Genomic DNA, 57,671 nt, shown 5'->3' with positions numbered 1-57,671 from the left:
TTTTTGTATGGAATACCGACAATAATAATATCTTCAATTTCTTTATTTGCTAATAATTCATCAGCATAACGGGCAATTCTTCCTAACTGAAAATAATCTTTTCCATCTTGTGCAATTAAAAGGGAGTATTTATATAAGGATGAAAATGTTGCTGGAAGATAAACCCATATGTCGATTTCTTCTGCAAGCTCATTACTTTTTAATATAAATTCCTTAATCGTTCCTTTTTGAAGCTCCATGATGATCCTCCAGTATGAAAACGTTTCTTTATGTTTAAGTTTATCAATTATAAGTAAAAACTTCTAGTTTCTTGCACCAAGGGAGGAATTTCATGAATGTCTTCCTATTTATTATTTCAATTAAACATTCTGAAAGTGGAAACCATCTTTGTATAAAAAAATAAAAACCGACAATAGCCGGTTTTTATAGGGGGTTTCTAGACAACAAAAGGGGGGTGTCTAGTTGGTATAGGGTTTTGTAACTTGTCCTTGCTACAAATTCATAATACGAAACAATTCCTAAAATAATATGAAAAAAAAATGATAATTTGATGAGAAATGTCGTTTTTTTACAGAAAAGTCAATTCGTACAGTTTTTCCGTTTTTGTATATACTGTTTTATTTCTTTAAAACATATTAAGCATGCTATTGCAATTGGAATGAAAAACATAAAAATAATGAAATATAACGTATTAATAAGATGTAAATAAATCCAACTATTCATTATGTATCTCTCCATTTTACATAGTTTATTTATTGTTAGTTTAATAAAAAGGGGAATATTTATACTGCTAACATGATTATTTTCAATAAAGATGTATAAAGTATTTATCGACTGAGCAAAATATCCTAAAAAGTATTGAATTGGCAAGAGCAAGCAAGGAGGATATTTATGCTCAAAAGATTTTTACAGTTTTTCCAAAAAGAAGAGCATGATGAATGGGAAGATGATTGGGAAGAAGATGATTTATTGGATGAAGTATGGGATGAAGAAGAGGAAAACTTATAAGTAAAGTACAATTGTTCAAAAGCTTTTTAAAGCTATTATTATATAAAATGATATGCCTGTAAATTAGAGCTTTGTATGAAGTAGGAAATTGGCTTGTGTGGATACGGTATTGAACCGAACTCATGCTTGCCAATTTTTTACTTTGTTCATTTTTTTGGCAGTTATTTCCGTCTCAGCTGCACCTTTTTGCGAACAGAGTTAACCCGCAGAAGTCTCACACCATTCTTTTCGATTAATTTTGTGCATTGTAAAAATGAACAACTTCTAAATTCTAAAAGGAATAAACATTAATTACGGAATGAGGTTTTAATGAACAAGTAAGAGGTAAAGGTATAGAAAGCATTTAGTTTTAAAATAGGTTTCTTCAAATAAAGAAGAACGAATGTTTTCCTGGGAAATAAGCAAATAAGTGTATAAGTGTTATTTAGAGAAGGGATTCTATTGGATACACAAAAATCTCGCTATATTTGAAAACGCTACGCAGTTATTATGAATATTTTAGTCATAATAAAACATATTAAAGTAGAAGAACTCATATTAGCAGACGTATTAAAGAGCACTATTGTATTTAAAGAATGGAGGTTTAGTTTATCTATGGAAAAAAGATATAGTAAATCAAAAGGTATTGTGCTTACTACAATTGTTGTTGTTATAGCGCTTATTATTTTATTAAGCTACATCATCCATTTTTATCGATAAATAAAGAAAAGTTGATTTTCACTCCAAGACGCTCACTTTCTATGGGCGGAAGCTGAGCCTCTCGGCGCAGTACGCCTGTGGGTTCCGTTGATTTCGCTATTTCCGCAGGCGTCTTCGCACCTTTTGCGTTTAATCAGCATTTTTCATAAAATATTGCATGATCAACGCTGACTACAAAATAAATCTTTTATAAAGACTGATTGATCCTTTTTAAAAAAAGAGAAGTTGATTTCCGCTCCAATCAACTTCTTTATAAAAGGTTTACGTAAACAACATCGATAAAAATCAAAAGTAATATTCAGCACGTTCTTAACATATTAGGAACCGATCGTTTTACGTAAACTAAATAAAGATAAATATCCAAATCTAGCTAATTTGATCTTTAAATCTGATAGGTAGGTTGTATGCTTTTCACCAGTATGATTACTATGATACGCCATATCGCATAATAGTGATTGACTATTTATTTTGATCGCGTTATCGGCTATTTTTACATAATGATATTGTCCTTGAGCATCTTGTTCTCTTGCTTTAACATTATCTTCTAACATAATCTTTAACCATTTTTTTATCCGCTGTTTTAAACTTGTTTGAAGAATTGGAAATAAGATTTCAACACGATTTTCCATATTCCTAGTCATCATGTCGGCAGATGACAAAAATAATTTTTCTTCGCCATTTTGATGAAAATAGTAGATTCTGGAATGTTCTAAAAATATTCCAACTATACTACGGACACTAATATTTTCGCTAATATATTTAATTCCTGGACGCAAACAACAAGTTCCTCTAACAATTAGTTCAATTTTAACTCCTGCGTTTGAAGCCTCATATAGCTTCATAATAATCCTTTTATCTGTTAAAGCATTCATCTTAGCAATGATATGTCCATTACGATGTTGTTTATGAAAAGCAATTTCCTGATCAATCAATTCTATAAATGTATCTCTTATTCCAAATGGTGACACAGATAGGTGGTGATATTCTGGAATTTCCATATGGCCACTTAAATAATTAAAAAAATTAGTCGCGTCAATTCCGATATCATGATTTGCAGTAATTAATCCTATATCTGTATAAATTTTTGCTGTAGCATCATTATAGTTTCCGGTTCCTAAATGGACGAAACGTTCAATTTTCCCTTGTCTGCGGCGAACAATCAAAGTAATTTTACTATGTGTTTTTAAATGGGTCATTCCATAAATAACATGACAGCCTGCTTGTTCAAGTTCTTTCGCCCATTGTACATTGTTTTCTTCATCAAACCGTGCTTTTAATTCAACGAGAACAGTTACTTGCTTACCATTTTCAGCCGCTCTTTGTAAACTTTTAATGATAGGAGAGTCACCACTTACTCGATAAAGAGTCTGCTTAATAGCAAGTACGTTCGGATCGTCAGCAGCTTGAGCAATAAACTGAACAACTGGTTCAAAAGATTCATATGGATGGTGAAGTAAAATATCTTGTTTTAATACCTTTGTGAACATGTTTTCCCCTCTCTCCAGGTCTTGTGGTGGTTGGGGGATGAATGATGGCTGAACTAAATGCTCATGTGTTGATTGAATCGCTTTGCAAAAAGAGAATAAAAATGTTAAATCGAGCGGAGCCTTAATGTAATAAATATCCTTATCATGAATTTCTAATTCTTCCTTTAGATAAGCAACTACTTTTTCATCGTAACTTTGCTGTTGCACTTCTAGTCTGACACTAGCTCCCCACTTGCGCTTTTTCAACTCCTCTTCGATTTCATGCAGAAGATCGTCAGCGCCATCTTCATGAATTGTTAAGTCTGCATTACGTGTAATTCGAAAAGGTGTTACAGATTTAATGATAAAGCCCTTACACAGTTTATGAATAAAATGAGAGATGATTTCTTCAAGTAAGACAAATGATCGTGTACCATCTTTTTCGGGTAACTCAATGTAGCGATTTACAACTGAAGGAACTTGTACGATCGCCAATTTTCCATTAAAAGGAAATGTCATTGCTCTTTCTCCATTTTTTTGTTCCATCACAATTGCTAAATTTAAAGATTTATTTGCCAAAATAGGGAAAGGACGATAGGCATCTATGGCCATAGGAGTAAGAACAGGAAAAATTTGATTATCGAAATATTCCTCTAAAAAAGCTAGATCTTCAGAACGTAATGATGAAATTGAGACAATTTCTACATGTTCCTTTGCTAGGAGGGGGGTTAATCTATGTAAGAATGTATGATCTTGCTTTTCAACTAACTTCCTTGTAAGTTTGGAAATAGCTGTTAATTGCTCTTTTGGTGTTAAACCTGCTTTATTTTCTGGTCTATTAAATCCAGCCTTCACTTGATCAAGTAAACCAGCTACACGTACCATGAAAAATTCATCTAAATTAGAACTGAAAATAGCTAGAAATTTATATCGCTCTAGTAGAGGAGTAGAGTGGTCAAGCGCTTCCTCGAGTACTCTTTTGTTGAAATCCAACCAGCTTAATTCCCGATTATTGTAATAAGATGGGACGCTATAATCGATCTCTACTGTGCCTTTACTTGTTGTTTGCATGAATATTACATCTCCTTTATTCCTTAGAACGCTATCTAAATGTTTCAATAGTTTGAAGATACCATGTTAGTGTAAATTTTATGTAAATATCATGTAAACGAAGGGTTAATTCAATGTAAATATATTGTTTTTTTTTACAAGACTGTCATATTTTCTTTATATAAAGTTAAAACTAAAAATTTATAAACGGTCATTATAATTTGAAGAGTGAATGAATTAAAATGATTTTACACTTGAATTAAAGGACCTCTAATTATAGGATATAAATTATATAAAAAATTCAAAAAAGGGTGATCAATGAATTGAAAGACAGAGTAGCAATTGTTGATATTGGTTCTAATACGGTTCGCTTAGTAATTTATGAACGTGAGGAAGATAGGAGAGAGTATAGAGAGTTAGATAATATAAAAATTGCAGCTCGTTTGCGTATTTACTTAAATGGGCAACAATTTTTAAATGAAAAAGGAATTCGTGTACTAATTGATTCACTCCAAACTTTTCAAGCAATTGTCCGTCACTATAACGTTGCTAAAGTAATATGTGTAGCAACTGCAACAATTCGTCAGGCAAGAAACCAGCAGGAAATTATGCAGCAAGTTCAGGAAGAAACTGGTTTTATGATAAAAATGTTAAGTGAATATGAAGAAGCGTATTATGGGTATCTGGCAGTTGTGTCTTCGATGGATATAAATGAGGGAATTACAATCGATATGGGCGGAGGAAGTACAGAGGTTACATATTTCCGAGATCGTCAATTAGTTCAGTATGAGAGTCTTCCTTTTGGCTCCTTATCATTAAAACTTCAGTTTGTGAAAGGAGAAGTTCCGACTGATCAGGAGAATGAAGAAATCCGGAAATTTGTACAATCACAGTTTGAACATTTGCAATGGATCAATGATAAAGAAATTCCGATTATTGCAATGGGAGGTAGTGCAAGAAGTATTGCACAACTTCATCAAAGTTTAATCCATTACCCACTTTCGGGGATTCACCAATATGAAATGAGTATATTAAATCTCCAAGAGATAAAAGAAACAATTGAGCCATTATCATGGAACGAATTGCAAAAAATAGATGGAATTTCAAAAGATCGTGCAGACACGATATTGCCAGCTATAGAAGTTTTTCAAGCAATATGCGATATATCCAGAGCTACTAAGTTTATATTAAGTAGAAAAGGGTTGCGGGAAGGACTTCTTTATAACGAGATGAACAAGACAAATGAAAAATGTACTTCATTGGTAGATATCGGTATCCAAGAAATTGTAAAAGATTTTCATATAGATGAACATGAACGCAAATATATGATAGAAAATGCAAAACAACTTTTTAAGCAAATTAAACATATAAGTGATGCAGGAAATCTTCTAGATGATGACGATCTCGAATTGGTAGAAAGAGGAGCGTTGATTTTTGATGTTGGGAAATATGTTAATGAGGAATCAAGTAGTCAGCATACTTTTTACTTACTTACGAACAGAACCATTCTCGGATTATCCCACCGCGAGCGCGTTCAATTAGCCCTGATTGCTTCCTACAAAGGAAAAGGAAATTTTCGTCAATACATAGAACCATTTAAAGATTGGTTCACGAAAGAGGAACAGAAAAAAATTAGCTTAATTGGTGCCTTATTGAAAATTGCAGAAGGATTAAATATTACAAAACGTAATCTTGTAAAAGATATTGAAATTTCTCCACAAAAAGATACATGGGTAATGAATATTAAATGTAATGATGATTTTAAACCGGAAAAATATCAAATGGAAAGGCAAAAAAAATACATAGAAAAACTATTGAAAATATCTGTAATCCCGCAATTTTATTTATATTAAAATATAGTTTAGATCTATACATGGTTCAGGAGCCAATAAAATTATTTATTGGCTCCTTTTTTAGATAGGCCATATGTTCGTAAACTTTTTCCTTTTTTATCAAACCATCCATAAAGTTGATGAAGCGCAAGGAGGAAGGAAAGCCCCCAAAGCGAAAATCAACAATTTACATACAATAACCTTTTAGAAATGAGGCTTTATATTTAAGATCACACATTCATCATTTAGGTAATGAGGAAAATCATGCATAATACAGTGGAAAAAAACCAACATAATAATAGAGGAGGTAATATAAATGGACCATCTTAAAGCGTTAGCAATAAAGTTTATTTCCAGTTTTGTTATATTGTATATCATACTTGGGATTTTCTTTGGAATGTCTTTTGGGCAGGTACTGTTTATCTCTGCTATTTTAGGGATTGTTTCTTATTTAGTCGGAGATTTAATGATTTTGCCATCAACAAATAATACATTTGCAACTTGGTCGGATTTTGGCTTAGCTTTTGTAACTGTTTGGATGATCAGTAAAAGCCTCAATTTATATTACTTTAATTTTGAGGGCATGATATTCGAGTCATTAATTAGTGCAGCTGCTATCGCAGCATTTGAATTATTCTTTCATCGCTACTTATTAAGTCATGTGATGAATAGGCATGAAAGAGAAAATCCTATTCGAAAATATGAATATGAACTCGAAACTACTGAAGAATTGACTCCAAAAACATCTGATTTGAAAAAAGATGAGGATGAAACAGATTTATAATAGAAAACTTTATTTAGACCGTCAGAGGACGGTCTTTTCTATCTTTCCAACTATTTATTGTTCTACAGGGTACATTCCATGCTGTTTAATGTGATTAATAATTTGTTCTTGGGCAATTTGTTTACGATCATATGTGACTTTCACTTCACCATCTTCTGTATCCACTAATGCCCTTTCAATACCATTCATTTGCATAAGGATATGTTCCAGCATCTGTATCGGTTTGGAATTTGTAGCTTCCTTTATAAAGATTGTCATATGATCCATTTAGGCCATCATCCTCACTTTCATCGTAATAAATTGAATTTCTTTATTAATATTCCACACTTATAAAGAAATACCCCTGAACCAGCTAATACAACGATGTATTAAATGGTAGGAAAGAAAAGAATAAATGAGCTGTCCAAAGCAAATTCTAACATTACGTATTAAACGTTGGGAGGGTATAAAAATGCCAGTCTTTGTTTATCAAACATTTGAAATCAAACAAAATAAATTTAAAGAAGCATTGGATGGTTTAAAGGCAATTCAGTCATACAGAAAAAAGAAATACAATCAAAGACTTGAAATATTAACACCTATATCGGGAAAAGACCATACTTATGGATTGCTTTCATCATTTGAAGGGCTGGCTGAAATGGAATTGCAGCATAAAAAAATGTTTGATGATGAGGAATATAAAAAAATTATAAGTGCATTTTTATTAGAGCACATTGTACAAGGGAGCTCCTATACACAATTGTATCGATCCGTCCATGCAGAAAGCTGAAAATGAAATGGACAAATACTAAAGGATACCGTAGGGAGGGATAAGGAGTATATGGATTTTTTTATCCCTAGTGGAACTTCAAAAGGAAATGAAAAAGGGAATTTAAAATGGTGGCAACTATCATTAGTTGGTGTAGGCTGCACAATAGGAACGGGTTTTTTTCTCGGTTCAGCTATTGGAATTGAAACGACCGGTCCTTCTATCGTCTTTTCGTTTCTTTTGGCAACTATTGGAACTTACATTGTGTATGATCTATTAGCCAAAATGACAGCAGCAGATCCACAAGAAGGGTCTTTTTGCTATTATGCAAATAAAGCGTATGGCCGGTGGGCCAGTTTTAGCTGCGGTTGGAATTATTGGAGCTCCAATATATTAATTATGGGGAGCCAATTAATGGCATTATCGATTTTAACAAGATTTTGGTTCGAACATATACCATTATGGATACTTGCCGCAGGATATTCAATTTTATCTATTATCGTCGTGTTAACAGGAACAAGTGGCTTTGACAAAATCGAGAATTTGCTAGCAATTATAAAAACAGCAGCCATTATTATGTTTATCATTATTGCATCTTTTGCGATTTTTGGCTGGATGCCAAAAGATGTTCATCATCCTGGTATTCCAACAACCACTCATCGTTTGTTTCCTGAAGGAATACGAGGCTTTTGGGCTTCATTAATATATGCTTATTATGCTTTCGGCGGTATAGAAGTGATAGGACTCATGGCAATGAGACTTAAAAAAAAGGAAGATGCTCCAAAAGCAGGAATGATTATGCTAATTGTATTAGCAATCATTTATATCCTAGCATTGCTACTCGCAGTGACAATGGATTATTACGGTGCATTTAGCGAGAAGGAAAGCCCGTTCGTGACAGCACTGGAAAAATATCATTTATCCTTTTTTCCGCATGTATTCAATGCTGCTATCATTATCGCAGGTTTTTCAACAATGACAGCTTCGTTATTTGGGGTTACAACATTACTTGTTACTTTAGCGAAAGATGGTGATGCACCAGCTCTTTTTTCAAAAAAAGTTAAAAAATGGAAGTCGCTTCCTTTACCTTCATTGCTACTTGCAACAATTGGATTACTCGCTTCAATTATAGCGGCATTAGTTTTACCAGGAAAAATATACGAGTATATTACAACGGCAGCCAGTATTTTATTGTTATTTAATTGGGGGTTTATTATCATTTCCGCGCTTCGAATTTTAACAATGAGCTTATTGGGCAGGTTACTCGCTTTATTTGGGGTTGCTTTAATAGTCGCAGCAATTAGTGGAACATTAGTTGAAAGAACCATCCGCTTTGGTTTATTCATTAGTCTGTTGTTCGCTGCGATTATTAGTATTGTAGCCTTTATTCTCCAAAAAACTGTATGGAAAAAAACGAAGAAGAATAAAGCGTGTTCATGATACCAGCAAAGTCGAGGGCGCTGAAAAAGTCCTTTAAATTTAGATTGTGATACTAAATTAGGCTGTTGATTTCTGCTCCAGGCGGCGGGCGTCTTACTACCGTACCGCAGGAGCCTCCGCCGCCTTCCACTCCAATGAACCGCGTTTTTTACCTAGGTTAAATTTAAAAAGGTATAATTCCTCATGATGAAGGGGATTATACCTTTTTTGCTGTTAATTATAATATCAATTTCAAAATAAGATTTTGTCCCCTCAAGATCTGCATAGATCGCCTCTAATTTAGTTTCAAGTATATTTAGTTATATAACAACTGCACCTCCAATTGTTAGTAGTGTCTAACAATTGGGGGCAGTTCAAATGTTCAAGTCATCTTTTTTAGTTTTGCTTTAGAAGTTCTAAAAAAACCAATGGTTTTTCAGCACCTTCCCATAGTCTGGTATTTTTTTATTACATTTTATGGTTATACCTTCGAGAAGTTTTGAATAAAAATTTTTGTAGACAAGTTTTCACTAATTTAAAAACTTAAGGAGTGGCAGCGGTGGGTGTACTATTGAGTTATTTTCTATTAGGTATTTCGTTAGCTGCCCCGATTGGGCCGATTAACGCAGCACAACTTAACAGCGGTATTAAGAATGGTTTTTTAAGTGCGTGGCTAGTTGGGGTAGGAGCAGTTGTTGCAGATGGATTCTATATGATGGCAGTTTACTTAGGAATAGTTGAGTTTATAAACACACCTTTCGTAAAAACATTCTTATGGTTATTTGGTTGTTTTGTATTAATTTATACTGGGGTTGAAAGTATAATAAATGCACGAAAAATACATATCAATGATGATAGAAACAGTGAACCTGTTTATAAATCTTTTTTTTCTGGCTTTTTCATGTCCATAACAAATCCTTTGACTATTCTTTTTTGGTTAGGGATATATGGCTCAATTCTTGCAAAAACTGCAGATTCATATGTGAAGGCAGATTTAGTTTTATGCAGCTGTGCAATTTTCCTTGGATTATTTCTATGGGATATTACAATGGCAACTATATCGAGTAGTTTTCGAAAAATTTTGACATCAAAACTTTTAGCATCCATCTCAATTCTTTCAGGAGTATCATTGATAGGCTTTGGCATTTATTTTGGGGTTCAAGCAGTGAACTTATTATTAGGTAACATATGAGGAAGCTTATGTTCCTTATGGAGGTTTGGACAATATTTGATCATATCGATTTTATTTGAAACAGTATGTATAGCTGGAAATAAATAAGACGATAATTCGAATAATATGTAAATATATGTAAGGGGGAGCAGCATGTACAGGAGAAAAAGAAGCGGACATTTTTGGATATGAATATAAGATTATGAATGGTCAATCATTTGCGAAAGGATGCTTATGGGGATTGTTAATTTCTCTTCCATTATGGTTTTTAGTAGTCTTGCTTATGATAAAACTATTACGACTTATATTTTAAATTTTACAACTTTATTAGCCTCTCGGTTCACGACACGCAGTTGGAACTAAGAAGCTAATAAAAGTAAGAATTCAAAATTCAACTGTGCAGGAAAATTTATTTTTTCTTCTTTTGAACTAAGTGATCCGCTGTCCCTTCATAATATCCATCGACCATTAGCTCATAAGTTTCAGCAATTCCTTCTGTAATTTGAGAATCACTATTGAAACTAGAGATTTCGGTGTTTTCCTCCGAATTTGTTGAATCAGTATTGATTAAAGGATTATCATGTTCATTCATTGCATTTCCTCCTAAACGATTTTAATAAATCAATATGAAAAGGGTACGCTTCTTTTATGTTGCTTATACTATGAAATTTCTAATTAAATGATTTAAATCATGATAAAAATTGCCCGGTACTTCATGTTTTGCTTTTTCGATAAAGGTAAGTGTATAGTTAGGCAAAAGATGTGTCAGCGATTCAGCATACTTTCCAAAGACTTTATCTTCTTTCCCATAAATGAGGAGTACAGGCTGGTGAATATCCGCTAGATATGCCATGCACTGAAATTTGTAATAAGAACGGTAAAAGCACGCTGCATCATTTGCATTAGTCATTTTTGCGGTTTTTAATAGTGAGAAAAATAATCTTAGCGTATTTGTATTTAGCATTGCCCCTACATATGAAATAAGGGGAATTTTATTTTTGGCGGCTGCATTCATTGCAATCTTGACCATTCCTTTTAGTAATAGGTCATTAACTGCTGGGACAGGTCCGATTTGAATTAAACCTTTTACCTTTTCTGGAAATAGATGTGTAAACTCAAAAGCAATCGATGCTCCAGCAGAGTAACCACATATCCAGACATGCCTGATGTTTAATTGATCAAGGAGCTGTTTTAAATCTTTTGCTATGTCTGAAAAGTTCCATTCTGTTGGGCTAGGAGAAGAATAACCATGCCCTCTAATGTCAAATAAGAGAATCTGATAATGTTTGGACAGCTGTTTTAACTGAAATCTAAATATCTCGCTCGGTAAAACAGGGGGATGTATGAACACTAATGTTGCTCCATGCCCCTTTAATTCAAAGAACATATTTACACCATTAATTTGGGTAGAAGGCAATCATATCTCACCCCTTTATTCATGTGCATAAAGGTAGTTTATCCGAAGGAATGTTTAATATCCGTTTTATTCGGTTTAAAATGAGCGAAGATTGAATTTAGAGGAAGGCTAATCAAGAAAAATCCAGAATTAAAAATGAGAATGAATTCTAATCTCTAAGTATTAGAACTCACTCTCATTTTGAAAAAAATCGATCAATCAAATTGAATCATTAATTAAATACTTTTTTTCATCCCGCAACGACGACATTCTCGCAAGAAAACACCATGCTTAACTGATGACTTAAAATGACTATAGTCGCAATTATCACAACGTCCAGGTTTGATATCGGGATTTTCCTTATAGTCGTAAACGATAGATGTATCGTATCCTTTTGTTTTATATTCCGTTTCTTCACTCATGTAAAACACCTCGATCATATTTCCATTATAAGCATAGCAAATTTTTTGTTGAAACGAAATAGCATGATCGGGAGTAAATAGGTTGTTCAAAAGTGAAATGGATTAATAAAAGCGAAAATCTTTCTGCTTATAATTCTTTAAGAAAAAATTCTCTTGCTTCTTGCCAATTGTTCATTCTTGTATAACCGGTTTCATAGAGATTATGAGGGGCTGTAAATAAAATACCTTACAATGTGAAGAGTTGGGCATGACGGGAGATAGATACTATAAATGGAGAAAAAAGAACTGGAAAAACGCGGATTGATTACAATCGAGAAGCAAACATCTCAAGGAAAATTCGAAAGGAATCTTTATTTTATCGAAGTCGTTCTGGTCTCGTGAAAAAATCGAAGACATGAAATGAGCCATGAACCGGTTTTGCGGTCGGCGCGTTTAATTGGTATTAATACCGGATTACGGTTGGGTGGGGATTTGCTGCAGTTGAAAACAAAGGAAGTGTGCCAGAAAAAAGAATGGTGATCTACTAGGAAGGAAAAACGAAAAAACCCCGGACGATCCACCTCGAAAACGTCTACGAGGAAATCTAGGACTACATCAAAACACTGGGTTCCGAATGGCTGTTTCCTTCCCAAATGGGTCCGTCTTTAAAAGAAAGCAACAATCCTTCTCAATCTCAAAGGCAAAATAAATAGGGAACGTTTCTCTCTTTTTAAATGTATGCTGAAGCAAAAAAAGAAAAAAGGTCCCAGTGCGCCGGGGCCTTAATATATATTCTAACCGTTAAATCAGATAGAGGATTTGTAAGCTTTGATCGCGCGACTTCTTAGTAACATGTTGTCGTTGTTCACCATCCCAAGATCATAGGCCTTTTTAATAATGTCTAACACTTCAGAGCCTAACTGAGAATTTGTTTTACTTACTAGGGACTCTTTTATTCTGAATTCCCATTGACTTTGAGAATTGTTATAAGTATTATTTTGGGCATTTTGAGAATCAACGATTTCACCTTTTTCCAAGTCATGACAGAACTCTGTAAAACTCATGGAATAGCGATTTTTATCGGTTACATTGGCTTCGGCAGATCCTTCAGTGGCCAATCGACTGAATGCTAAGAAACGAGGATCTTTCGTTTTGTCATAAGAAGAACTACTCACTGAACTAATCATTGGCTAACACTCTCCAAGCTATCACATAAATATCCCACAAAAACTAGAAGAATCCCCCAAATAAAATGGATTTTTTTTCATTTATTCCTGTTCCTTCTAAAACAATAAAGATTACAGCCACTAATCCAATATATAAAGCACTCGTTAACAAACCATTGGTGTATGCTAAAAACATTTTAGGAAACTTCTGGTAAAACCCAGCTGTAACACCAAAGACTAATAACAACAAAGGAATTCTTAGTCTCCAATACATTTGCTTCCCCCCTCCATCCTTATTTTATCATCTTCCTTAAAAAGTAGACATTAACGTAAAAAACTAATCAATCCTTTTTTCTTGATATCATTTAGAGAAGAGTTATTGTAATTCCAGACAATCTCGTAATATTGACTTAATTCTTTTATGACATCTTGACTATCTTTCATCACTGCTAAATCCCTAAAGAAGGAAGGATCAAGTAAATAATTCGTAACTTCATCTTGCAAATGTGGACGTAAATCCCTTAATTTCTTTCCTTTTAAATCTTCAATAGAAATATTTTCATTATAATCCCGGTTAAATAGTGCTAAATGTTTTGGAATAAAATCTGCAATTACCTCGTCCATATCTATTGCAATTCTTTTCATTACTCCATCCTCCTTATCTCCTTAAAAGCACACCGTTTTTAATTTATTTTAACAGTACGATTTATTCTTCATCAAATATTTTTTACGATAATCAATTATCAGACTAGCATGATTACTGAACGTGCATTTATTAAGCATATTAAAAGAATGATAGAAGTTTTAACATATCTTAATATCATATTAATATTTCAGAGTTAAAGTGATGAAGAAGTTAAATAAACGTTATATGAGGTGAGATTATGTATGAACAGATCTCGAAAATATTAACAAAGACGGAAACAGCAGTAGATGATTTTCAAGAATTCGAAGCAAATGAAGAGGATTTGTTCAATTTATATCAAGGATTCGATGATGATATTTTCACATATGACTTATGGTATTTTTGGATGGTTTAACCTACTTATTAGTAAATAACGGTATAAAATAAAATTATATAATATTTCAAAACGGTGAGTGTCCGCTATATAGCACTCACTGTTTTTTTATTATTAAAAGGTGAAACGAAAACAATGATAAAGGAGGTAATCTTCCGTTTCAATCCGCACAAATTAGGAAGCGTTTTCGTTTTGCTTATGGGAGAATGATTACAGAGAATTAGAACGATATAAATTCAACGATTCTCCTATTTAATCCGTTTGTACGAATTGAGAGAGAGAAGCATTGAATATAGTAAGGAGTTGATGAAAAATGTTTAAGTTATTTTTAGATCCAGGACATGGCGGCAGCGATCCTGGTGCAACAGCTAACGGTTTGCAAGAGAAAGATCTTACGTTAAACATTGCTACTAATATTCGAGATATCCTATTAAATGAATATACGAATGTCTCTATTTTGATGTCTCGTACAGGAGACACATATCCAACACTGACACAACGTACGAATGCCGCTAATTCATGGGGAGCAGATTATTTCCTTTCGATTCATATTAATGCTGGTGGAGGGACAGGGTTTGAAAGCTATGTTTATCCAGAAGCAGGAGCACCGACAACAACCTATCAAAGTACTATTCATGCGGAAGTATTAAAGTTGAACGAGTTAACGGATCGTGGTAAGAAACAATCTGACTTACATGTACTGCGAGAATCAACGATGCCAGCACTTCTTACAGAAAATGGGTTCATTGATAATGCGTATGATGCCGCGAAAATGAAGAGTAGCAGCTGGATTACAAATGTAGCGCGAGGCCATGTTAATGGGCTAGCCAAAGCATTTAATCTTCAAAAGAAAAGTACGGCAGTCTATCATACTGTTCTTGCAGGAGATACAGTCTATTCATTGAGTAGAGAGTATGGTAGTACAATTGCTCAAATTAAAAGCTGGAATCATCTTGACGATGACTATACCATTTACGTCGGGCAAATTTTACGGGTTAAATAAATAGTGTTGGAACTAGAGCAGCCGGTATGCTGTTCTAGTTCCAAGCTGTTTATGGCTGATGATTAAAGCTCTGAAAAAATAAAAGAAAAGGCAATGGAAGAGTATTAATTAGTTTTATTAGCAGGACAGAAGTTGTTACAGATAAGAAATAGATACATTTCAATGTATCTTCAGAGCGTAAACACCCATTGAATAAGCATACTTGCGTTAGACGGCGCTTACTTTCACTGTTTTGAGCTCAAGGAAATTGACAAATTGGGCAGTCACAGTGAATTTTTGTATTTATAAATACTTCTTTCTGATATTCCGATAATATAGCAATAGAAATGTTCTATAAACAAAAACGATCTATAAAAGGCGGCTCGATGTTCATCCGCGGAAAGCTTCAGAGAGTCATCATCTAGCTAAACAGAAAAAAATTAATATGATTCTGGATAATAGATAAGCATAAAAAAGCTAACGAGTTTTTCTGTAGCATTTGTATAACTATGTTTTGTATTTGATGTAAACTGGATAGCATCCCCTGGCCTCAATATATGGACATCACCTTCAATGTCAATGGTTAATTCCCCTTCTTTAATAAGGATATACTCTTCACCTAAATGTGCTTCTGCCTGATGAGTAAATCCAGGTTTTAGATTGACTATGTAAATCTCAAATCTTTTTTCAGGATGATATGGAAAAAAAGAATAGACAAGATAGTTTCCTTCATCATCAATTGCAGGTGTTAATTGTTCTATATTTATTTTTGTTACTTGCGGTTTATCTTCTTTCATAAGGACCGAAAAGGATACTTGCAGACCATTTGCAATTTTCCATAGGGTTGATACTGTCGGACTGGATTTCCCCTTTTCAATTTGAGCTAGCATCGCTTTACTAACGCCAGTTATTTCTGACATTTTGTCTAAACTTAAACCTCTGTTTTTTCGAAGGCTAATCAGATTGCTCGCGATGATCTCTTGAATATGATCCATAATATTCTCCTCCAAATATTGTTATCGTAATTATAACATGTTATTGTCTTTTATAGTGAACAAATGTATAATATGTTAAACGAAAAAGGGGGAATAACGGTGATTTCAGACGAAGTGTTAATTGATGCAAAAGAGAGCGATCCGACATTTAGTCAAGGGGTAAAAGATTGTGTCCCAACATTAATAGGATACATAAGCATCGGTATTGCTTTTGGAATTGTAGGGGTAACAGCTAAACTATCTGTAATGGAAATTGCTTTATTATCAATATTTGTTTATGCGGGAGCATCACAATTTATTATTTGTGCTTTATTGGCAGCCAATAGTCCGATATTTGCAATCATATTAACAACATTTATTGTGAATTTACGTAATTTTCTATTAAGCGTAACACTAGCTCCTCACTTTACAAAGTACTCATTAGTAAAAAATATTAGCATTGGAGCACTTGTTACAGACGAGTCATTTGGTGTGGCGATGAATAAAATCATTAAAGGTGAACAAATTAATGATCGCTGGATGAACGGCTTAAATATAACAGCTTATATTAGTTGGGTTTTATCAAGCATAGTTGGAGCTATATTCGGTAAATGGATTTCTAATCCGCAAGTGTTTGGTCTCGATTTTGCTTTAACAGCAATGTTTGCTGCTTTGCTTGTTTTACAGCTACAAAGTATTCAGTCAGCTAAGCTAAAGCTCTATCTATCTTTAATTGTGTATATGATTATTGCAATGATCATTTTATCTGTTTTTATTCCGTCAAACCTTGCAGTGATTATAGCAACAATTGTTGTAGCAACTATCGGGGTGGTGAAAGATAAATGAATGCAGATTTAACGGTTTTGCTTATCATACTTGGGTGCACATTGGTAACATTTATACCGCGAGTTGTTCCGTTTTTACTCGTTCGTAATGTTCGTCTGTCTGAACCTGTCTTAAAATGGCTTTCTTTTGTACCTATTTGTATTTTGACGGCGCTTGTCGTAAATAGTTTTATTATCCAAACAAATCATTACAGTTTAAATATAGATTGGACAGTGATCATTGTTCTAGTCCCAACATTGTTTGTTGCTTTAAAGACAAAAAGTTTATCCGCCACAGTTATTATCGGTGTCATATTAATGGCATTATTAAGATTAGTGATAAAGTTTATATAGAGAACATATTTAATCTCTTCAAGAAGGAGATTTAATTAGGTTAAACTAGTAAAACCCCGACTAATCGTTGGGGTCTGCTTTGATTTTGTTGCCCAGACTGTTGTTGTCCTTGTTGAAAAGAGCCTTAGTTGATTTCATTGCGCTCTGAAGTTGTTAAATTTTTGATGGCAATTTCAATATCTACTGTTTTTTACTTCTAACTCAATGTTTCCTTCGTATTATTGCCCAACGATCCTCCCAGTTTTCAATATATTGAGACCTCATTATAAGATGCTCAATCATCAACTAAATATCCATTTAATTTAAATAACGTATGTTGATCCTATATGGGGCTTTTTTCTAGATTACTTTCATTTAGGTTCCCTTTTGTATTTGTAGAAATGAAAGGGTATTCAGTATATTTATTGTAAGTTTGTTATACGATGGGATATTTTAGATGAACTATAAGTTCAATATTTTAAAGGAAAAAGTGAAACTTAACAACCAAAAAAGAATTCTGATTTCATATATTTTTTCAATGGCTTTCAATTCGTGCTCTTATAAACAGAACTGTAGCATCATTTAAAAAGGGATGGGCTGAGTTGAGTGCTCATCTTTTATTTGCAGTCTTTTTGTCTGAATTTGGAGTTTGGCATATTGCCTCAGGAAATAACTGTTGATTGACAATTATAATGAGATAACATTATCGCTTGATTGCTCTTTATGATGCTTACGTTCATAATAATATTCACTACAATATTTCTTGATAATAGAAAAGAATCAAAATATATATTAAAATTTATAAATAATTTTGATAAACTAATATTAGGTATAATTCATACAGAAAAGATGTATGACTGTGTCGCTCTTTGCTGTGATATTTAGGCAGAGCACCTACATCCTTTCTGTAAATCTTAAATATAAGGATGTTAAAGATGAGCAACAGGGAAAATAATAAAACTAATACAGACGTTATTTTAATTGGAGCCGGTATCATGAGTGCGACTTTAGGGACACTCTTAAAAGAATTAGTGCCGGACTGGAAAATTACAGTATTTGAAAAACTTGATAAGGCAGGAGAGGAAAGCTCTAATGAATGGAATAATGCGGGAACAGGTCATTCTGCATTGTGTGAGCTGAACTACACTGTTGAAAAAGCGGATGGATCTATAGATATTAGTAAAGCTGTTAAAATCAATGAACAGTTCCAAGTTTCAAGACAATTTTGGTCATATCTAGTAAACCGCAATTTGATCCGGAATCCGCAGGATTTTATTATGCCATTGCCTCATATGAGTTTAGTACAAGGGGAAACAAATGTAGCATTTTTGAAAAAACGTTTTAAAGCGCTTTCGGATCACCCGTTATTTCAAGGTATGGAGTTTTCTGACGATCCGATAAAACTTAAGGAGTGGATCCCGCTTATTATGCAGGATCGTAAAGTGAGCGGACCTATTGCAGCAACAAAAATTGACTCTGGAACTGATGTTAATTTTGGTGCTTTAACTCGCATGTTATTTGATCACTTAAAGAATAAAAATGTAGATGTCAACTACAAGCATAAAGTTGATAATATTAAACGTACGAGTGACGGGTTATGGGAAGTTAAAGTACGCAATGATAAAGGGGAAATAGAGTATTGTACTGCAAAATTCATCTTTATCGGCGGAGGCGGTGGAAGCCTGCCATTGCTACAAAAGACTGGTATCCCAGAAAGTAAGCATATTGGGGGATTTCCTGTAAGCGGATTATTTCTAGTATGTAATAATCCAGAAGTTGTAGCACAGCATCATGCAAAAGTTTACGGTAAAGCTGCAGTTGGGGCTCCGCCAATGTCTGTTCCGCATCTTGATACACGATTTATCAACAATAAGAAAACATTGTTATTTGGACCTTTTGCTGGTTTTTCACCAAAATTCTTAAAAACGGGTTCAAATCTTGATTTATTAGCATCCGTAAAGCCAAACAATGTTTTAACGATGTTAGCGGCAGGTGCAAAAAACATTCCATTGACAAAATACTTGATTCAACAAGTGTTGTTATCAAAAGAAAAACGTATTAAAGAGTTACAAGAGTTTGTGCCAAACGCCAAAAGTGAAGATTGGGATATCGTTGTTGCAGGACAACGTGTGCAAGTAATAAAAGATACTGCTGAAGGCGGTAAAGGGACACTTCAGTTTGGAACGGAAGTTGTTAGTGCTGCAGATGGTTCAATCGCTGCCTTACTAGGTGCTTCCCCAGGGGCTTCTACGGCAGTTCATGTAATGCTTGAAGTAATCAAAAAATGCTTTCCGGAACGTCTGAAAGCATGGGAACCAAAAATTAAAGAAATGATTCCTTCTTATGGCGTAGCACTAGCAGAGAATCCGGAACTTTTCCAAAAAATACATACTTCAACAGCGGAAACGCTTGGATTGAACGGAAAACGTTTCGGACATAGAAATCAAAGTATATCATGAAAGCGTTAAGCAAAAAAATCGGTAAGTAAGAGGAATGACATGATAGCTAAAAAGCTTAAAATCTTTGATTTATCCGTTGATTGATAATGTGTAGACTGTCATTTCGTATTTCTTTCTGCTAATATTGAATCCTTTTTTTGGATGCGTCTATCATATAATTGGGGAATGGATTAGGCTGCCAATCTAAACAGTCCAAAGTTCAATAAAGTTCACTTTGCTTATGGGGGGATCTGCTCCAACGCTTAGCAACATTCTGAACTAGAAGTGTTGACTAATATCCACATATTTGAGTATTGTGGCAATCCAAACAGTAACTTTGAGAGATATAACGAAAATAACGAAACATGTTGCAGCAAAAAGGTATACCTTTTAAGCAAGGACAGCTGATTATGCTGAAATATTTGTACTTTTGTATAGCTCATATGTGAAATAATAGACAATGAGGGAACATAAATTTAATACTTTGTGAAATTTTGGACTAAGTTCTCTAATTTGTAACATTTAGCAATAAAATACCGCTGACTAAGAAGGAGATTCATAGTAACCTTAAAGAGAATGAATTTAATTAATGAATGAAAGAAATGATACAATGAAAAGATGGAGTCAAGCATTAAGTAGTTTAATAATGATTATGTTACTTGTATTCATAGCAGCGGGTTGTCAATCTTCTAACAGTACGGATTCGTCGAAAACAAATAAGACAGCATCTAAAACGGTTCATAGCGGAAAAGTTGAGATCGATATGAAAAATATGGCCTTTTCCCCTAAGGTTGTTTATGTAACTGAAGGTACTAAAGTAACTTGGAAGAATAAAGATGCAGCACCGCACAATGTCGTAAGTAATTCAGGGGCATTTAAATCAAAAGAACTGTCAGAGGGGAAGACATTTTCCTATACGTTTAATAAGAAAGGTACCTACAAATATAAGTGTACCTATCATGCTGGAATGGATGGGACTGTTATAGTTACAGACAAGAAGCAAGCAATGACAATGGAAACAATGTCGTCAACTGAAAAAGCAGATAGTAAAGGAAAGACTGCACCGTTAGGAACGGGAACTAGCGGTGAACCTAAACAAGCCGATGGTATTCGTTTACTTCCATATAAAATGGTCAATGGCTATAAAGTTTTTCACCTAAATGCTAAGCAAGTATGGTGGGAAGTTAAGCCTGGTAAAAAAGTGAAGGCATGGGCTTATAACGGAACTGTTCCAGGTCCAGAAATTAAGGTCAATCAAGGAGATAAGGTCAAAATCATTGTCAAAAACGATCTTTCTGAAGGCACGACTGTACATTGGCATGGACTTGATGTTCCATTTAAGCAGGATGGAACTGGTGGAGTGAGCCAGCCTGATATTAAGCCAGGTGAGACTTGGACATATACGTTTACTGTCAATGCTTCACCAGGTACGTATGCTTACCATAGCCATCCGATGAAAGATATGTTGAAGCAAGAACAAATGGGGCTATTTGGAGCATTTATTGTAGAGCCTAAAGGAACAGGATGGAAACAAGTACATCCTGGTTATCAAAAAGAATACACAGTACTTGTCAATGATTCACCACAGTTTGGTTACACTATTAACGGACGGTCTTATCCAGCAACACCGGTGTTACCAGCCAAGGTTGGGGATAAAATCCTTGTTCACTTGATTAATATCGGCTCAATGGTCCATCCAATGCATTTACATGGCATGCATTTTCAGGAAATAAGCCAAGATGGTGTGCCTTTACCTTCACCAGTAACGATGGATACAATTGCGACTGCACCGGGCACAACCTATGATATATCTTTTAATGCAAATCAAGTAGGAAAGTGGTTATTCCACTGTCACATTACAGATCATGTTGTTGATAGTAATGGAGATATGTCAGGTATGATTACTACATTTGATGTAAAAAAATAAACTTGCGATGAATGAAGTTGGTAACTTAAAGGTTACCAGCTTTTTTTCGCTCAGAACCGCAGTACTTGGAATGTAAAATTCCGCTCCAAAGGATTCGCTTTCTGCAGCAGACCTGCTTGGACGTGCAGCAAGTAGAAGTTGCATGGCTGTCATGAATTTTAAAAGGCGTTCAGAATGGATTCATTCTGAACGCCTTTGTTGGCAAATGAAGAGTATTTTCATAGCCCGCATTTGTCAACCACCTGTTTTGATCCTATTTTGTCTGCATGAGCAGGTAGATGAAATACGGTGCACCAAGAATGGATATAACAATACCAACAGGAAGTTCCATAGGTGCCATAACGACACGTCCTATTGTATCTGCAATAAGAAGAATACAGGCTCCAAGAAGAGCGGACAATGGTAAGAGTTTTTCATGTTTTAAGCCAATAAGGCTTCGCGCAATATGTGGAGCGATAAGACCTAAAAAGGTAATGCCGCCTCCGACTGATACGCAAGCACCGGCTAGACCAACTGCGATAATTAATAGCTTTAGACGTTCCTTTTCAGGAGGGACACCTAATCCTATCGCAATGGTATCACCTAAACTGAAGACATTTAAAGTACGTGACTTATAGATTGCTAAAGGAACGAGGATGATTAACCATATGAGAGTAGAGACTACAAAATCCCAGTTTGTTGCCCAAATACTGCCTGATATCCATGTCAATGTTTTTGTGAAATCTTGTGGATCCATTTTCATTTGTAAGACTAAAGTTCCAGAAGCGAAGGCTGCATTGATACCAATACCTACTAAAATAAGACGCATAGGACTGACCTTGCTATTTTTTCTAGAAATGATATAAATTAGTACAGCGGCAACAAAAGCACCTGCTAATGCTGTAAATGGCATGACAAAGACAGAAAGTGTTCCTGTTAGAAAAGTTGTACTATTTGTTAAAAATGTAAATAAAACTACGGCAAAACTTGCACCTGCATTGATACCAATGACTCCAGGATCTGCCAATTGATTTCTTGTGATACCTTGCAAAATGCCTCCTGCTACAGCAATGCCGGCACCAATCAGCATTGCCAGAATAATACGGGGTAAGCGAAATTCAAATAATGTTAATCGTTGATTACCAACATCATGGCCAAAAAAGGCAGACCAAACCTCATAAAGGGGGATTTTCATATAGCCTGTATTGATGCTGACAACAAAAACAATGATTAGTATGATTACGAGAAAAGTCATTAATGCTATGTATTTCAATGTATGATTAGTTGAATTTTTTACCATTTATAGCGCCCCTCCTTCCTTGCGTGCCAAATAAAGAAAGAATGGAACACCAATAATTGCTGTGACCGCTCCAACTGGTGTTTCAAAAGGAGCATTAATCATTCTTGCTAGAATATCTGCACCGAGCAGAGCAAGTGCCCCAAGGATAGCGGAGCAAGGAATGATAAAGCGATAATCTGATCCAACGAGAAAACGTGTAATATGAGGGATCACTAGCCCAATAAAACCGATCATGCCGGCGATTGACACTGATGCTCCTGTAAGTAACAAGACAACGACAATGCCTGTAAATCGCACAAATTTCGTCTTTTGTCCCAGTCCTGTTGCGACTCCTTCCCCAAGACTTAAAACAGTAATAGAACGTGAAAGAATTATCGCAATTACAATACCGATGATGATGATAGGCATCACATATTTTAATTGATTTAATTGGATGCCAGCAATGCCCCCAGCATACCAATAACTCATATCTTTAGAAACGTTAAAGCGCAGCCCAATTGCTGTTGATAAAGCGCTGAGCAAGGAAGAGATTGCCGATCCAGCAAGCGCTAGTTTAACTGTTGCGTTTCCACCTTTGGCGACAGCGACAATCGAAAAAACAAGTGCTGCACCTACTCCAGCCCCAACAAATGAAAATAAAAGCGAGTTCCTATAAGTAAGATTTGGAAAAAATGCAAAAGCAATCGCCATAAAAAACAGTGACCCTGATGTGACCCCTAATATAGAAGGGGAAGCAAGGGGATTTCTTGTCATTCCTTGCATAATCGCTCCCGACACTGCTAAGCCGGCCCCAACAAAGACTGCTGCAAGTGCCCGAGGTAGACGTAGATCGTGAATAATGACATGTGTAGAATTTGTTGGGTTATAAAAAAAGATACCTTTCCAAACGGTCGCATAATGAATATTGGATGCTCCAAAATAGATCGAGCTGACAATGGCAAGAATTACAGCGATCCATCCAAAGCTAAGAATAAGATAAGCAAGCTTCCTTTTATATGGTTTATCATTATGTATGCTTTGTAATTCATCTTTCGTTAAATCTTTCTTCACTATGTTTCCTTCTTTCTCGCAATTTCATTAAGCAAGGATGTTGACAAATAAATAGTCAAAACGTCAATTTTTGTATAAATATTCAAAAAAGCATTGACAGAAGAGGAGAATTCCGCTTTAATTGATGTTGATAATCATTATCAATTTGATTCGATACATATTTTATCATAACTTTAGGGGGATTAAAATGATTTCTAGAAAAAAAACAGTAAAAGTAATGCAATTGTGTGGAGTTGCGCTTCTATCAGTAGGATTAGTAGCGTGTGGAAATAATGGTCATTCTAGCAATGATAATGGAAGTAAATCTTCTGTACAGGAACAATCTAAAACCCGTCAAGTAACAGATGCAATGGGACATAAATTGGAAGTTCCAACGCATCCTAAACGAGTATTGGCATCGTATTTAGAAGACTATCTTGTAGCACTCGATGTGAAACCGGTTGCCCAATGGAGTGTTTCTAATGGTATTCAAGATTACTTGCAATATAAGTTGAAAGGCGTACCTACTATTTCATATGACCTTCCTTTTGAGTCTGTTGAAAAATTCAAACCAGATTTAATTATTATGGATTCTGCTGATATGGTAAGTGGAGGAAAATATGATAAATATAACAAAATTGCTCCGACATATGTTGTAGGAAAAGAAAAGAATAATGATTGGCGTAAAGAATTGCTTGCAGTAGGTAAAGTAGTAAATAAAGAAGATAAAGCGAAACAAGTACTTGCAGATTATGATAAAAAGGCAAAGGCTGCAAAAGCGAAACTAGCAAAAGATGGAAAATCCCCTTCAGTAGCAGCAGTTTGGCTAGTTGGTGGTAAATTCTTTATCGTGTCTAAAAATCTCTCAAGTGGAGATGTTTTGTACAATGATTTAGGATTAAAAGTTCCTAAAGTAGTAGAAGAAATTTCAGCGAAAGCAACAAGTAATTGGAATCCAATTTCACTTGAAAAGTTAACAGAACTTGATGCTGACTATATCTTCCTCATTAATAGCGATAAAAAGGATTCAAGTATGTTACAACAACCACTATGGAAAAATATTCCTGCTGTTAAACATCATCATGTTACTGAGTTACCAGCAAGCTCTAGCTGGTTATATACAGGTACGATTGCCAATAAGCAAATTATTGATGACGTATTAAAAGCAATTGATAAATAAACATTAAAACCAAGAGGCTCGGGACAAAAATCAAAAGTGTTTAGCTAAAGACGAATATTGCACAAATCAGCTCCGGAAAGTGAAGTATATTTCTGGAGTGGGATTGGAGCGCAATATTTGGGGTTTCTTTCGTTCACATCCTTTTGTCCTGGCCTCTATTTTTATTGGTACCTATATGAATATAGTTATTGCATTTGTAATTGAAATCGAGACTGTCGCTACTGATGATCATTATAGGAAAATAAGTTAAATTAATTGAGTGCTGAGAGGGCTATATTCTAATTTAAAAATAAAATGTTTATTTTTTATTTGACGTCGATATACCTGTGCGGGTATAATGTGGTAATTATCTGTCCAATCTAGTTTATAAAAAACTATGTGACAGCATTTTAATTGAGACGGCATGTTGCGATATAACGATGTAGCAGTGAAATAATGGATATCCCATTTACATTTAAGAATAAATAACGAATGTTTAATAGATTAAAGGAGGAACATATATGTTGTATGACGATCAAATGAAGAATAGAGTTAAACGTATTGAAGGACAATTACGGGGAATTTTAAGGATGATGGAAGAAAACAAAGATTGTAAAGATGTGATAACACAGTTATCAGCTGCAAGAACAGCGATCGATCGGACAATTGGTGTTGTTGTAAGTTCTAATTTGGTGGAATGTGTTCAAAAGGCTGAAGCAGAGGGAAGAAGTGCAGAAGAACTTGTGAAAGAAGCTGTCAACCTTTTAGTAAAAAGTCGATAGGTTGACATCCTCTTTTATTTATCATATTATATACCCGTGGGGGTATTCATGAGTGAAACCATAACGTTTATTTTCACTAGTCCATACTGCTAAAATGGTGAAAAGTTTAAAAAGTAGGTATGAATTTTTAAAATTCATAAGATCATTTTCACAAACTTATATACCCATACCGGTATACTAATAAGACAGCCTAGAAGATAAAAGATTTATGAGCAGGAGGTGAAAATAATTCATTTAAATTAATTAAGGAGATGTTAAATTTGGAATATCTATATTATATTATTCTCACATTTATTATTTTCCTTGTTCTTCGGCGTTTATTTCCAACTAATTGGGTGAGAAATATAACTACAACAGAATTGAAGAAAGAATTAAAAGAAAAAGATAGACAATTTGTGGATGTTCGTACACCTCGTGAAGATAAAGAAAGCCATATCAAGGAACTTGAAAATATCCCACTTTATCAATTACCTCAAAAATTAAATCAACTTTCTAAGGAGAAGTTGTTGTCATTTGCCAGAGTGGAATGAGAAGTATTAGGGCTTGCAAAATCATTAAAAAGCAGGGATTTAAGCAAGTGACGAATGTGAAAGGAGGTATGAATAGCTGGTTATCATTTTTTTAGGAGGGGAGAGTATGAGAGAAATTTCAGCAAAAGAAGTAGAAACATTAATTGAAGATGGAAAGAGTTTAAATATTATTGATGTACGGGAAGCTAAAGAAGTTTTAGTTGGAAAAATTCCTGGTGCTATCAACATACCTTTACGGTTAATTGAGTTTCGTATGCATGAATTAGACAAATGTAAAGAGTATATAATGGTTTGCCGTTCAGGCGGTAGGAGCGGTCGTGCTACGCAGTTTTTGGAAAAACAAGGATTTAATGTGATCAATATGAGCGGTGGAATGCTTGCTTGGAAAGGAAAAGTTGAATAATTTTTATATACATTTATATACCTATGTAGGTATATTGTAGGAGGAGATATTATCATGACAAGTGTAAAGGCGGACATTATTTTAGATGCGAAAGGGTTAACTTGTCCAATGCCAATCATAAAAACAAAGAAAGCAATGGAGAATCTTGTGGCAGGTCAAGTAATTGAAATTCAGGCAACAGACAAAGGCTCAAGGGCAGATATTCAAGCATGGGCTCAAAGTACTGGCCATCAATATTTAGGCACAATTGATGAAGGGGAGGTTCTTAAGCATTATTTACGAAAAGTATCTGCGGATGAAGAAGAAGAAGATAAAAAACACCCTAATGTCATTAACAATGAGGATCTAGAAAAATTGCTGAATGCTAACGAAAGTATAACTATACTCGATGTAAGAGAGGCTGCAGAATATGTTTTTAATCATATTCCAAATTCTATCTCTATTCCTTTAGGAGAATTAGAAGAACATATAGACGAACTAAATAAGGAAGAAAAGATCTTCGTGATATGCCGTACAGGTAATCGCAGTGATCTAGCAGCACAGAAATTAGTTGCGGAAGGTTTTACAAATGTTGTAAATGTCGTACCAGGTATGAGTGAATGGACTGGAAAAACATTAAGTATAAATGATTCACATTAACATAAGAAGAGACGTTGAAAAGACTGGATTATGAAATATAAAAATAAAATTAGGAGGAATATAACATGAGTAAAAAGGTAGCAATTATCGCAAGTAATGGTGGGCTGTTCGATGCGTATAAAGTATTTAATATCGCAACTGCAGCTGCAGCAACCGATCAAGAGGTAGCAATATTTTTCACATTTGAAGGTTTAAATTTAATTCATAAAGAAGCTTATCAACAACTTCCAATGCCTGAGGGAAAAGAACATTTTGCAGAAGGATTTGCGAAAGCAAATATACCTAGTATTCCTGAATTAGTTGCTATGGCGCAAGAATTAGGGGTTACATTTATTGGCTGCCAAATGACTATGGATGTCATGGGATTGGAAAAGGAACAGTTTATTGAAGGGGTAGAAGTCGGAGGAGCAGTAACGTTTTTACGATTTGCTAAAGACGCAGATATAACATTAACATTTTAGTCAGTTAATTATCGAAAATAATATACCGTAGGGGGTAATAGAGAAATGGCTGTTCATCTAATGTCACCAGCTGATCTAACAAAAAAAATATTTCATAACGAAAAGTTATTTATTCTAGATGTAAGAAACGAAAATGATTTTAAAGATTGGAAAATTGAAGGAAGACATTTCCAATCTTTAAATATTCCTTATTTTGAATTACTCGATGGTGTAGACGCAATTATAGACAAACTTCCTTTAGATAAAGACATTTTAGTCGTATGTGCTAAAGAAGGATCTTCCGTTATGGTGTCAGATATGCTTTCTGCGGCAGGCTTAACAGTTTCTTACTTAAAAGGTGGAATGGAAGCGTGGAGCGAGCATTTAGAGCCTGTTAAAGTGGGTGATTTAAGACATGGGGGAGAAATTTATCAATTTGTTCGTATTGGCAAAGGCTGTCTATCTTATATGGTTGTCTCTGATGGAGAAGCAGCATTAATTGATGCAACGCGAATGATTGATCATTATTTACATTTTGCTGAAAGTATTGGAGTTAACATTACACATGTTTTTGATACACATCTTCATGCAGATCATATTTCTGGCGGCCGTCTTATTGCTGAGAATACAGGTGCAACATACTGGCTTCCATCAAAGGATGCAGCAGAAGTTATATTCAAATATCATCCTTTAGAAGACGGCAGTAATATAACAATTGGCAATACAAAAATGAACATCCATGCATTGCATACACCAGGACATACGATCGGTTCAACTTCATTTGTTGTGGATGAACAATTCTTACTTTCCGGTGATATTTTGTTCATTGATTCAATTGGCAGACCTGATTTAGCTGGTTTAGCTCAAGATTGGGTAGTAGATTTAAGAGAGACGCTTTATAAACGTTACAGAGAATTATCTGATGATTTAGTTGTTCTCCCAGCTCATTTTATGACAATTGGGGAGCTAAATGAAGATGGAACAGTATCAGAACATTTAGAAACACTATTCGCAAAGAACCACGGATTAAACGTTGAAGACGAAATTGAATTTAGAAATTTGGTTACGGAGAATTTACCTCCACAACCGAACTCATATAAAGAAATTCGTCAAACTAATATGGGGAAAATTACCCCTGATAAAAAAAAGCAGCGGGAAATGGAAATTGGGCCGAATCGTTGCGCTGTCCGATAAGAGACTAAAGGAATTTAAGAAGTAAAATATAGTGTCATCGTCTTCTATGCATACTGTAAAAATATTCATAAAATTGAATACGTTCGTATACTTTCGCTCAAACAACTGAAAAAAGATAAATTTAAAAGAGGTTTCTTATTTAGAGAGGCGGCGTAAAAATGGATGTCAGTTTTATTGTGACCATTTTTTTAGTCGGATTTATTGGTTCATTTATCTCTGGAATGTTTGGGATTGGTGGGGCTATTATTAATTTCCCATTGCTATTATTTGTTCCCGCAGCACTCGGAGTTGCACATTTTACTTCACATGAGGTAGCAGGAATAACGGCCATACAAGTGCTCTTTGCAACAATGGGCGGTGTTTGGATCTATCGGAAAGGCAGCTATTTAAATAAAAAATTGATTGCTTATATGGGGATTAGTATATTAGTAGGCAGTTTCATAGGGGGATTTGGTTCTAATCATCTAACTGAAAACACCATTAACATGATTTATGGGATGCTAGCGCTATTGGCAGTTATCTTAATGTTTGTGCCTAAAAAAGGATTAGATGATGTTTCTTTCGAACAAGTAAATTTTAATAAACGGCTAGCTGTATTGCTTTCTTTTATTGTTGGGATTGGTGCTGGTATTGTTGGGGCTGGCGGAGCTTTTTTATTGGTACCAATTATGTTAACAGTATTAAAAATACCAACTAGAATGACGATTGCATCTTCATTAGCTATTACGTTTATCTCTTCAATTGGATCAACTGTTGGAAAGATTGCAACGGGACAGGTTGAATTTATGCCAGCTATTATGATCGTCTTAGCTAGTTTAATTGCTGCACCTATCGGGGCAAAAATAAGCAAAAGAATGGATACAAAAATCTTACAAGTTATGTTAAGTGTTTTATTATGTATGACAGCAATAAAAGTCTGGATTGACATTCTATGATACAGCGGTGTATGAAATAGAAAAGGGAATATTTTTGGAAAGGTTTCAACCAGCTTCAATTCTATGATCATAATTTTGTTCATGAACAAAACGGAGATGATATATATGGGAATATGGGTATGGGTGTTAATGATATTCCTTATAGCATTTGTAAAATTATTAGTAACATGTCCTCCAACCTTTATTGTAGATTGGTTTGTTAGTAAATTCGAAGTCCATCCAAAGCTCAGTAATGAGACTGCAACCGTAGATATCAATGGAGAACGTTTAGACGGAGAAGAAAAAATACAAGTGATTAACGAATTTAACGAAGCAATATTTTTACAAAAGTATTATGTACATCCAAAGAAAAGTGGAACCCCATTGATTATTAATACAAAGATCGGCAAAAAAAATGCCAGATTATTTGTGTACATTTACAATGATCATGTTGATGTGTTTAAACATGATAAGAAAAAAATCATTGCGTATAAATTATTGTCAGAGGGATTTCAAAAAAGAAAACAATTTTTTAATGTGAATGTTTAAGGGGGAATATCGCTTTTCCCCCTTAAATTTGATTATTTATTAAGATCGTATCTAGTATGGAGCGATCTTTATTTTTTCGCAATGAATTACTTTCCCATTATTTTTCGAGTAGTTTGATCATAAATATTGGACTTTATAGTGAGAGCTAAACCAATAGCATAGTTGAAAAAATATTGTTTATTTTTCTGAGTCTTGCGCTAATGATTTTCTGTCAATCGCTTCTGGCTGCTTTTCTAACCAGCCATATTTCACCATGATTTTATAACAAGTTGAGCCAGCGTGCATTGCATGGTTTAGTACTTTTTCATAATTTAAAATGATATCTGACCTTAAGCTTGCACCTATTGATGCACCATAATAGGAAAGTGCTGCATTCACTAAAAACGCTGCATGAAACACCATTAATTTGTCTGAAAACGGGCTTACTTTAGAGTCAGTGATTTCAGCATCCCATGACTCAGGTATTGGTAAATGGTCTTGTTGTAAGATTGTATTGAAACTTTCAGCATCTTTCCCCGATAATTCTACGTTTTTTACCATAAATTTACGAACTTCTTCTAGTTCTGCTACTTGACTAAAAGCCAAGCTCAATGACCTCACAAATCCGGTTTTCTTTGAATTAAAGAAAAGGTTGCTAATTTCGGAACTATTGAGTGGTCTTTTGTCTCCGAATAGATTTGAAATTATTCCTGTTGAATCAACGAACTCTACTTCATGTGATGAAGGTATGGTCGGTACACTCGAATAAAAAGGTTGATTTTTAGCCAAATTTACTATTTTTTGAAACAAATCTTTAGATGTTACAAGGCATTCATAAAAATAGTTTTGAATGTCTTGTCGTTCTGAATTTGTAATTGCCAAACTATAGGCAGTTAAACCATGAATCGCCATAATGTAGGAATAAAAAAGTAAAAAAGAGTCGGTAAATAGCCGCGGAGCATTGAGATTTACATCTTTCTCAGTAAACCCTAATGGGATTTGGTAATTTTCACTCTCCAAAAATTCGGTAATTTTTGCGATGTGCCCTTCAGATAATTGCAATGAAAGCTCTAGAATTGATTTTATCTCTTCATCCTCAACAATGTTAAGAAAGTATTTATAAACACAAATTGCCATACTATCCCCTAAATATTGAAGCCAAAGAGCGGACAGCTCCGCAGCAGTTAAAGTATTTTTCTCCGCTTTCTTCGTTATTTGTGTAAGGAGGGAAGTGATTTCAGCGCTTGAAATACCGGATTTCACTTTTTCCTCAATAAATTGCTGGAAAAGATTTTGTACTTTTGAAGTAGCTATGTTGCTATTATGATGCGTATTGTCAATCATTTGTTTTAATAAAGTGTGGATTTCTGGATTGTTTGTACTTTTATTATTCTTGTCTTGAGAAAATATGGGCAAAATTTCTGATATAGTAAGCTGCTTTTTTTTTAGCTTATCTACTAATTGGTTTAAAAGCTCCGGTAATGCAGGATTTGTTTGATCGTTCGCTCCAGTACCCAAAAGAAATACCTCCAATTGTCGTTACGGTTATAATTTGACATTATTTTATGATATTCGTGATGAAGTATACACATAAATCAGAAGGCATTTCTTTCTTTTGAAAATGTCAAAAACATTAATGAAAAGCAAAACATTGTAGAAAACTATTCGTAACTAAAAATGTTGGGGTGATGATATGCTGATAAAAGGGGATATTATTTCGGGAGAATTTGATGAATATAGGAATGAATTTGCCTTGCAACAGGTAAAACATTTCTATATGGAATCCACTATAAATGGAAATCAATTAAATACACTTTATGATTATTTGAAAAAACATGTGAATGAAGATGAAGGTCAAATTATTACACTGTATGACCAAATGCCAGTCAGTTTAACATCTGAGGAAACTAGTCATTTCATAGGTGATTTAGAAAAAATCCGTACAATGTTTCACAACTTATAATTGTATGAAAACATCCTACCGTATTAGTTTTAGTTTATGAAAACTTGAAGGCTGATTTGCGCTTTAGGAGGGTTGCTTCCCGCGGGCAGTCAGGGAGCTTCCTCGGCATGCGCCTGCGGAGTTTTGCGCTTTTTGCTCTAATCAATTTTTATGGACGATTAAGTGAATAACATTTATTGAAAATTATATTAATACAGAGCCTTCGTATTAAGCGAATTGCTCATTTTAAATCCTACTCTATTTTTTAGATACTTGTCTGTTCCACCTTGCTCTCTAAGAGCATTTTATATATAGAATATAAAGTGAAAGGTGATTATGTATGAGTAAGCATAGGACAAGTAACCATGATAATCTTTGGATGTCAGATAGCCTAAGCACATCAAGCAGTTCCCAAAATATCTTTAGAACATCGAGTAGCAGCAGTTCTCAACAAGTAGATGAATTTAGAACATCAAGCAGCAGTTTTCATCACACCGACGCTTTTGATGCATCAAGCAATTTTCAATTAAGTGACTTGAGCGCATCAAATTCTGTACAAAATGTCGAGAGCGTTCGTAATAATGCTGATAACACGATTTATTGTGATCCTCAGTATGTTGTTGAAGACACTTACGTTGAGAGAGAAGTAACATATGTTCATCCAGTTATATATATAAATAGAAAGCACATCGTGAACGTTCCACGGCATGTTTATGAAACCGTAACAAAAAATATTATTGACGATCCAGGTATTCCGGACGAATGTGAGGACTGCGATAAACATAAAAAAGACAAAAAGCGTCATAAAAACGATTACGAATAATGAGTAAAAGGTTGAGACAACGCTCAAAAGTGGTTAGCTAAAGCACAATGTTCGCGGTTTCTTAGCCCATATACTTTTATCCCTGCCTCCTATTTTAAAGTCATCTTTTAGAATGGGGCAGCAGAAAAATAAGAGCCCTTTTCTTATATCGGAAAAAGGGCTTTTTAATAGGTATGTATTGATATGTTAAATAATTTTTATGTAAATAACGATAAGATAATAAGTGCTTAAACAATAAATGACAATGATACAATCAGTAAAATTAAGTAAGTAAAAAAATAAATTGCTCCACAAATAGAAAAAATCCCCAGTGTTCGACAAGTGACACAAAACAATGTAGAACGATTACCTATTTTTGGTGATATGTCTAGAAATAAGGATATTCCTAATAATATCCATGCCGCCGCAGCACACAAATTAAAAAGGATGATTTTAGATATATGTACGAATTGAAAATAACTCGGGAACTCTATTATCGTTCCAGGTTTTGGTGAAACTTTATTAAAATGAACCGTGAAATAACTAAGTAAAATGCAGCAAACAAGTAGAATAAGAATGGTTAACCATGATTTAGTTATCATATGACATATACGTTGAGGCTGCATAGTTTTTAATATTTCCCCCCTTATTTAAATATTGATAATGATTATTGATTCTAATATCAATTGTAACAAAATTGGTTTTTTTGCGAAACCATTGTTGAAATATTAGTAGTTCTGTAGGATTTTGTTTCATTTTTCAATAAATTTTATTCACTTCGAAGTATTTAATATTTCCCCTATGATAGACGAAATAATTAAGTACATAGAGAATTTCTAATATAATGGGATAAGTATTATTTTTAATGTCTGGGCAAAATAGTATAGAGGTGATTCATTTGAAATTTAGATTCATTCAAAAATTAAATGTTATGTACTATAGTGCAATCGTTGGCTTAGTTTTAACCACAATTTATACTGCAGTATTAATGACACTTGTAAATAAAACAAATAACAGAGTCAAAAATATTTACCAAAATCAAAACCAAAATTAATATAAGTTTTAGCATTGAGTTTAATTTTTGTCCTTATAAGTACTAAAAACTTTGATCAGATCGCGAGAATGGATATACTTATGGATATATTTTTATGCTGAATCTCCAGCAAATAAAATAATTATGAGCTCCTAACGAGTGACTTTTAATACTTTTTTGAATATAAATTGGTAAAGATGGAAATTGTGATAAAAAGGAGCGTATAAATGATCGGACTTTTATTATCAATTTTCATCTTTAACCTGGTCGCTTTTACCACAAATAAACGTCTAACAATAAATCAGATTGTACACATTTGGTACTTTACCACTCTTTTACAGATGGCTTTCGATATGGTTATTGAATTTAAATATTTTGGATATTGGTATTTCACTAAAAAAATTGAGTGGGGGAGTTATTTAATTCATACGGTATTATTGCCACCAGTTAATATGATGTTTCTAAATTGGTATCCATTTAACAAAAAAATAGGAATAAAAATATTCTATATTTTATTTTGGAGCCTAGGTTGCTTACTTTATGAGTTAATTACACTATTGCCAGAACCGATAGGATATTTCCACTATGGTTGGTGGAATATATGGAATTCAGCTATTGAGAATCCATTCCTTTTTGTTATTTTGTTATTTTATTACAAGTGGATTTGTAAGATTGAAGCAAAAATAAAAAATCCAAATGTATAAAAAAGAAGTTCATATATTTGGACTTCCTTTTAATGTCAATAGGTGTAACTGAAATGTTTTCACAAAGGTTTGCAGTTGTGTTCTAGGATTTAAAGAATGGGCTAAATTGAAGATTGAGTTAATAGTATTTAAAGCAAAGTATGTTTGCGAATTTCCATTCTAGAATTTTTCGTAAGGGTCCTATTTAATTCATCCAGATTAAATATTTTTAAGTTATCCATAATATATCCTCCTTTCTTTTGAGGGGATATATTATTAAATGTATGTTTTTATGGACTTGTTCGGGTATAGAAGAATTTAATATATCGAAAAGAAGCACAGCCAGGAAAGAGAAAAAGGGAAGGAACAAAGGTTTAATTTGATAAATTTATAGAAATACCGGAGAATAGATAAACTATAAATTTGGATTGATTTGTGAGAATCTGTGGAAAAATGAACATGTTGATTGTCTTATGGAGAATATGATGTAAACCGTTTATAATCATCTTTCTCATATGGAAGGCCCTCATATGTAAAAGGGCCTTTTTATGTTATTCTATCTTTTCGTTTGTATAAGGATTTCCACTAATATTTGTTCGCATTTCCTTAGTTACTTCAATCGGTTCATCCATTGTAAAGTCATTTTCGGAAGATTTATTATTCATCATACCACTGCCATCATAGTAATTTGGCTTTTCATTCATAGGTAATTTCACCTCCATAGACATAACTTCTACATTCCTTTTCTATTTATTCATTTATATTAGGAAAAATTTCACATTATTTTTTAAGTAAATAGGTAAAAAATAATAATTTTATGGTAATATAATACTATCATTCGTTATTATTTCCATTTGGAAAGGCTCTCGCGTTTTGTGAGAGCTTATTTTTTTGGTATTTCCATGTGAAAAAAGAGGCCGGGGCAAAACCAAAAAGTGGTTATCGAAAAGCGAATATAGCACAAATCAGCTCCGGAAATTTACGTAGAAGCCTGCAAGAGGCTCACCAGCCGCCGTGGGCTTGGAGCGCAATATTTGGGTTTTTTTCGTTAACATACTTCTGTACTAGCCTCCCATTGTTTACTTAATATTAGACAAAATTATGAAAGCTTTTTATTGACTATGCTGACAAACCACTTGTTAAAAATTCCTAATACTAAATAAATGATAAATGAATAGATTAAATACCAATGTATTGGTCTGTAAATATGCAACCATTCAAAAAGTGGTTCGAACAGGAATGCAGCTCCAAATGATAAAATGGACTGGGCAATAAAAAAAGTTTTCCATGATTTAAAATATTGATATACAACCATATAAGTAACCGGCATAAGTGCTAAGTCAACAGGATTTAATCGAGAGCTGATTGGAACTAGTTGATACTGGTAAATCCAGCATAAATAGTAAGAACCGATGTCATCCAACAGTATAGAATAAATAGAAATTAAACTACCGTAAAATAAAGTCTCAAACAATCTTTTAGGATCGATGAATTTTATCCACAAGACCCAAGGTATAATAGATAAAAGGAGAAGGAACCACCAATTAGTTGTAAAAACAACTTCATTAAACCAATAATCAAGTCTAACTTCTCTTATTTGCTCAGTTAAGCCAATTAATTTATTTATATATCCATCAACTCCATTGATTACTGATATATAAATATTTATCAAAAACCCTCCTGATTATACAATTATTGGGAATAATAGGACATAACTACTATCTGGGAAAGTGCGAAATTACGCTAACTATATGTGACAAGGTTTAAGTCAATAGATGTGCGTATACAAAATCAAATGTAGAGTGGGATTTGTTCGGAATAATTTTGCTGTTAGTTGTTAAAAAACTGTCAATTGCAGTTTTTTGCTATAAAGCTACCCAATTAATAAAGGATAGTTGAAAAATACATATTTATCAGCGTTATAGCACATCAAATCTATCCTTTTTGAATAGATGTCCGATCTACTGAGATTTTACCAATGACCTCTTTTTGCAATATTCGTCAATAAAAGAGGTAATTCTTACTTATTGTCGAATTTAAAATAGAATTATTTATTACTTATAGTGAAAGAAGGGAATTTCATTGGATTGGAAAGAAAAACTTATTACGGAATTAAAAATTGAAACGCAAAGTAACCAGTTAAATACTGGAGAAAAAGTGATTAACTTTTTTATCGATCAATTTGAAACAACTTTAGCGAGACCAATATCATTATTTGATCCAAATTTGGTCGAAATTGATAAAGATTCCCCTAATGAAGTTTTTCTTTATGTTGATGAAAAATCATTACATATTCGATATTCAGAAGTAAAGGGCATTGCATCTATTACTGGCGGAAATTTTGAAGTAGAAATTCTTGTAAATAAATCAGGGAAAACGTATTTACAAACGAAAGATGATTTAGGGCAAACAGTTAAAAGGTTTGTAGATGAATCTTTAGTTGATGAAATATTCAAATAGGCATTTTACTGCTAACTGGAAAGCATCTTTCGAGATGCTTTTTTTTATAGACAAATTAAGGTGAAAAACGATGTAAAAGGGGGGGGAAGAAGTGGAGAAAACGTAGGAGTTATTCTTACAGCACCCACTATGATAGAGTAAATCCTAGTAATAGTTGGAAAAATAAAGAATAGCATACAGCTGCTTCTTAAAAGAATATGAATTTAAACAATCTCATGCAAAGACGTATGCTGATGCCCGTCAAAGAAATGGTTCAAGATAATGTAAACAAAAAGTACATAACTAAAAGAAATACCCCCTGGATCGTAATAAATTGACTATCCGATTCAGAGTTTTTTCTTTTTAGAAGACCTCTAGAGCACTTATCTAGTGTTTATGTTAATTAACGGATCAAGTGGAATATTAAGGCTGCTTTATTTTTAGAGCAGTCATCAAGCATAGTCCTTTTTTTAGTTGCTAAACTAATACGATTCCTCTAACGTATATTCGTCTCGATTTGCTTTCTCAATATTGCACCTCACATCACATTAGTATATTGTTGTATTCAGTAAAATGGTTCATCAACTTAAACTATTAAACCATTTATTGGAGGTATTTTACTGAATGAATAAACAGGACCAACTAAATATGATCAAAGAGGATTTTATTAATTGTCAAAAAATACTATTGGCAATTGGTGATGAAACACGTCAGTCTATTTTGTTAGTTCTAATGGGGACGGATTGTCAAACAGGATTACGTGTGGGTGAAATCACTGAACAAACACATCTTTCTCGACCTGCTGTGTCCCATCATCTTAAAGTTTTACGAGATGCCGGTGTTATTTTAATGCGTAAAGAAGGGACAAAAAACTTTTACTATATTAATGTACGTACAGAATTAGGTTTATTAAAAACGCTTGTGTTGGATATTGATAAGTTCATGCAGAACTTTTATTGAATGGGCATTTAAACACATATTATTTGGAGGTATAGGCTATGAGAGCAATGGTTATTGATAGGTATGGAAAAGTTCCAATGCGTTTGGTAGAAATGCCGGCACCTAAAATTGGTGAATATGAGGTACTCGCAGAAATTCATGCAGCTAGTATTAATCCTATTGATTTTAAGATACGCGATGGGAAAGTGAAATTGTTAGTGAAATATAAAATGCCTCTTATCTTAGGGAATGACTTTTCTGGTGTCGTTGTTAAGGTTGGCGCAAAAGTGACTCGTTTTAAAGTTGGCGACGAAATATATGCACGCCCACGTAAGAGTAAGATCGGAACTTTTGCTGAATATATAGCTATTCATGAGGATGACATCGCCTTAAAACCTAAAAATTTGAGCTTTGAAGAAGCAGCATCGATCCCACTTGTTGGGCTGACCTCCTATCAAGCTTTAACAGACATTTTGCAATTACAAAAGGGACAAAAAATTTTAATTCAAGCTGGGGCTGGTGGTGTCGGTACCTTCGCTATTCAATTGGCTAAATTAATGGGTGCTACTGTTGCAACGACTGCCAGTGAAGCTGGTTCAAATTTAGTAAAATCTCTTGGTGCAGATGAAATTATCAATTACAAGACAGAAAAATTCGAAGAGCTACTAAAAAACTATGATGCAGTGTTTGATACACTTGGGGGCGAGATCCTCGAAAAATCATTTGAAGTGATCAAAAGCGGAGGAAAAATTGTTTCCGTTTCGGGATTACCAAATGCCCGTTTTGGTAAAGAATATGGTTCTGGATTTTTTAAAACGATGTTGTTTTCGATAGCTAGTCATAAACTCACTAGGCTTGAAAAAAAGCATAATGTTCAATATACGTTTTTGTTTATGAAGCCAAGTGGAGAACAATTACGTAAAATTGCAAACTTTATCGAGACTGGTAAAATCAAACCTATCATTGATAGAATTTTTCCTTTTGAAGATGCTCAAAAAGCGATGGAATATGCGGAGGCAGGAAGAGCAAAAGGGAAAATAATATTAAAAATCAGATAGTTGTCAAACGAAACAAAAATATATCCTGACTTTCCATTTTTTCTGTTTAATGATTCTATTTCACCAAAAATAGCCCATTACATTATGGGCTATTTTTTACTAATAATTGTATATATTCTTTTTAATGGGTAATCATAATAGAGATTCACCAATAACCTTTGCGACACCCCTTCTCAAATTTCAAATTTGAGGAGGGCTTTTTATTTTAATGAAGAATAGTTTAATTGTTATTTGGATCTAGACCACTTATCATCGCTACCTCACAATGTGGGGGTTTTTCTATAAATAACAAACCCTTAATCAAATCAATCATTTTTCAATCCATTCTATTCCTTCTAGATACTTGTCCATTTCAACCTTCACCTTTAAATCATTTACTATATAGAAAAATGAATAAGGAGGTGGCGATAATGGGTAAACATCGGACAAGTAACTCAAATAATTTTACAACATCTGATAACGCACAAAATACTAGTAATTCGGATAACATTAGAAACACCACTGTTTACTGTGACCCCGAGTACATTGTTAATGATACGTATGTAGAACGAGAAGTAACTTATGTTCATCGGATTATTCGTATTAACAGACAGCATATCGTAAATGTACCAAGAAATGTTTATCGAACAGTGACAAGAAATGTTGTTATTGATCCAGGTATTCCAGATGAATGTGACGATTGCGATAATCATAAAGAACACAAAAAACATAAAAAAAATCATGGTGAAGAACGGTAAATTATTAAAAAAATAATGGTTTAATATATTCGCTATAGGGTAAAGAAACCATAAGTATTTTCCCCCTGAAGAATAGCCCTTCCTTATTCAGGAAGGGCGCTATTTTTAATTTGTTCTTCACGCTCATCCAGAAGTTTTCTTAATTCTACAATATCAGTTGCAGTGGCATGTTCTCGTATAAACATTTTCGCAGTGCGTGCATATGATCCAATTTTTAGCTTTTCTTTATTTTTTTGACGGTATCTTCTGTTTGCTTCCTTTTGGGCTTCAGACGTTTTTGATTTTTGCTCAGTCAATCTAACTCCTCCTATCTGAAGAAAATTATCCAAATGATGAATGCTACTATAACGCCCCAAAAAACGAATTCTAATATGTGTGGCTTACGTTTTTCTAGTTTAATTTCTAAGTTCCCTTTTTTTAGTCTTTTCATTGTTATTCACATTTCATCGTGATAAGATACAAGTGGAAGGGGCTTTCGCCCCCCATAGAGCTTTATGCTTTCCACTTTAGAGTTAGCTTTAAGAATAGAAGATTGATTGTGAGGGTCAATTCTATTCTTGAAGCTTTTCTTTTTCTTATCATGATGTGATCCTTTCTTATGTATTAGTAAGGTTATCTCTCTTACATATATAATCATATCGCATGCGATATAAAAAATCGATGGTTATTTCCATTTTTTTAATATTTTTAAATAGAGAATAAAATATCATATTCCTAACTTGCCAAATAAACAGAAAAAGCCCTCACATTGATGTGGACTTTTTGTATGGAAGATCGAAATATCACATTATATATTAAAGTTAACTAATGTGACTTGGTGAAATCAATAGGCACCAGTCGGATGGGAGCAGGAGAGATCCTACTCTTTTTTATTTCTCAATAAAAATTGCCTCGTCATTATTTAGAAGAGGCAGTTTTTTCGTACTTAAGAAGTTTTTCGATTAAATCTCCAATAGGCAATTCAAGAGCGGCTGCCATTTTAAGGAGCGTCCCAAGTTTCATATTTTCGATAGGGGAATTTTTTTGGACGAGGTTCGAAAATACTGATTCCCGAACCCCGCTTTTTTTCGATAAGGCATAGCGAGTAATGCCTTTCTCTTTGCAAAGTAGTTCTATCGGATGCATAATCCTCACTTCTCCCCTTTCTTTTTAGCGTCCCAATATTTTTTCCTGATCCAAACGATCAACAAAATAAAAACGATGATAATTAAAGAGACATCAAGTATTTTTTCCATCATATACATTATGGTATACTGTTGGTGAGAGTAGGGGATTAACCCCCACGTCTCATTTTTTGGTTTTATAGTCGTAATTTCTCGGCTTCTTGCTTCGATTTCGTACCGTCGTACCAAACTTTACGAATCGTTGCAATGCCGGTGATTACGGCTATTATTTTTAACAGTAGTACCAATTATTTCCCTCCTTTCTATATTTTAATTATACTACATCTAAATGTAGTATTCGAGTGTTTTTTTCTTTTTTATTAGAAAACCTCTGTCAATCAAGAGAGGGAAATGTCTTTATTGATTTTTCACGAGATTTTAATTGTTATTATATCTATTTAATGCATTTAAGTATATTTTTCCTTGAGCCATCGTTTAGCGTTGACTTCCATAAAAATTACCCAAAAAAGAGGCCCTTTTTATTAGAAAGGGCTTCTTTTTATATACAGAGATTTACTTCTTGGCGAAGACGGTATAGGTAGATCAGCTAATTTTATTTTGATTCTAAAAATATGTCCATTTTTAAATGATTTTTGAAATTCGTCACCAATCCGTCACCATTTTAGTCCTTTTGTCTAATTACCATAAAATAACAAACCCTAGAACCGTTGCGGCTCTAGGGCTTAAAGGATGATTCTGACTGGTCTCGAACCAGCGACCTCCACCCTGTCAAGGTGGCGCTCTCCCAGCTGAGCTACAGAATCGTATATAAACTACAATAATTATATAGGTGAAACTTTTCAGTTGTCAATGTTTTTTTCTATTTATGAATAGAAAAGACCCTTTGTAAACATTCAAAGGGTCCGAGCTTATGATTAGTGATTTAGTAGAGCAGACAGCATCCAAACATGTGTGTCAATTTTTTCTACTAGCGCAATAGCCATATCTTCTGTAACATCGTCTTTTTCATCGCTCGCTAAATCAATGAGTTTCTTTAGTTCAGCTTTTAATTGGCGGTAGTCTTGAATAAGAGAATTGACCATATCCTCTGCAGATACATCTTTAACTGCTTCTTCGATAGTAGCAAGATGTAAATACTCGCTTAGCGTTGCAGCCGGTTTTCCTCCAAGTGCAAGAATACGTTCTGCTAACTCGTCTACAATTTCACCAGCCTCATTATATAGTTCTTCAAATTTTTCGTGTAGAGTAAAGAATAGAGGTCCTTTTACATACCAATGATAATTATGAAGTTTTGTGTAAAGTACGCTCCAATTTGCAACTTGTACGTTTAATGCTGATTCAATATACATCAAAATGCCTCCCTAATAATATGTAATAAAAGAATAATGAACAATTCATATAAAAGATTGTGTTTTGATCTTATACTTATATTATACACAATTTTATTTGATAATCAATTTTAAATTATAATAATTATAATTTAGATACAAGCTTTCTTATTTCTGCTCAGATTTAAATACAATATCATTTTGCCTTCTAGATGTTTCCGTAATGGAAAGGACATCGGCGCTTAATTGTTTTAAAGATGTATAGGCTTGAAGATCATTGCGTTCAATAATTTCTACAAAACTGTCAATTTCGTATGCCATATTTTGTTCTAATTGACTAGTTGAAAGAACAGATGTTGCTTTTGTGTGATGATCATGAAACTCCGTATGATTAATTTCAGAAACAGAATCAATAACAATACTTCCTTTTTCACCATGTATTTCACTTTGGATATATGAGTGTGAAATTTTGGAACAAAGGATAGTTATATTAAAATCATTGTATTTTAAAACAAGGGTACCGGCACCGTCTACTCCATTACGTAACAATACAGGATAATAATGACTATCTATTGGTTTTCCAAATAAAAATACTGCGAGTGACAATGGATATACACCTAAGTCAACTAGTGCACCTCCGGAAAAATTACGTGAAAATACATTAGGCTCTTGTCCTGCTAAAAATGCATCATATCGGGATGAATATTGGATGTATTGAAACATTGCGCTTCTTATTTGTCCTAATGCATTGATATTTTTCTTTAATAATAATGCGTTAGGATAGTGAATATTTCTCATTGCTTCAAATAAATAAACGCCATTTTCTTCGGCTACTTTGTATGCGAATTCAAATTCAGCAATATTTGAAAAAATAGGTTTTTCGCAAATAACATGCTTTTTATTCTTTAAAAAAGCTAGTACTTGTTCAAAATGCAATGAGTTTGGAGAAGCGATATAGATAACACGAAATTCCTCACTTTTTGCCATTTTATCAAGATCTGTAAAAATGGATGAGACATGATATTTGCTTGCTAATTGTTCAGCCTTCTCTTTCGAACGTGAATAAACAGAATGTAATGATAATTTTCCAGAATGTTGTGCAGCATCAATAAAAGCTGATGTAATCCATCCTGTACCAACAGTTGCAAATTTCATAGCATCACTTCCTAATTTTCATTTGGTCCGGTAAAGTATGCTGTTGAGCCATTTAATAGAGAACAGCAACTTAGTAAACCATGGTATTTAATAATTACAAATTCATTCTAGCACAACTTAGTAATCTAGTATGAGCTAAAACAATGTCGATTTAAAAAAACTATGGATATTTATGCTAAAAAAGCGATATAGTAAAGTTAAAACAAAACAAATGCTGGATCATTTTTTAATATAATAAATTATTTAAAGAATAATGTAGAAAAAAGTACATATAGTTGAAATAATGGTTTGCTTAAATGAATGAGATTTATAGGGTAGGTGTATAAACTTTGTGTAATAAACTTTATCATACTGATAGAACCTCATCTCAATTTATTAATATTGCTAATAGATTTGATTATTTCACAGCAGTGGTTGGAATGGATGGAGTATTTAGGCAAGTATCGACAACCTCTGAATCTGTTACTGGCTACAAGAGTGAGGAGCTGATCGGCAAAATCATTTTTCAATATATTTTTAAAGATGATCTAGAAAAAATGAAAGGTTCACTTAATAAAATAAACCATGATGATTATGGAGTCATTACATATAGATTACAAGAAAAAACAGGGGATTATAAATGGGTAGAAACAACTTATATGGTGTTGGAAGAACAGCAAATAATTAGACTGCTAATTAAAGATATAAGTATACTCAATGAACTTTGTAATTATTTAATTCATTCAGAAAAACTTTCGATCATTGGGCAAATGGCAGCCGGAATTGCTCACGAAATCCGTAATCCTTTAACTTCGATTAAAGGGTTTTTGCAGCTAATGCAAGCGGGTGTAATTGACACGCGTAATTATATTAATATTATGAAAAATGAAATTGACCGTATCGAATCAATTACAAGTGAATTGCTGTTTTTAGGAAAGAGAAAAGAAAGCCAGAAAAGTGTTCATTGCATTCAAAAGTTATTAAATGAAGTTATTTTATTAATGCAAGCTGAAGGATTGCAAAGAAACATTGAAATTGAAAAGCATTTTCCTGCACAATCGTATTTTATAAAATGTGATGAATCAAAAATAAAGCAAGTATTTATCAATCTCATTAAAAATGGGATGGAAGCGATTGATGAGAACGGAAAATTATCGGTCGCAATATCAATACAAGGGAGCCGCCATATCGTCATTTCCATCACTGATACAGGGTGTGGTATCCCAAAAGAAAAGTTGAACAATATTGGGCAGCCTTTTTATACAACAAAAGAAAATGGAAATGGTTTAGGATTGATGTTATGTTATAGAATTATAGATGAGCATCAAGGGAAGATCAAAATTTACAGCCAAGTGGATGAGGGGACAAGTTTTCAAATTTTTCTGCCACGAGTAAAAGAATAAGAACGATAGAGGCTGGGACAACACTCAAAAATGGTTAGCTAAAGACGAACATTGCACAAATCTGCTCCGGAAATATACGGAGGCTCCTTCGGGAGGATCACCAGCCGCCCGCGGAAGTGAAGGATATTTCCGGAGCGGGGTTCATTAGTATACTTTTCCCCCAGCTTCTTCTATTAATATCTTCTTTTCCTTATTGAGCAATTTGAATGTCAGGCTCCAAAGCAATTTCAACATTTCCTTTTAGTGCTTTTGAAATCATACAGCGCTCTTCTGATAGTGTCACGAACCTGTGAACTTTTTTCTCGTCAACCTCGGTTACATCGTATGGCAACACAATTGTTGGACGATGAATAATTTTTTTGAATGTATTAACGCCTCTTTCTACTTCGACGATTGCTTCTGAATCAATGGTTAAAGAAAGAGGGGTAATGTTGCTTCTTTCTAACATTGCTGCGAGCGTAATAATATAGCAAGTTGCAGAAGCGCCAAGTAACATTTCGTCAGGATTTGTACCGATTCCCGGACCGTCCATTTCAGGAGGAATAGAAATGTTTGTATGTAAGTTTCCTGCCTTCAATTGACCTACTTCATTTCTACCACCAGGCCAATCTGCATGTAAATAAAAATGATGTTCTGCCATCGTCATATCTCCTAACCTTTAGTATCTGCTTCTATTTTAGTATACATAACTTTGTAAACGTGTAAAAATATAAAGTATTAAGGCTACTATCAATCATTAATAAAGGAGGAGTTTTAATGGCAGATAAAATATTGCGGCTAGTCGAGGAGCTCGTGAAAATTCCAAGCCCATCTGGTAATACACAAAAGGTGATTGACTTCTGTGAAAACTATTTAAAAGGATTAAAAGTTGAAACAAGGAAAAATCGTAAAGGTGGTTTACTTGTTACGATTCAAGGCAAGGATAACTCGAAGCATAGAATGTTGACAGCACATGTAGATACTTTAGGTGCTATGGTAAAAGAAATAAAAGGAAATGGACGTTTAAAATTATCAATGATTGGCGGTTTTCGTTGGAATGCTGTTGAAGGGGAATATTGCCAGATTGAAACGGCTTCAGGTAAAACTTATACCGGTACAATTTTGATGCATCAAACATCTGTACATGTATATAAAGAGGCTGGAAAAGCAGAAAGAAACGAGGAAAATATTGAAGTTCGAATTGATGAAAAAGTTACAAATGAGGATGAGGTAAGAGCGCTAGGAATTGCTGAAGGGGATTTTGTTTCATTTGATCCGCGTGTACAAATCACTGAAAGTGGTTTTATAAAATCTAGACATTTGGATGATAAGGCAAGTACTGCTATTCTTCTTAAGCTTGTAAAAACAATTTCAGAGCAGCATATTTCATTACCATACACAACACATATTTTAATTTCTAATAATGAAGAAATAGGATATGGAGGGAATTCAAATATTACCCCTGAAACTGTCGAGTATTTAGCTGTAGATATGGGAGCAATTGGAGATGGTCAGCGTACTGATGAATATACCGTCTCTATTTGTGCAAAAGATGCTAGCGGACCTTATCATTATCGTTTGCGTAAACATTTAGTGCAATTAGCTGAAGAGAATCATATTGAGTATAAGGTCGATATTTATCCATATTATCAATCAGATGCATCGGCTGCTATTCGTGCTGGGCATGATATTGTTCATGGTCTGGTAGGGCCTGGAATTGACGCATCCCATGCGTATGAACGCACCCATCAATCATCTATTTTACATACGGAAAATTTATTACTTGCATACGTTCAGTCAGAAATGATTGAGTAAATTATTTAAAATAAAAAATCTTGAGCTGTAGATAAATTCTTTAACATTAAGGATTATTTGCAGTTCTTTTTATTTTAAGTACTATGGAGACTCGCTCCGATTGATTAGTGATTAAATCAGAAATAGAAGGAATGGGAACTTTGTACTATGAAGTTCGCTTCCCAAGGCGGCCTTCCTCGACTAGTCTCCCTATGACAAGCATATCGCACAAGATTCTCTCCCCTTGGGCTCCAAAACGAGTAATGGAAACTTGTTTTTGTTTCACTTTAAGTTTTATTAAAAAATAAGTACCATTTCCAAGTGCTTTTGAATAAAAGATGGATGTGAAATATTTTTTCTTTTTATATTTTCCTATATAATAAAAGTGAACTGTTATATTAGATGTGGTATACTAAATTTTTTGGGAGATTAATTTAGAATATGAAGATTCGAAAAATGATGGTAAATCATGATGAATTGAACGTTTTTATATATGAGAATAAAAAGGAAGAATATTTTATAGTAGCAATTCCAGCATTCGAATGGTCTGCTACTTTTACATATGATGAGGAAAGAGAGCCTTTGATTGAACGTCTTACAAATTCATTAATCCGTACAAACGTCATGACCGATGTAGAAGCGGTTGCTACACGGATATATCAATGGACTAGAGAAATGTAAAACAAATTGAAAAAGGTGATCCCGATGTAAAACATTATTAACTCGTAAAAAACTAATTTAACAATGAAAGGATTATGATGATGACAAGTTTTAAAGATGAAGTATTGTCAAGAAGAACATTTGCAATTATTTCCCACCCTGATGCGGGGAAAACGACTCTAACTGAACAGTTGCTTTTATTTGGCGGAGCAATTCGGGCTGCGGGTACAGTAAAGGGGAAAAAAACTGGGAAATTTGCGACATCTGACTGGATGGAAATAGAAAAACAAAGAGGTATCTCTGTTACGTCTTCAGTCATGCAATTTGAATATGCAGGAAAAAGAGTAAATATATTAGATACTCCTGGACACCAAGATTTTAGTGAAGATACTTATCGGACGTTAATGGCTGTGGATAGTGCTGTAATGATTATTGATGCCGCTAAAGGGATTGAGGCCCAAACAATCAAATTATTTAAAGTTTGTCGAATGCGCGGCATCCCAATCTTTACTTTTATTAATAAATTAGATCGTCAAGGGAAAACACCTCTTGAATTATTGGCAGAATTGGAAGAAGTATTAGGAATTGAATCTTATCCAATGAATTGGCCGATTGGAATGGGAAAAGAATTTTTAGGTATTTATGACAGATATCATCATCGAATCGAACAATTTCGAGTAGAAGAGGATGATCGCTTTCTACCTTTAAATGAAAATGGTGAACTTGACGGGAACTATGGTATTAAAGAGAATACATTATACGACCAAGCAATTGAAGAAATCATGCTGCTAGATGAAGCTGGGAATGAATTTTCAGAAGAAAACATTGCAAATGGAACTTTAACACCTGTCTTTTTTGGTAGTGCTTTAACAAATTTTGGCGTCCAAACATTTTTGGAAACATATTTGCAGTTTGCGCCATCGCCACAGCCTCGAAAAGCTGATGTGGGAGAAATTGAACCAACCTCAGAGGAATTCTCTGGTTTTGTATTTAAAATTCAAGCAAATATGAATCCGGCTCACCGTGATCGTATTGCATTTGTTCGCATATGCTCAGGTAAATTTGAACGTGGAATGAATGTAACCTTGTCTAGAACTGGAAAGCAAATGAAACTTTCTCAATCAACCCAATTTCTAGCGGATGATCGCAGTACAGTAGATGCTGCTGTAAGTGGTGATATTATCGGTTTATATGATACAGGTACTTATCAAATTGGTGATACAATCACATCTGGAAAAAATCTTATTCATTTTGAAAAGCTTCCACAATTTACGCCTGAGTTATTTGTAAGGGTATCTGCAAAAAACGTCATGAAACAAAAAAGCTTTCATAAAGGAATTAATCAATTAGTGCAAGAGGGGGCTATCCAATTATATAGGACGTATCGAACAGAGGACTATATTTTAGGTGCAGTTGGTCAATTGCAATTTGAAGTTTTTGAACACAGGATGAAAAATGAATATAATTCGGATGTAATTATGGAATCAATTGGTTCTAAGATTCCTCGCTGGATTGATGAGGATCAAGTTGACGAGTCACTTTCAAGTTCACGCAGTTTACTTGTTAAAGACCGTTATGATAAGCCGCTGTTTTTATTTGAAAATGATTTTGCACTACGTTGGTTTAGTGATAAGCATCCAGAAATTAAGCTATCCAATCCTATGGAATAGATTTGAAAAAGAACAAGCATCGATCATTGCTTGTTCTTTTTTCTATTATGTAGAGTATATTTTGTGAAATGGGGCACCCTATACATAAAGGGAGGATATCAATATGAAACATATTAATAGAAGAGGGAAATTTATGAATAGTATGGACGTTAAAAGCGGAATCGAAAGTTTGATTTATCAATACATATTTTAAAGGCAAAAAGATGAAAAAATTATCACATTTAGAAGCAATTCTTTGGAGTGTGGCGTTACCTGGATTTGCTCAGCTTTTAACGGGATCATATTTAAAAGGCATCCTATTCATGTTTTTAGAATTTCTGATTAATCTTAATGGCCATTTTAATAAAGCAATTATGCTTAGTTTTCTAGGAAAAACTGTGGAGGCCAGCAATATTATAAATTATGATTGGTTAATGTTCTATCCATGTTTATATATGTTTGCAATGTGGGATGCCTATAAATCAAGCTTTGTAAATCCTCCAAAACATATTTATCTTCCCTTTGCTTTTTCCGCATACTTTGTTACGATTGGTTTAATGTATTCTCCTATTATTTATGTTCATAATAAATTAATCGGACCAGTGTTTTTACCGATTTTATCATTAATCCCTGGAATCTTCATCGGAAATGTTATAAGAAGAATGTTATTAAAAAGAGATAAGCATTGACGATCTTTTTTTAACTTGTTACAATGTTCTTAACAAAATACTTTTGACAATTGTCAAAGGGGAGTAGCGTTAAGGATGTTTGGCATCCTTAAAACAAAGTCGTCATTACATGATTTCGTTTTTCAGAAGTCATCGGCTTTGTTGGCATTCTGAAAAAATGTCCAGCAAGACCTTTGCCTATAAGGGCAGAGGTCTTGCTTTTTGTCTTTATAGGAAGATTTGTCAAAGAAAATTTGTAAATCTTGTGAAAAAGGAGGACATTTCAATGGATGTATCTTTAGTATTGGAATATGGCTGGGTTTTATTGATATTAATTGGTCTCGAAGGTATTTTAGCAGCTGATAATGCGGTCGTTATGGCAGTGATGGTAAAGCATTTGCCTGGAAATAAACAAAAAAAGGCATTGTTTTATGGTTTGGTCGGGGCTTTTATTTTTAGATTTCTTGCTCTGTTTCTAATTTCTTTTTTAGTGAATGTTTGGCAGGTGCAAGCAATCGGAGCAGCATATTTATTTTATATTACAATTCATCATTTTTATAAAAAGAAAAAGGGTCATCAAGAAGAGGCGTTATTGTCTGTAAAAGAAAAAGAAGCTTCTTTTTGGTTGACGGTGTTAAAAGTAGAAGTTGCAGATATTGCGTTTGCGATTGACTCAATGCTAGCTGCTGTAGCGTTAGCTGTTACATTAAAACCAGCGGGCTGGTTTCAAATCGGTGGAATTGATGCAGGGCAGTTTTTGATCATGTTTGCTGGAGGTATGATCGGACTTGTTATGATTCGCTTTGCAGCTAATAAATTTGTCGAATTGTTAAAAAAATATCCTAATCTAGAAAACGCAGCCTTTTTGATTGTTGGTTGGGTCGGCGTGAAGCTTCTTATATTTACGCTTTCTCATCCAAAAGTTGGTGTGCTGCCGCATCATTTTCCTGAATCATTTTTATGGAAGCTTATTTTCTGGTCTGTATTAATCGGAATCTCCCTAGCAGGATACTTCTTTTCAGTGAAGAAGCAGAATAAACGGTATTCAAAGGAAGAAGCATCATAAAATGCTGTTCGAATTGGAATGGTCAGTGGTTTGTCGAGTGTCTTTTTATGTTAAATAGGTTTTTTGGAGGCAAAAACATAAAAAACTGCAAACAAACCCATATGAAGGAGTTTGTTTACAGTTTGCTCCAAATGCTCTTATTGTTGCTTATTGCCTGATAACTGTGCTTGTGCTTGTTGAACTAAGCGTTTCGTAATTTCTCCGCCAACAGATCCATTTGCTCGCGATACAGTATCAGAACCTAATTGTACGCCAAATTCTTGTGCGATTTCATATTTTACTTGATCGAGGTATTGTTCAATTCCAGGAACTAATAATTTATTGCTGCTTCTTGCCATAATAATAATCTCCTTTAAACATTTATTTGTAAATGAATCATTTGTTAGAAGCTAAAATAATTGTTTCTGCTATTATTATGAGAAAAAAAATGAAAATCATGAATGGAAAAAGGATGAAATCCAGTATTGAAACCACCAATGATTGTATATTTTACAGCGGATTTCATTATTTTATTAGGACAATATAATGATTGTAATGTGAAAGGAGAGTTTGTTATGAAAAGAAAAGCAACTTTCGACGCAGCTAAAAAAAATAACCAAACGCCGAGAAAAAATTTAGCAGAAACTGAGTTTTCTACTGAATTCCATAAGGGAGAAGAAGAAATAAAAGGTGCAAATCGCAACTCGAAACTTGGTAAAAAAGGGAGATCATAATGAATAAGAAAAAAGAGATATTTTCAGAAGAATCAGCTTCTGAATTAGGAGATATAAACGCAGATAAAATATATGAAATTTTCGCTAGCAACAATTCTAAAGATAAACACAATTCTTCGGATGAAGATAGAAAAAGTAAATAATATGGATGGGGAGAATCCCCATCCATAATTTTTTGACAAAATTTCATATTAAAGCAGGAAATTCACTATTATTCACGAAATATCAACATGTATGCTCTTTTTCCTCCGACCGCATTTATTTTTATGTATGTAGCATTTCAACTGTCAGGGTCCTAATTAATTGAACAATTTTTACTGTATTCATGCTTCTTGATTAAAAGGGGAGAACAAGAGTGAAGATAAATAGTTTAGGTCATAAAGAGCCGCAAAAGGATTTTTTACTAAAGAACAATGAACAACTATTTAAAAGCTTATTTGAAGAAGCAATTGATGGGATTGTTTTTTGGAAGCATGATGGAAGCATTTTAAAGGCTAATAGAGCTGCCTTAAAAATATTTGAATGCTCTTTGGAAGAGTTTAAAAATAAAAAATTATGGGATTTTGTTTTTCAAAAGAACGCTCGCTTTCATCAAATTATCCAAGAAATTAACAGATCAAACGCTGTACGTAGTGAGCTTTTATTTTTAATGCCAAACGGTCAAAGAAAACATCTTGAATTCACCTCAAAATATATATGCGCTGAAGATCATCACATGACTATTTTTCGGAATGTAAGCGATCGGTATCAAATGGAGCAGACATTGCGTGATAGTGAGGAAAGATTTCGCAAAATTTTTGAAGGCTCGTTCGATGGAATGATTTTATGGGATTGGGACTATAAAATTATTGATATAAATCCTGTTGCAGCTTGCTACTTTGAATGTGAAAGAGAAGAAATGCTAAATAAAAGTCTACAGGAACTATTACATACGAATAATAAATTTCATAGGGAATTTCAAGACCATATAACAAAATTAAAGAAAAACGGTGTAGCAGATTATCTATTTCCGATAAAAAGGCAAAATTTTACAAAGTACTTTGAAATTACTTCTAAAGGTAATTTAACGTCTAATATGAATTTGACTGTTGTTAGAGATATAACAGAAAAAAGAGCGTTGCAGGAAAAATTGCGGAAATCAGATACATTAAATATTGTTGGAGAGCTAGCAGCAGGCATTGCACATGAAATACGTAATCCAATGACAGCATTGAAAGGTTTTATTCAATTATTACAAAGTAGTATTGAAGAGGATCATACATTATATTTCAATATTATTACATCAGAATTAGCAAGAATCGAATCAATTATTACTGAATTCCTTGTTCTTGCAAAACCCCAAGCAATTCAATTTCAGCATCAAGATATTAGAAAAATTATGAGTGATACCATTGATTTATTAAATGCCCAAGCATTAATGCACAATATTGAAATTGACTGCCATTATCCTTATCAACTTCCTAATGCTTTTTGTGAAGGCAATCAAATGAAGCAAGTATTTATCAATATGATTAAAAATGCAATCGAAGTTATGCCAAACGGAGGGAAAATTGAAATTACGATTCGTTATGATGAACGGGAACAAATGATTCATACAATGATCCGGGATGAAGGAGATGGCATTCCCCCTGATAAAATTGCCAAGCTTGGTGAACCTTTTTACACAACAAAAGAAAGAGGAACTGGACTTGGTTTAATGATTAGCTATAAAATTATTAAAGAACATAGGGGGAGAATAAATGTAGAAAGTGAAGTAGGAGTTGGTACTACTTTCCATATTTATTTACCAATTCAAAATGGATAGGTGAAAGATAGTATGGCATATATAACGATGGAAAGTCCTATAGGTTTATTAACAATTGTCGGAAATAGCCAAGGAATAACGGCAATTCATTTTGGTCAAATTGATTTAAATGAACAATACGAGCCTGGTCATCCTGTTCTTCAAAAGGCAGTACAACAATTACAAGAATATTTTTTAAAACGGAGAAAAACGTTTGACGTTCCCATTATAATTGAAGGTACTCCTTTTCAAAAGGCGGTATGGAAAGAGCTTCAAAATATTCCATATGGAGAAACAAGATCATATTCAGATATTGCTGAAGCAATAGATCGAGAGAAGGCAGTTCGCGCCATAGGACAGGCAAATAAAAAGAATAGGATACCAATTATTATTCCTTGTCACCGTGTCATTGGGAAAAATCATTCCTTAACAGGATATGCTGGAAATCAAGTTGATAAAAAAGCGACATTATTAGAAATTGAAGGATTTAAATAAAAGAAGATGTCCGAGCTTTGAGCTGCTTGGACATCTTCTTTTATTTAATCATGTCTGTTTATTACAGTTTTTACTCATACAGAAATTGCATATGAAGAAATAGTTTACTGTAGACATTCAATTTCTTTAATAAAACTCAGGTAAACGGTCAGAGAATACTGGAATGGTGTTACGAATATCGGTAACAACAGATAAATCAATCTCGGCAGTCACTAATTCCTCTTTATCTGTTCCTTCTGCAAGAACCTTTCCCCAAGGGTCAATAATCATTGAATGTCCTGCAAAAAGATTATTTGGATCACGACCAGCCCGATTGCAGGCGATAATAAAACATTGATTTTCAATTGCGCGTGCAAGCAACAATGTTCGCCAATGATCAAGTCTCGCATGCGGCCATTCTGCAGATACAAACAGCGCTTTTGCCCCCTGCAATGCCTGTTTCCTAATCCATTCTGGAAAACGTATATCATAGCAAATAACTCCTGCAAACGTCTCATCATTTAACTGGAATACGCCATCATTGTTTCCAGAGGATAAATACAAATGCTCATCCATTAATTTAAAAAGATGCAGTTTGCTATACTGCTTAATCATCTCTCCATTCCGATTGATAATGAGCATTGTATTAAAAAATTGCTCATTCTTTTTGTTTGCAACTGACCCTCCGATTAGATCGATCCCATATTGTTTGGCGAATTTACTTAAAAACGCAATAGATGTCTTTGCATGGTCGTCGGCAATTGTTGATAAATGATTTAAATCATAGCCTGTTGTCCAAAGCTCAGGAAGGACAGCAATATCACAATGTTGTTTTACTGCTTTTTGCAGCCAGGACTCTACTTTTTCATAATTTGCTTTTGGATTTCCAAATTCAATATCGAGCTGAATACAAGCAATCTTTTTTTTCATTGTTTTCTCCCTTTGCTAATTTATTTACTATATTCTTAATTTTCGCTTTACAAACCATTTATTTCGTTATAACATTTTTTATTAAGCAAGAAAAGTAAAATGATGCAAGAGGATGGTTATGAATGAACGAATTTTCTCCTTCAAAGATTCTTAAATCTTTGCCGACACAATTTTTTGCAACGTTAGTATCTAAAGTAGAAAAGGTAAAAGCTGAAGGGCATGATGTGATAAATTTAGGGCAGGGAAATCCTGATCAACCAACACCTCCACATATTGTGAAGGCATTGCAGGAAGCAGCAGAAAAACCAGTAAATCACAAATATTCACCGTTTAGAGGCTTTCCATATTTAAAAGAAGCAATCGCAGATTTTTATAAGCGGGAATTTGGAGTAAGTGTAGATCCAAATAAAGAAGTGGCTGTTCTATTTGGAGGAAAAGCTGGTCTTGTTGAAATTCCGCAATGTATTCTCGATCCTGGTGATGTTGTATTAGTACCGGACCCCGGCTATCCAGATTATTGGTCAGGCATTGCTTTGGCACAGGCAAATATGAAAATGATGCCGCTTAAGGAGGAAAATCGCTTCTTGCCAGATTTTAATGCGCTTTCACCGGATGTTAGTGAAAAGGCAAAATTGATGTTTTTGAATTATCCGAATAACCCAACAGGTGCTACAGCAAATGTCGAATTTTTTCATGACACAGTAACATTTGCTAAGCAGCACAATATTTGTGTTGTCCATGACTTTGCTTATGGAGCAATTGGCTTTGAAGGAAAAAAGCCAGTTAGTTTTCTCCAAGCAGAAGGAGCAAAAGATGTTGGAATTGAAATTTACACATTGTCGAAAACGTATAATATGGCGGGATGGCGTGTAGCTTTTGCAATTGGTAACCGAAGTGTTATCGAACATATTAATTTAATTCAAGATCATTTGTATGTAAGTTTATTTGGTGCGGTGCAAGAGGCGGCTTGTGCGGCTTTATTGCAATCGCAAGACTGTGTTGATAAACTTGTGCGCATGTATGAATCAAGAAGAAACACTTTCATTAACGGCCTTCAAGAAATTGGCTGGGACGTTGATGCACCGCAAGGATCATTTTTTGCATGGCTAAAAGTGCCATATGGTTATACTTCAGAGAGTTTTGCTGATCTATTATTAACAAAGGCGCACGTTGCTGTTGCACCAGGAATTGGTTTTGGGAATAACGGTGAAGGATTTGTACGTGTAGGTCTATTAACATCAGAAGAAAGGTTAAAAGAAGCAGTAGAGAGAATAAGTAAATTGGAATTGTTTTCGTCAAGCCATAAATGTTGATATATTAGAAGCAGTGGAGGGAATATATTGTAAATATTCTCTCCACTTCATTCTATTACTCACTCCTTATTTTTGTTGATTTTCTTTCCATTGAACAAATTTATTTAGATCAGGTGTTATTTGCGAGAGAAGAAAAGCGAGTACAGCTGTGTCATCAAGCAGTCCTGGGCCTGTCAGAAAATCTGGAATTAAATCAATCGGTGAAATAAAATAAAGTAAACCGACCAAAATCATAATAATTGTACGATAGGGAACATCACGATACTCACCAGTAGTCCAAGCCTTTAGTAATTGAAATAGAATACGAATATTACTCCAAATATGTTTTAATGAAGTTTTATGTGAAGAAGCTTTTTTCTCAGATTCTGATAAGAGCCTTTTTGTTTTCATCTTATTTTCTGCATATGTTTTTGCTTTTGAAGAAAATAGGCGATAGGCAATCCTTTTAAAAAGAATTTTTTTTAGCATCATTTTCTCTCCTTTTAAATACCTGTCATGATTTTCTTATATTATTTCTCCATAAAAAGAAAAAAATCAAACTTTTACAGCACAATTTGATTGTCGAAAGCAAGAAATTTATTATATAATTTTGTCTAATATTGCGAATCTATTTACATTCATACAAAGACCTGCGATAATTCTTGAGTAGTTACTGGGAGAAATCGTAAAATATTTAATGAAACGACATTTCCCATTGTGAGTTTTATAACATTATAGGAATCTGCATTGTTTTAAGAAAAAACCTGTCATCTTTTGCTTATTAATAAAAATAGATACAATAAGCTAGAAAGAAAAAAATTGAAGGAGAAGTGGAAAGTGAGCACGAATGAAGCAACGGAAGAGTATTATTTAAGAAAAATACAGAAAAAAAGAGAAGAAATGATGCAAATGGGTCTAGAGCTAGGTTTCACACATGAAAAAACGGTTGATTGTAGTCAAGAATTGGACAGGCTCTTAAATTTATACTATGATCAATGTCAGCGTCGTGAAGACCCAACAGACTTAATTGTTATTAGAGAAATGTCCTTTATATTGTATGAAAGGGTAAAAAGATCTTCATTAAATATAAAGAAACAGAAAAAAGCCTTACAAGTTGTTTAATAGATTTTGGAATTAAGAGAAAAAGATCTTCTTTTCCAAAAACAGCAATTTCTCACGGATAAGATTCCATACCACAAACATAGAGATAAGGTAGGAATCTTTTTATTTTCAGTTATCATTTTTTAATGCGCACATACTATGTATAAAATTGCATTGTTATTTGCGGTTACATATAATATAAAAAAGTTAAAGGATCGGTTATGATGGAGAATGAAACGAAACAGTCGCTAAAACTATTTGTCGTGTTGTCAAAAGCCTCGAGAGCTATTAATGAATATACGAATCAATTTATTCAAAAGCAGGGTGTTAATCCAACAGAATTTGCCGTTTTAGAATTGTTATATCATAAGGGGGATCAACCTTTACAACAAATAGGCGGGAAAAT

The 57,671-nt window shown here is 33.9% G+C and carries 62 protein-coding genes, 1 tRNA gene, 1 pseudogene and 1 riboswitch (2 of these 65 cut by a window edge); of the genes and pseudogenes, 40 read left to right on the top strand and 24 right to left on the bottom strand.

The window, feature by feature from the left end; genetic code table 11:
* Nucleotides 1-239 carry the 5' end (the start) of an alpha/beta hydrolase gene (locus G4D61_RS02280; protein ID WP_163173120.1) on the bottom strand. Its footprint begins 490 nt before the window's first position, so the window shows 239 of its 729 coding nt (coding positions 1-239); its start codon is at nt 237-239; the stop codon falls past the left edge of the window.
* A gap of 1,785 nt (nt 240-2,024) precedes the next feature.
* Nucleotides 2,025-4,244, bottom strand: coding sequence for an RNA degradosome polyphosphate kinase (locus G4D61_RS02275; RefSeq protein WP_081979133.1), 2,220 nt, complete (start codon nt 4,242-4,244; stop codon nt 2,025-2,027).
* Nucleotides 4,245-4,546: 302 nt separating this feature from the next.
* Here G4D61_RS02275 and ppx point away from each other — a divergent pair, with 302 nt between their 5' ends.
* Together ppx and G4D61_RS02265 are read left to right on the top strand one after the other, a co-directional pair.
* A complete protein-coding gene (ppx, locus tag G4D61_RS02270) occupies nt 4,547-6,076 on the top strand; it encodes an exopolyphosphatase (RefSeq protein ID WP_163173118.1) in 1,530 nt (509 codons plus the stop codon).
* Between the two features lie 295 nt (nt 6,077-6,371).
* Nucleotides 6,372-6,839 (top strand): YndM family protein, encoded by a 468-nt coding sequence (locus tag G4D61_RS02265; RefSeq protein WP_025730985.1) that lies wholly within the window; start codon nt 6,372-6,374, stop codon nt 6,837-6,839.
* A 54-nt stretch (nt 6,840-6,893) separates the two neighbouring features.
* Here G4D61_RS02265 and G4D61_RS02260 read toward each other — a convergent pair whose 3' ends face one another.
* Complete coding sequence (locus tag G4D61_RS02260; protein ID WP_025730986.1) at nt 6,894-7,106, bottom strand: heavy-metal-associated domain-containing protein; 213 nt, start codon at nt 7,104-7,106, stop codon at nt 6,894-6,896.
* A 184-nt stretch (nt 7,107-7,290) separates the two neighbouring features.
* On the opposite strand from G4D61_RS02260, the gene G4D61_RS02255 reads away from it, so the two are divergent.
* From G4D61_RS02255 to G4D61_RS02245, 3 genes are all read left to right on the top strand, one after another.
* Nucleotides 7,291-7,608, top strand: coding sequence for a hypothetical protein (locus G4D61_RS02255; protein ID WP_025730987.1), 318 nt, complete (start codon nt 7,291-7,293; stop codon nt 7,606-7,608).
* Nucleotides 7,609-7,659: 51 nt separating this feature from the next.
* Nucleotides 7,660-9,027 (top strand): amino acid permease, encoded by a 1,368-nt coding sequence (locus G4D61_RS02250; RefSeq protein WP_025730988.1) that lies wholly within the window; start codon nt 7,660-7,662, stop codon nt 9,025-9,027.
* A 538-nt stretch (nt 9,028-9,565) separates the two neighbouring features.
* Nucleotides 9,566-10,198 (top strand): LysE family translocator, encoded by a 633-nt coding sequence (locus G4D61_RS02245; RefSeq protein WP_025730989.1) that lies wholly within the window; start codon nt 9,566-9,568, stop codon nt 10,196-10,198.
* A gap of 388 nt (nt 10,199-10,586) precedes the next feature.
* Here the strand turns inward: G4D61_RS02245 and G4D61_RS02240 are convergent, their stop codons facing one another.
* The 6 genes from G4D61_RS02240 to G4D61_RS02215 form a co-directional block, all read right to left on the bottom strand.
* Nucleotides 10,587-10,769, bottom strand: a complete 183-nt coding sequence (locus tag G4D61_RS02240) for a hypothetical protein (protein ID WP_025730990.1) — start codon at nt 10,767-10,769, stop codon at nt 10,587-10,589.
* Nucleotides 10,770-10,832: 63 nt separating this feature from the next.
* Nucleotides 10,833-11,594 carry an alpha/beta fold hydrolase gene (locus tag G4D61_RS02235; protein WP_025730991.1) on the bottom strand — a complete coding sequence of 254 codons (762 nt, stop codon included), beginning with the start codon at nt 11,592-11,594 and terminating at the stop codon, nt 10,833-10,835.
* A gap of 215 nt (nt 11,595-11,809) precedes the next feature.
* Nucleotides 11,810-11,995 (bottom strand): DUF8096 family protein, encoded by a 186-nt coding sequence (locus G4D61_RS02230; protein ID WP_081750071.1) that lies wholly within the window; start codon nt 11,993-11,995, stop codon nt 11,810-11,812.
* A gap of 785 nt (nt 11,996-12,780) precedes the next feature.
* Complete coding sequence (locus G4D61_RS02225) at nt 12,781-13,161, bottom strand: YolB family phage-derived protein (protein WP_035349067.1); 381 nt, start codon at nt 13,159-13,161, stop codon at nt 12,781-12,783.
* 43 nt (nt 13,162-13,204) lie between these two features.
* Nucleotides 13,205-13,414, bottom strand: coding sequence for a hypothetical protein (locus G4D61_RS02220; protein ID WP_052137961.1), 210 nt, complete (start codon nt 13,412-13,414; stop codon nt 13,205-13,207).
* Between the two features lie 50 nt (nt 13,415-13,464).
* Entirely contained in the window at nt 13,465-13,785 is a 321-nt protein-coding gene (locus G4D61_RS02215; RefSeq protein ID WP_025730994.1) for a 5' nucleotidase, NT5C type, read from the bottom strand.
* Between the two features lie 239 nt (nt 13,786-14,024).
* Between G4D61_RS02215 and G4D61_RS02210 the strand changes: the two genes are divergently transcribed.
* Together G4D61_RS02210 and G4D61_RS02205 are read left to right on the top strand one after the other, a co-directional pair.
* Nucleotides 14,025-14,180 (top strand): hypothetical protein, encoded by a 156-nt coding sequence (locus G4D61_RS02210; RefSeq protein WP_155918509.1) that lies wholly within the window; start codon nt 14,025-14,027, stop codon nt 14,178-14,180.
* A 292-nt stretch (nt 14,181-14,472) separates the two neighbouring features.
* Nucleotides 14,473-15,162 (top strand): N-acetylmuramoyl-L-alanine amidase, encoded by a 690-nt coding sequence (locus G4D61_RS02205; RefSeq protein ID WP_025730995.1) that lies wholly within the window; start codon nt 14,473-14,475, stop codon nt 15,160-15,162.
* 419 nt (nt 15,163-15,581) lie between these two features.
* Here G4D61_RS02205 and G4D61_RS02200 read toward each other — a convergent pair whose 3' ends face one another.
* Nucleotides 15,582-16,136: a helix-turn-helix domain-containing protein gene (locus G4D61_RS02200; RefSeq protein ID WP_025730996.1), complete on the bottom strand. Its 555-nt coding sequence runs from the start codon at nt 16,134-16,136 to the stop codon at nt 15,582-15,584.
* 99 nt (nt 16,137-16,235) lie between these two features.
* On the opposite strand from G4D61_RS02200, the gene G4D61_RS02195 reads away from it, so the two are divergent.
* The 4 genes from G4D61_RS02195 (at nt 16,236) to G4D61_RS02180 (ending at nt 21,637) form a co-directional block, all read left to right on the top strand.
* A complete protein-coding gene (locus tag G4D61_RS02195) occupies nt 16,236-16,961 on the top strand; it encodes an AzlC family ABC transporter permease (RefSeq protein WP_025730997.1) in 726 nt (241 codons plus the stop codon).
* Nucleotides 16,958-17,293 carry a branched-chain amino acid transport AzlD family protein gene (locus G4D61_RS02190; protein WP_025730998.1) on the top strand — a complete coding sequence of 112 codons (336 nt, stop codon included), beginning with the start codon at nt 16,958-16,960 and terminating at the stop codon, nt 17,291-17,293. The genes G4D61_RS02195 and G4D61_RS02190 overlap by 4 nt, the downstream gene beginning before the upstream one ends.
* Before the next feature lie 914 nt (nt 17,294-18,207).
* Nucleotides 18,208-19,731 (top strand): malate:quinone oxidoreductase, encoded by a 1,524-nt coding sequence (locus G4D61_RS02185; RefSeq protein ID WP_025730999.1) that lies wholly within the window; start codon nt 18,208-18,210, stop codon nt 19,729-19,731.
* Between the two features lie 568 nt (nt 19,732-20,299).
* The gene (locus G4D61_RS02180) at nt 20,300-21,637 is read left to right on the top strand and encodes a multicopper oxidase domain-containing protein (protein WP_025731000.1); all 1,338 of its coding nucleotides are present in this window, start codon (nt 20,300-20,302) and stop codon (nt 21,635-21,637) included.
* 253 nt (nt 21,638-21,890) lie between these two features.
* Here the strand turns inward: G4D61_RS02180 and G4D61_RS02175 are convergent, their stop codons facing one another.
* Entirely contained in the window at nt 21,891-22,916 is a 1,026-nt protein-coding gene (locus tag G4D61_RS02175) for a FecCD family ABC transporter permease (RefSeq protein ID WP_025731001.1), read from the bottom strand.
* Nucleotides 22,917-23,930, bottom strand: a complete 1,014-nt coding sequence (locus G4D61_RS02170) for a FecCD family ABC transporter permease (RefSeq protein WP_437177730.1) — start codon at nt 23,928-23,930, stop codon at nt 22,917-22,919.
* A 223-nt stretch (nt 23,931-24,153) separates the two neighbouring features.
* Between G4D61_RS02170 and G4D61_RS02165 the strand changes: the two genes are divergently transcribed.
* From G4D61_RS02165 to G4D61_RS02125, 9 genes and pseudogenes are all read left to right on the top strand, one after another.
* A complete protein-coding gene (locus G4D61_RS02165) occupies nt 24,154-25,125 on the top strand; it encodes an ABC transporter substrate-binding protein (RefSeq protein ID WP_025731003.1) in 972 nt (323 codons plus the stop codon).
* Nucleotides 25,126-25,625: 500 nt separating this feature from the next.
* On the top strand, nt 25,626-25,886 hold the full coding sequence (locus G4D61_RS02160) for a metal-sensitive transcriptional regulator (RefSeq protein ID WP_025731004.1): 261 nt from the start codon (nt 25,626-25,628) through the stop codon (nt 25,884-25,886).
* A 251-nt stretch (nt 25,887-26,137) separates the two neighbouring features.
* Nucleotides 26,138-26,511, top strand: a pseudogene (locus G4D61_RS02155) (rhodanese-like domain-containing protein).
* An 11-nt stretch (nt 26,512-26,522) separates the two neighbouring features.
* Complete coding sequence (locus G4D61_RS02150) at nt 26,523-26,819, top strand: rhodanese-like domain-containing protein (protein ID WP_025731005.1); 297 nt, start codon at nt 26,523-26,525, stop codon at nt 26,817-26,819.
* 54 nt (nt 26,820-26,873) lie between these two features.
* Nucleotides 26,874-27,458, top strand: coding sequence for a sulfurtransferase TusA family protein (locus G4D61_RS02145; protein ID WP_025731006.1), 585 nt, complete (start codon nt 26,874-26,876; stop codon nt 27,456-27,458).
* A gap of 65 nt (nt 27,459-27,523) precedes the next feature.
* Nucleotides 27,524-27,919, top strand: coding sequence for a DsrE/DsrF/DrsH-like family protein (locus G4D61_RS02140; protein WP_163173116.1), 396 nt, complete (start codon nt 27,524-27,526; stop codon nt 27,917-27,919).
* A gap of 45 nt (nt 27,920-27,964) precedes the next feature.
* Complete coding sequence (locus G4D61_RS02135) at nt 27,965-29,092, top strand: MBL fold metallo-hydrolase (protein ID WP_163173114.1); 1,128 nt, start codon at nt 27,965-27,967, stop codon at nt 29,090-29,092.
* A 158-nt stretch (nt 29,093-29,250) separates the two neighbouring features.
* Nucleotides 29,251-30,027 (top strand): sulfite exporter TauE/SafE family protein, encoded by a 777-nt coding sequence (locus tag G4D61_RS02130; RefSeq protein WP_025731009.1) that lies wholly within the window; start codon nt 29,251-29,253, stop codon nt 30,025-30,027.
* A 105-nt stretch (nt 30,028-30,132) separates the two neighbouring features.
* The gene (locus tag G4D61_RS02125; RefSeq protein WP_025731010.1) at nt 30,133-30,555 is read left to right on the top strand and encodes a YfmQ family protein; all 423 of its coding nucleotides are present in this window, start codon (nt 30,133-30,135) and stop codon (nt 30,553-30,555) included.
* A gap of 177 nt (nt 30,556-30,732) precedes the next feature.
* On the opposite strand, the gene G4D61_RS02120 is transcribed toward G4D61_RS02125, so the two are convergent.
* Complete coding sequence (locus tag G4D61_RS02120; RefSeq protein WP_231473108.1) at nt 30,733-32,052, bottom strand: DUF3231 family protein; 1,320 nt, start codon at nt 32,050-32,052, stop codon at nt 30,733-30,735.
* Nucleotides 32,053-32,227: 175 nt separating this feature from the next.
* Here G4D61_RS02120 and G4D61_RS02115 point away from each other — a divergent pair, with 175 nt between their 5' ends.
* From G4D61_RS02115 to G4D61_RS02105, 3 genes are all read left to right on the top strand, one after another.
* Nucleotides 32,228-32,497, top strand: a complete 270-nt coding sequence (locus G4D61_RS02115; protein ID WP_025731012.1) for a hypothetical protein — start codon at nt 32,228-32,230, stop codon at nt 32,495-32,497.
* A 319-nt stretch (nt 32,498-32,816) separates the two neighbouring features.
* Nucleotides 32,817-33,299: a hypothetical protein gene (locus G4D61_RS18045; RefSeq protein WP_235425182.1), complete on the top strand. Its 483-nt coding sequence runs from the start codon at nt 32,817-32,819 to the stop codon at nt 33,297-33,299.
* 1,239 nt (nt 33,300-34,538) lie between these two features.
* Entirely contained in the window at nt 34,539-35,015 is a 477-nt protein-coding gene (locus G4D61_RS02105; protein WP_025731014.1) for a hypothetical protein, read from the top strand.
* A gap of 530 nt (nt 35,016-35,545) precedes the next feature.
* Here G4D61_RS02105 and G4D61_RS02100 read toward each other — a convergent pair.
* Complete coding sequence (locus G4D61_RS02100) at nt 35,546-35,698, bottom strand: hypothetical protein (RefSeq protein ID WP_163173112.1); 153 nt, start codon at nt 35,696-35,698, stop codon at nt 35,546-35,548.
* A 395-nt stretch (nt 35,699-36,093) separates the two neighbouring features.
* Nucleotides 36,094-36,666 carry a CBO0543 family protein gene (locus G4D61_RS02095; protein ID WP_025731015.1) on the bottom strand — a complete coding sequence of 191 codons (573 nt, stop codon included), beginning with the start codon at nt 36,664-36,666 and terminating at the stop codon, nt 36,094-36,096.
* Between the two features lie 410 nt (nt 36,667-37,076).
* Between G4D61_RS02095 and G4D61_RS02090 the strand changes: the two genes are divergently transcribed.
* The 4 genes from G4D61_RS02090 (at nt 37,077) to G4D61_RS02075 (ending at nt 40,167) form a co-directional block, all read left to right on the top strand.
* Nucleotides 37,077-37,454: a hypothetical protein gene (locus G4D61_RS02090; protein ID WP_163173110.1), complete on the top strand. Its 378-nt coding sequence runs from the start codon at nt 37,077-37,079 to the stop codon at nt 37,452-37,454.
* Nucleotides 37,455-38,057: 603 nt separating this feature from the next.
* Nucleotides 38,058-38,393, top strand: coding sequence for an ArsR/SmtB family transcription factor (locus tag G4D61_RS02085; protein ID WP_025731017.1), 336 nt, complete (start codon nt 38,058-38,060; stop codon nt 38,391-38,393).
* Between the two features lie 38 nt (nt 38,394-38,431).
* Nucleotides 38,432-39,430 (top strand): NADP-dependent oxidoreductase, encoded by a 999-nt coding sequence (locus G4D61_RS02080; protein ID WP_025731018.1) that lies wholly within the window; start codon nt 38,432-38,434, stop codon nt 39,428-39,430.
* 410 nt (nt 39,431-39,840) lie between these two features.
* Entirely contained in the window at nt 39,841-40,167 is a 327-nt protein-coding gene (locus G4D61_RS02075; protein ID WP_235929304.1) for a hypothetical protein, read from the top strand.
* 83 nt (nt 40,168-40,250) lie between these two features.
* On the opposite strand, the gene G4D61_RS02070 is transcribed toward G4D61_RS02075, so the two are convergent.
* The 5 genes from G4D61_RS02070 to G4D61_RS02050 form a co-directional block, all read right to left on the bottom strand.
* Entirely contained in the window at nt 40,251-40,463 is a 213-nt protein-coding gene (locus G4D61_RS02070) for a hypothetical protein (protein ID WP_163173108.1), read from the bottom strand.
* Between the two features lie 601 nt (nt 40,464-41,064).
* Nucleotides 41,065-41,292 (bottom strand): helix-turn-helix domain-containing protein, encoded by a 228-nt coding sequence (locus G4D61_RS02065; RefSeq protein WP_025731090.1) that lies wholly within the window; start codon nt 41,290-41,292, stop codon nt 41,065-41,067.
* 729 nt (nt 41,293-42,021) lie between these two features.
* A tRNA-Val gene (locus tag G4D61_RS02060) sits at nt 42,022-42,094 on the bottom strand.
* 111 nt (nt 42,095-42,205) lie between these two features.
* Nucleotides 42,206-42,640 carry a Dps family protein gene (locus G4D61_RS02055; RefSeq protein ID WP_025731079.1) on the bottom strand — a complete coding sequence of 145 codons (435 nt, stop codon included), beginning with the start codon at nt 42,638-42,640 and terminating at the stop codon, nt 42,206-42,208.
* Between the two features lie 147 nt (nt 42,641-42,787).
* On the bottom strand, nt 42,788-43,774 hold the full coding sequence (locus G4D61_RS02050; RefSeq protein ID WP_163173106.1) for a Gfo/Idh/MocA family protein: 987 nt from the start codon (nt 43,772-43,774) through the stop codon (nt 42,788-42,790).
* A 329-nt stretch (nt 43,775-44,103) separates the two neighbouring features.
* On the opposite strand from G4D61_RS02050, the gene G4D61_RS02045 reads away from it, so the two are divergent.
* Nucleotides 44,104-45,156 carry an ATP-binding protein gene (locus G4D61_RS02045; RefSeq protein WP_025731077.1) on the top strand — a complete coding sequence of 351 codons (1,053 nt, stop codon included), beginning with the start codon at nt 44,104-44,106 and terminating at the stop codon, nt 45,154-45,156.
* Nucleotides 45,157-45,346: 190 nt separating this feature from the next.
* On the opposite strand, the gene G4D61_RS02040 is transcribed toward G4D61_RS02045, so the two are convergent.
* Nucleotides 45,347-45,796 (bottom strand): OsmC family protein, encoded by a 450-nt coding sequence (locus G4D61_RS02040; RefSeq protein ID WP_025731076.1) that lies wholly within the window; start codon nt 45,794-45,796, stop codon nt 45,347-45,349.
* 116 nt (nt 45,797-45,912) lie between these two features.
* Here G4D61_RS02040 and G4D61_RS02035 point away from each other — a divergent pair, with 116 nt between their 5' ends.
* From G4D61_RS02035 to G4D61_RS02015, 5 genes are all read left to right on the top strand, one after another.
* A complete protein-coding gene (locus G4D61_RS02035; protein WP_025731075.1) occupies nt 45,913-46,950 on the top strand; it encodes a M42 family metallopeptidase in 1,038 nt (345 codons plus the stop codon).
* Nucleotides 46,951-47,370: 420 nt separating this feature from the next.
* Nucleotides 47,371-47,610: a YueH family protein gene (locus G4D61_RS02030; RefSeq protein WP_025731074.1), complete on the top strand. Its 240-nt coding sequence runs from the start codon at nt 47,371-47,373 to the stop codon at nt 47,608-47,610.
* Nucleotides 47,611-47,690: 80 nt separating this feature from the next.
* Nucleotides 47,691-49,259 (top strand): peptide chain release factor 3, encoded by a 1,569-nt coding sequence (locus tag G4D61_RS02025; RefSeq protein WP_025731073.1) that lies wholly within the window; start codon nt 47,691-47,693, stop codon nt 49,257-49,259.
* Between the two features lie 203 nt (nt 49,260-49,462).
* Complete coding sequence (locus G4D61_RS02020) at nt 49,463-49,927, top strand: hypothetical protein (RefSeq protein WP_025731072.1); 465 nt, start codon at nt 49,463-49,465, stop codon at nt 49,925-49,927.
* A gap of 46 nt (nt 49,928-49,973) precedes the next feature.
* Nucleotides 49,974-50,147, top strand: a riboswitch (yybP-ykoY riboswitch).
* Between the two features lie 45 nt (nt 50,148-50,192).
* Nucleotides 50,193-50,972, top strand: a complete 780-nt coding sequence (locus tag G4D61_RS02015; RefSeq protein WP_025731071.1) for a MeeY/MeeF family manganese export membrane protein — start codon at nt 50,193-50,195, stop codon at nt 50,970-50,972.
* Between the two features lie 137 nt (nt 50,973-51,109).
* Here G4D61_RS02015 and G4D61_RS02010 read toward each other — a convergent pair whose 3' ends face one another.
* On the bottom strand, nt 51,110-51,310 hold the full coding sequence (locus tag G4D61_RS02010; RefSeq protein WP_025731070.1) for an alpha/beta-type small acid-soluble spore protein: 201 nt from the start codon (nt 51,308-51,310) through the stop codon (nt 51,110-51,112).
* A gap of 216 nt (nt 51,311-51,526) precedes the next feature.
* Between G4D61_RS02010 and ykzP the strand changes: the two genes are divergently transcribed.
* From ykzP to G4D61_RS01990, 4 genes are all read left to right on the top strand, one after another.
* The gene (gene ykzP / locus G4D61_RS02005) at nt 51,527-51,685 is read left to right on the top strand and encodes a protein YkzP (protein ID WP_025731069.1); all 159 of its coding nucleotides are present in this window, start codon (nt 51,527-51,529) and stop codon (nt 51,683-51,685) included.
* Nucleotides 51,685-51,828: a protein YkzE gene (gene ykzE, locus G4D61_RS02000; protein ID WP_163173104.1), complete on the top strand. Its 144-nt coding sequence runs from the start codon at nt 51,685-51,687 to the stop codon at nt 51,826-51,828. Before ykzP ends, ykzE begins: the two co-directional genes overlap by 1 nt.
* 212 nt (nt 51,829-52,040) lie before the next feature.
* Nucleotides 52,041-53,489 carry a PAS domain-containing sensor histidine kinase gene (locus tag G4D61_RS01995; protein WP_367613756.1) on the top strand — a complete coding sequence of 483 codons (1,449 nt, stop codon included), beginning with the start codon at nt 52,041-52,043 and terminating at the stop codon, nt 53,487-53,489.
* A gap of 12 nt (nt 53,490-53,501) precedes the next feature.
* Nucleotides 53,502-53,963: a methylated-DNA--[protein]-cysteine S-methyltransferase gene (locus tag G4D61_RS01990; RefSeq protein ID WP_025731067.1), complete on the top strand. Its 462-nt coding sequence runs from the start codon at nt 53,502-53,504 to the stop codon at nt 53,961-53,963.
* A 126-nt stretch (nt 53,964-54,089) separates the two neighbouring features.
* On the opposite strand, the gene G4D61_RS01985 is transcribed toward G4D61_RS01990, so the two are convergent.
* The gene (locus tag G4D61_RS01985; protein ID WP_025731066.1) at nt 54,090-54,872 is read right to left on the bottom strand and encodes a carbon-nitrogen family hydrolase; all 783 of its coding nucleotides are present in this window, start codon (nt 54,870-54,872) and stop codon (nt 54,090-54,092) included.
* A gap of 122 nt (nt 54,873-54,994) precedes the next feature.
* Here G4D61_RS01985 and G4D61_RS01980 point away from each other — a divergent pair, with 122 nt between their 5' ends.
* Nucleotides 54,995-56,185 (top strand): pyridoxal phosphate-dependent aminotransferase, encoded by a 1,191-nt coding sequence (locus tag G4D61_RS01980; protein WP_163173102.1) that lies wholly within the window; start codon nt 54,995-54,997, stop codon nt 56,183-56,185.
* A 66-nt stretch (nt 56,186-56,251) separates the two neighbouring features.
* Here G4D61_RS01980 and G4D61_RS01975 read toward each other — a convergent pair whose 3' ends face one another.
* On the bottom strand, nt 56,252-56,653 hold the full coding sequence (locus G4D61_RS01975) for a YkvA family protein (RefSeq protein ID WP_025731064.1): 402 nt from the start codon (nt 56,651-56,653) through the stop codon (nt 56,252-56,254).
* Between the two features lie 348 nt (nt 56,654-57,001).
* Here G4D61_RS01975 and G4D61_RS01970 point away from each other — a divergent pair, with 348 nt between their 5' ends.
* The gene (locus G4D61_RS01970) at nt 57,002-57,286 is read left to right on the top strand and encodes an aspartyl-phosphate phosphatase Spo0E family protein (RefSeq protein WP_025731063.1); all 285 of its coding nucleotides are present in this window, start codon (nt 57,002-57,004) and stop codon (nt 57,284-57,286) included.
* Between the two features lie 200 nt (nt 57,287-57,486).
* Nucleotides 57,487-57,671, top strand: partial view of a MarR family winged helix-turn-helix transcriptional regulator gene (locus G4D61_RS01965; RefSeq protein ID WP_025731062.1) — the start only. The gene runs 250 nt beyond the window's last position; the window shows 185 of its 435 coding nt (coding positions 1-185); it begins with the start codon at nt 57,487-57,489; the stop codon falls past the right edge of the window.

The organism is Heyndrickxia ginsengihumi (assembly GCF_011008565.1).
Lineage (GTDB): Bacteria > Bacillota > Bacilli > Bacillales > Bacillaceae_C > Weizmannia > Weizmannia ginsengihumi.
The sequence above is the reverse complement of the archived record's forward strand: the minus strand, read 5'-3'. Positions and strand labels throughout refer to the sequence as shown.

Coding starts and splice junctions, on each gene's coding strand:
- G4D61_RS02275 (WP_081979133.1), bottom strand. CDS start 4,244: ATGCAAACAACAAGTAAAGGCACAGTAGAGATCGATTATAGCGTCCCA.
- G4D61_RS02265 (WP_025730985.1), top strand. CDS start 6,372: ATGGACCATCTTAAAGCGTTAGCAATAAAGTTTATTTCCAGTTTTGTT.
- G4D61_RS02260 (WP_025730986.1), bottom strand. CDS start 7,106: ATGGATCATATGACAATCTTTATAAAGGAAGCTACAAATTCCAAACCG.
- G4D61_RS02255 (WP_025730987.1), top strand. CDS start 7,291: ATGCCAGTCTTTGTTTATCAAACATTTGAAATCAAACAAAATAAATTT.
- G4D61_RS02250 (WP_025730988.1), top strand. CDS start 7,660: ATGGATTTTTTTATCCCTAGTGGAACTTCAAAAGGAAATGAAAAAGGG.
- G4D61_RS02240 (WP_025730990.1), bottom strand. CDS start 10,769: ATGAATGAACATGATAATCCTTTAATCAATACTGATTCAACAAATTCG.
- G4D61_RS02230 (WP_081750071.1), bottom strand. CDS start 11,995: ATGAGTGAAGAAACGGAATATAAAACAAAAGGATACGATACATCTATC.
- G4D61_RS02225 (WP_035349067.1), bottom strand. CDS start 13,161: ATGATTAGTTCAGTGAGTAGTTCTTCTTATGACAAAACGAAAGATCCT.
- G4D61_RS02220 (WP_052137961.1), bottom strand. CDS start 13,414: ATGTATTGGAGACTAAGAATTCCTTTGTTGTTATTAGTCTTTGGTGTT.
- G4D61_RS02215 (WP_025730994.1), bottom strand. CDS start 13,785: ATGAAAAGAATTGCAATAGATATGGACGAGGTAATTGCAGATTTTATT.
- G4D61_RS02210 (WP_155918509.1), top strand. CDS start 14,025: ATGTATGAACAGATCTCGAAAATATTAACAAAGACGGAAACAGCAGTA.
- G4D61_RS02205 (WP_025730995.1), top strand. CDS start 14,473: ATGTTTAAGTTATTTTTAGATCCAGGACATGGCGGCAGCGATCCTGGT.
- G4D61_RS02200 (WP_025730996.1), bottom strand. CDS start 16,136: ATGGATCATATTCAAGAGATCATCGCGAGCAATCTGATTAGCCTTCGA.
- G4D61_RS02190 (WP_025730998.1), top strand. CDS start 16,958: ATGAATGCAGATTTAACGGTTTTGCTTATCATACTTGGGTGCACATTG.
- G4D61_RS02185 (WP_025730999.1), top strand. CDS start 18,208: ATGAGCAACAGGGAAAATAATAAAACTAATACAGACGTTATTTTAATT.
- G4D61_RS02180 (WP_025731000.1), top strand. CDS start 20,300: ATGAATGAAAGAAATGATACAATGAAAAGATGGAGTCAAGCATTAAGT.
- G4D61_RS02175 (WP_025731001.1), bottom strand. CDS start 22,916: ATGGTAAAAAATTCAACTAATCATACATTGAAATACATAGCATTAATG.
- G4D61_RS02165 (WP_025731003.1), top strand. CDS start 24,154: ATGATTTCTAGAAAAAAAACAGTAAAAGTAATGCAATTGTGTGGAGTT.
- G4D61_RS02160 (WP_025731004.1), top strand. CDS start 25,626: ATGTTGTATGACGATCAAATGAAGAATAGAGTTAAACGTATTGAAGGA.
- G4D61_RS02150 (WP_025731005.1), top strand. CDS start 26,523: ATGAGAGAAATTTCAGCAAAAGAAGTAGAAACATTAATTGAAGATGGA.
- G4D61_RS02145 (WP_025731006.1), top strand. CDS start 26,874: ATGACAAGTGTAAAGGCGGACATTATTTTAGATGCGAAAGGGTTAACT.
- G4D61_RS02140 (WP_163173116.1), top strand. CDS start 27,524: ATGAGTAAAAAGGTAGCAATTATCGCAAGTAATGGTGGGCTGTTCGAT.
- G4D61_RS02135 (WP_163173114.1), top strand. CDS start 27,965: ATGGCTGTTCATCTAATGTCACCAGCTGATCTAACAAAAAAAATATTT.
- G4D61_RS02130 (WP_025731009.1), top strand. CDS start 29,251: ATGGATGTCAGTTTTATTGTGACCATTTTTTTAGTCGGATTTATTGGT.
- G4D61_RS02125 (WP_025731010.1), top strand. CDS start 30,133: ATGGGAATATGGGTATGGGTGTTAATGATATTCCTTATAGCATTTGTA.
- G4D61_RS02115 (WP_025731012.1), top strand. CDS start 32,228: ATGCTGATAAAAGGGGATATTATTTCGGGAGAATTTGATGAATATAGG.
- G4D61_RS18045 (WP_235425182.1), top strand. CDS start 32,817: ATGAGTAAGCATAGGACAAGTAACCATGATAATCTTTGGATGTCAGAT.
- G4D61_RS02105 (WP_025731014.1), top strand. CDS start 34,539: ATGATCGGACTTTTATTATCAATTTTCATCTTTAACCTGGTCGCTTTT.
- G4D61_RS02100 (WP_163173112.1), bottom strand. CDS start 35,698: ATGAATGAAAAGCCAAATTACTATGATGGCAGTGGTATGATGAATAAT.
- G4D61_RS02085 (WP_025731017.1), top strand. CDS start 38,058: ATGAATAAACAGGACCAACTAAATATGATCAAAGAGGATTTTATTAAT.
- G4D61_RS02080 (WP_025731018.1), top strand. CDS start 38,432: ATGAGAGCAATGGTTATTGATAGGTATGGAAAAGTTCCAATGCGTTTG.
- G4D61_RS02075 (WP_235929304.1), top strand. CDS start 39,841: ATGGGTAAACATCGGACAAGTAACTCAAATAATTTTACAACATCTGAT.
- G4D61_RS02065 (WP_025731090.1), bottom strand. CDS start 41,292: ATGCATCCGATAGAACTACTTTGCAAAGAGAAAGGCATTACTCGCTAT.
- G4D61_RS02055 (WP_025731079.1), bottom strand. CDS start 42,640: ATGTATATTGAATCAGCATTAAACGTACAAGTTGCAAATTGGAGCGTA.
- G4D61_RS02050 (WP_163173106.1), bottom strand. CDS start 43,774: ATGAAATTTGCAACTGTTGGTACAGGATGGATTACATCAGCTTTTATT.
- G4D61_RS02040 (WP_025731076.1), bottom strand. CDS start 45,796: ATGGCAGAACATCATTTTTATTTACATGCAGATTGGCCTGGTGGTAGA.
- G4D61_RS02035 (WP_025731075.1), top strand. CDS start 45,913: ATGGCAGATAAAATATTGCGGCTAGTCGAGGAGCTCGTGAAAATTCCA.
- G4D61_RS02030 (WP_025731074.1), top strand. CDS start 47,371: ATGAAGATTCGAAAAATGATGGTAAATCATGATGAATTGAACGTTTTT.
- G4D61_RS02025 (WP_025731073.1), top strand. CDS start 47,691: ATGACAAGTTTTAAAGATGAAGTATTGTCAAGAAGAACATTTGCAATT.
- G4D61_RS02020 (WP_025731072.1), top strand. CDS start 49,463: ATGAAAAAATTATCACATTTAGAAGCAATTCTTTGGAGTGTGGCGTTA.
- G4D61_RS02015 (WP_025731071.1), top strand. CDS start 50,193: ATGGATGTATCTTTAGTATTGGAATATGGCTGGGTTTTATTGATATTA.
- G4D61_RS02010 (WP_025731070.1), bottom strand. CDS start 51,310: ATGGCAAGAAGCAGCAATAAATTATTAGTTCCTGGAATTGAACAATAC.
- ykzP (WP_025731069.1), top strand. CDS start 51,527: ATGAAAAGAAAAGCAACTTTCGACGCAGCTAAAAAAAATAACCAAACG.
- ykzE (WP_163173104.1), top strand. CDS start 51,685: ATGAATAAGAAAAAAGAGATATTTTCAGAAGAATCAGCTTCTGAATTA.
- G4D61_RS01990 (WP_025731067.1), top strand. CDS start 53,502: ATGGCATATATAACGATGGAAAGTCCTATAGGTTTATTAACAATTGTC.
- G4D61_RS01985 (WP_025731066.1), bottom strand. CDS start 54,872: ATGAAAAAAAAGATTGCTTGTATTCAGCTCGATATTGAATTTGGAAAT.
- G4D61_RS01980 (WP_163173102.1), top strand. CDS start 54,995: ATGAACGAATTTTCTCCTTCAAAGATTCTTAAATCTTTGCCGACACAA.
- G4D61_RS01975 (WP_025731064.1), bottom strand. CDS start 56,653: ATGCTAAAAAAAATTCTTTTTAAAAGGATTGCCTATCGCCTATTTTCT.